This window comes from Brevundimonas viscosa, assembly GCF_900116065.1.
GTDB lineage: Bacteria > Pseudomonadota > Alphaproteobacteria > Caulobacterales > Caulobacteraceae > Brevundimonas > Brevundimonas viscosa.
Genome location: NZ_FOZV01000001.1, coordinates 274753 through 329770, shown reverse-complemented (window position 1 = coordinate 329770; position 55018 = coordinate 274753). Strand labels below are relative to the sequence as shown.

The following is a 55018-nucleotide window of genomic DNA, read 5'->3' as shown; positions in this document are numbered from 1 at the left end:
CCAGAAGCAGGTGGTGCAGGGCTTCGCGCCGCAGCTGACCCTGAGCGCCGCCATCCTCGCCGCCGGGGGCTTCCCCGCCCCGCCGACCGAGGCCACCGAGCTGCTCTACGTGCGCCTGATCGGTCGGCGCGATCCCGCCAGGGTCGACGACGTGGCGCGGCCGTCGAAGAACAACGCCCTGACCGCGGCCCAGCTGGCCGAGCGCGAGCTGGAGCGGCTGAAGGCGGGCGTCGCCCTCTTCGACGACGAGGCGACCCCCTACACCTCGTGGGTGGCGCCCCAGTTCATGGGCAATTTCGGCGGCAACTACGATCACCTCGCCCGGGTCTGGGAGTGGCATGTGGTCGGCGGCGAGGATGAGGCCCCGGAATGACCGACGCCCTCGACATGGCCCGCGCCCACCAGGCGACCGCGGCGGACCCCGGGCTGTCGGTCTTCGTCACCGCCAACGCCGGCTCGGGGAAGACCACCACCCTGGTGAACCGCGTGGCCCGGTTGCTGCTGAAGCGGGTGAAGCCGGGCGAGATCCTGTGCGTCACCTACACCAAGGCCGCCGCCGCCGAGATGCAGGCGCGCCTGTTCGACAAGCTCGGCCGCTGGGCCGTCGCCGACGATCGCCGGCTGGCGCAGGAACTGGCCGAACTGGACGGGCGCGATCCGGCCGGCCTGTCCGGCGCGGAACTGTCCGAGGCGCGCCGGCTGTTCGCCCGGGCGCTGGAGACGCCGGGCGGGCTGAAGATCCAGACCATCCACGCCTTCTGCGAGAAGCTGTTGCGGCGCTTCCCGCTGGAGGCCGGGGTGTCGCCGGGCTTCGAGGTTCTGGAGGACCAGGCCGCGCTCAACCTGTCGCACGCCGCCCGGGAGGATCTGGCGCGACTGGCGCTGGAGGACCCGGAGGGACCCGTCGGCGAGGCCTACGCCCACTTCGCGGTCGAGCTGGACTTCCGCACCTTCCACGCGCTGCTCGACACGGTCGAGACGCGGCGCGAGGCGCTGCTGGACTACCTCGACCGCATCGAGGCGGGAACGGCGCCCGCCCCGCGCATGCTGGTCGGCGCCGACGAACGCTCGGCCGCCGAAGTCGAGGCCGACTTCATGCGCTGGCTCGACCGCGACGAATGGCTGGAAGCGGCGGCGGCCCTGGCCGGCGCGTCCAGCAGCGACCAGGACTGCGCCGCCCGCATGCGTCAGGCAGCCGACAGCTGGAGCTTCGCCACGCTCGGCCCCGTGTTTCTGACCGAGGGCAAGCCGCGCAAGCGATTGACTACCAAGGCCGCGCCGCCGGCGATCGCCGACTGGCTGGGCCGCATCGCCGACAAGTACCTGGCCAGCCTCGACGGCGTCCGCGCCGCCCGCATCGCCGACGAGACGCAGAAGCTGCTGATCCTCGCCCGGGTCCACGCCGCCCTCTACGAGACCCGCAAGCGTCATCTCGGGGCGCTCGACTTCACGGACCTTGTGTCGCGGACGGTCGAGTTGCTGACCCGGCGGGCCACCGCGGCCTGGGTGCTCTACAAGCTGGACGGCGGCGTCGAGCACGTGCTGATCGACGAGGCCCAGGACACGGCGCCCGAGCAGTGGGACATCCTGCGCGCCCTGACCGAGCCCTTCTTCGCCGGCGAGGGCGCAGAGCGCGCGGCCGCCATTCCGCGCACCGTCTTCGCGGTCGGCGACGAGAAGCAGTCCATCTACTCCTTCCAGGGCGCCCGTCCCGAGCGTCTCCGGCAGGAGGCGCAGGCCCATGCGGCTCTGATACCGGCCGAGCGGTTCCGCGAGGTTCCGCTCGACACCTCCTTCCGCTCGACGGAGGAGGTGCTGGCCTTCGTCGACGCCGCCTTCGAAGGTCCGGACCGCACCCGGGCCCTGGCCGGCGAGACGGGCGACATCGCGGTCCACCGCCCCGCCCGTATGGGCCAGCACGGCTCGGTGGAGCTTTGGCCCCTGTTCGAGGATCCGGCGACGCCGGAGCGCGAGGCGTGGAACGCCCCGGTCGACAAGGAGGATTCCCGCAGCGCCCGCAAACAGCTGGCCCAGGCGCTGGCGCGTGAGATCAGGACGCAGGTCGAGGCCGGCGCTTCGGTGTGGACGACGGACGCGGAGAAGCGACCGGTTCATCGTCCGGCCCGGTACGGCGACTTCCTTGTGCTCGTGCGCCGTCGCGACGCCACCTTCGAGGAGATCATCCGGGCGCTGAAGACCGAGGGCGTGCCGGTGGCCGGCGCGGACCGGCTGAAGCTCAAGGCGCACATCGTCTTCGACGACCTGATGGCGCTCGCCCGCTTCGCCCTGTTCCCCGACGATGACCTGTCCCTCGCGGAAATCCTGCGCAGCCCGTTCTGCGACTTGCCGGACTTCGGGCGCGAGGACGCCCTCTACCCGCTGGCCGACAAGGAGGCCCGGCAGGGCCGCTCCCTGTGGCGCGAGTTGCAGCGGCGGGGCGACGAACGGCCGGCCTGGGCCGCCGCGCGCGACCTGATGCGCGAGCTGATCGCCGCGCGGGACCGGGACCCGTTCGCCTTCTTCTCGACCGCGCTGAACCGGATCGGACCCGACGGACGGTCGGGGCGGGCCCGCATCCTCTGCAGGCTGGGCCGCGAGGCGGAGGAGGCCATCGACGAGACCCTCGCCCAGGTCCTCGCCGCCGAGGCGCGGGGCGTCCACGACCTCGAGACCTGCCTGGCCCAGCTGGAGCAAGCCGACGTCGAGGTGAAGCGGGAGATGGAGGGCGCCCGTGACGAGGTCCGGGTGATGACCGTGCACGGGGCCAAGGGGCTGGAGGCGCCGATCGTCATCCTGCCCGATACCACCTCGAAGGCGAAGCCGCAGGGTCCGACCCTGATGCCGGTCACGCTGGACGACGGCGGCGAGGCCTGGCTGATGTGCCCGTCCAGCTCGAAACAGGATTGCGCCGCCTCCGCCGCCGTGCGGCAGGCGCGCGTCGATCGCACCGACGCCGAGTCCCTTCGCCTGCTCTATGTGGCCCTGACGCGCGCCCGGGACCGGCTGATCGTCATGGGCCGCAAGCTGGGCAAGCCCAAGGAGGGCTTCGACCCCGGCAGCTGGTGGGACGTGATCGCCGGGACCTTCGCGGGGCTGGCCGAGGCGCGACCGGAGGAGGTGAAACTGCTGGACGGCGGACGGCTGCGCTTCGGCACCGGGCCCGGCGCGACCGGCGCCGCGGCGCCGACGGCCGGCGCGGTTACGACGATCCCGGCCTGGGCGCAGGCCCGCCCCGCGCCCGACCGGGCGGCGCGCGTGGCCGCCCCGTCCCGCATGGGCGAGATGCTGCGCATTCCCGCCCCGTCCCCGCTGGCCACGGCGGGAGCCGGCGGCGCGCCGCTGGGCCGTTTCCGGCGCGGCGACCTGATCCACCGTCTGCTGGAGCGACTCCCCGACCTGCCCGCCGGGGATTGGCCCGGATCGGCCGCACGGCTGTTGTCCCGCGAGCGAGACCTCAGCGACGCGCAGCGCGCGGAGATGATCGAGGCCGCTCTGGGCGTGCTGCGGGACGACCGGTTCGCGCCGGTGTTCGGTCCCGGCTCACGCGCCGAGGTGGCGATTGCCGGCGAGTTCGAGGGCGTGCCCGTGTCCGGCCGAATCGACCGGCTGGTCATCACTACCGATCGGGTTCTGGTCGTCGACTACAAGACCAACCGGCCCGCGCCGGACCGGGCCGAGGACGCCGACCCGGCCTACATCCACCAGTTGTCGGTCTACGCCTCGGTGCTGGGCCGGCTCTATCCCGATCGGCGGGTGGAGGCCGCGCTGGTCTGGACCGACGGCCCGCGCCTGACGCCTGTCCCGGCCGAGCTGCTGGAGGCCGCCCGGACGCGTTGAATTGCGCGGCGGATCGCCCCACATCCGCTGCGAACCGCCGGAATCACTCCAGAGTGTCCGGCCCCTGCAGATGCCGCCGCGGCCAGGCCGCGGCCGACGGAGAGATTACATGGCCACCGTCAAGGTCACCGACGACAGCTTCGAAACCGACGTGCTCAAGGCCTCCCAGCCGGTGCTGGTGGACTTCTGGGCGGAGTGGTGCGGCCCGTGCAAGCAGATCGGTCCGGCGCTGGAGCAGATCTCCGAGGAACTCGCCGGCAAGGTGACCATCGCCAAGATCAATATCGACGACAGCCCGATGACCCCGTCGCGCCTCGGCGTGAAGGGCATCCCGACCCTGATGCTGTTCAAGGACGGCCAGATGGCCTCGATGAAGGTCGGCGCCATGCCCAAGGGCAAGATCGTCGAATGGCTGGCTGAAGCCGGAATCGCCGCCGCGGCCTGATTCCGCGGTGTGAAGAAGCGCTGGCGGCTGGATGGCCGCCGGCGCTATTCGAGCGTCTCCACGGTCAGGTTGCCGTTGGTGTAGACGCAGATGTCCGCCGCGATGGCCATGGCCCGCCGGGCGATGGTCTCGGCATCGAGCTCGGTGTGGTCGTACAGGGCGCGGGCCGCCGCCAGGGCGTAGTTGCCGCCCGAGCCCACCGCCGCCACCCCGTGCTCCGGCTCCAGCACGTCGCCGACGCCGGTGACGGTCAGGATGCTGTCGCGGTCGGCCACCAGAAGCATGGCCTCGAGCCGACGCAGGTACCGGTCGGTGCGCCAGTCCTTGGCCAGGTCGACGCAGGCGCGGGCCAGCTGGTCCGGGTACTGCTCCAGCTTGGCCTCCAGCCGCTCGATCAGGGTGAAGGCGTCCGCGGTGGCGCCCGCGAAACCGGCCAGCACCCGCCCGCCGGCGAGGGTGCGGACCTTGCGCGCCGCGCCCTTGACGATGGTCTGGCCCATCGAGACCTGGCCGTCGCCGGCGATGACGGTGCGGCCGTTCTTGCGCACAGCCAGGATGGTGGTGCCGTGCCATTCGGGGAAGTCGGGATTCATCATCCGTTTCAGATGGCGTCCGAAATGCGGCGCGGCAAGCGGAAGGCGCTGAAAGCACGCTGTTCCTCGCCGCCACATTGATGCCGATGTAACCTGTTACAGGGCGAAATCGTCACCCTGTTCGGGCTGAATGAGGCAAGGCCTTTGCTGTATCGCGTGATCTTCGCCAGCGAAGCGGTCGGCTCGACGGGTGCGTCGGCCCTCTCAATCGCGCAGATTCTCGGCGTCTCGGTGGCCAACAATCGCCGCGACCACATCACCGGGTGCATGATGTTCCACCGCGGCCACATCCTGCAGGTGGTCGAGGGCGCGCGCGCCGATCTCGATCGCCTGCTGCGCCGCCTCCGCGAGGATCCGCGCCACACCGCCTTGCGCATCCTCAGCGACGCGCCGATCGCCGCCCGCCGGATCGAGCATCCGATGGACATCTGCGCCGACCCCACGCGGCTGCTCGAGCGGGTCGGCCTGCCCTGCCTGTCGCAGGTCACCGCCAACGATGCAGACGTCATGCTCGATCTGCGCCGCGCCGCCTGAGGGCGTGACGGACCGGCCGGCTCCGCCTAACAGGGGCGGGTGAGCTTTTCCGACGACGAAATCGACCGCTATGCGCGGCATCTGGTCCTCGCCGAGATCGGCGGGCCCGGGCAGCAACGGCTGAAGGCGGCGCGCGTGGGGCTGGTCGGCGTGGGCGGCGTCGGGTCTCCGGCAGCCTTCTATCTGGCTGCGGCGGGCGTCGGGACCTTGCGGCTGATCGACGACGACGCGGTCGCCGCGTCCAATCTGCAGCGCCAGATCGTCTTCACCACAGCGGACGTGGGCCGGCGGAAGACGGACGCCGGCGCCGAGGCCCTGACGGCCCTGAATCCCCATGTCGTCGTCGAGACCCGGCCCGAGCGGCTGACCCCGGCCAGCGCCCGGCGACTGCTCGACGGTTGCGACCTGGTCATCGACGGAACGGACGATTTTGCGACCCGGTTCGCCGTCTCCGACGCCTGCCTGGCTCTCGGCATACCCCTTGTCTCCGGCGCCCTCGGGCGCTGGAGCGGGCAGGTCGCGGTGTTCGGGGGGCGGCCCTGCTACCGCTGCCTGGTTCCCGCAGCCCCGCCCGACGCAGAGACCTGCGCCCGGGTCGGCGTCGTCGGAGCGCTGGCGGGCGTGGTCGGTTCGCTGTCGGCCCTCGAGGCGATCAAGCTGATCGTCGGGACCGGCGAAGCGTTGACCGGGCGCCTGTTGATCTACGACGGTCTCGCCGGGACGGCGCGCACCGTCCGCATCGCCGCCGACCCCGCCTGTCCGTCGTGCGGCGGCTGACGATCGATCAGAGCATGGCCGGGATCACCCGGTCAGGCGGCCGGTGGCCGTTGGCGAAGGTCAGGATGTTGGTGATCACCCGCTCGCCCATGTCCTGGCGCGCCTCGAGGGTCGACGAGCCCAGATGGGGCAAGAGGACCACGTTGGGGCGGCCGACCAGTCCGGGGTGCACCGCCGGCTCGTGCTCGAAGACGTCCAGCCCCACGCCGGCGATGGCGCCGGCCGCCACCGCCGCGGCGAGCGCCGCCTCGTCGATCAGTTCTCCGCGTGCGGTGTTGATGAGCAGCGCCTCCGGCTTGAGCCGCGCCAGCCGGGCGGCGGACATCAGGTGATGGGTCTCGCGCGTCGCCGGGCAGTTCAGGGAAATCACGTCCATGCGCGGCAGCATCTGGTCCAGATCGTCCCACCAGGTGGCGCCCAGCTCCTCGGCCACCAGCTCCGGGACCGGTTTGCGGTTGTGATAGTGAACCTGCATGCCGAAGGCGCGGGCGCGCCGCGCCAGCGCCTGGCCGATCCGGCCCATCCCGACGATGCCGAGCCGCTTGCCGCCCAGCTTGCGGCCGCACATCCACGTCGGGGTCCAGCCCTCGAAGCGGCCCTCCTCGACGACGCGGGCGCCTTCCACCATGCGGCGGCTGACCGCCAGGATCAGCCCCATGGCCAGGTCGGCCGTGTCTTCGGTCAGGACGCCCGGCGTGTTGGTGACCACGATGCCGCGCGCCACCGCCGCGTCCACGTCTATGTGGTTCACCCCGGCGCCGAAGTTGGCGATCATCTTCAGCCGGTCGTCGGCCCTGCTGATCAGGTCCGCGTCGATGGCGTCGGTGATGGTCGGGACCAGCACGTCGGCGCGCTGAACCGCAGCCTCGAGCGCCGCTCGCTCCATCGGCGCGTCGGTGAGGTTCAGTTCCGCGTCGAACAGTTCGCGAAGACGCGTCTCGACGGCGTCCGGGAGGCGCCTGGTTAATACGACCTTAAGCCTGGATGTCGACATTCGGCCTTCCACTCCACACGCCCCCGTTTAATGGCCAACTCTCCGCCCCGCAAAGCTCCAGACGGTCTTGTCCGTTCGGCGACCGTGGCCGCCGCCCTGGCCGTCGCTGTTCTGGCCGGCGCGGGGGATCGCATGCCCGACGGGCGGCCGACCCCGAGCGGCCAGCCGGTGCCGCGCTGGCTGTCGCTGAAGTCGAGCGAGGTCCACGCCCGGCAGGGGCCAGGTCTCGACTATCGGATCCTGTGGGAATACCGGGCCGCCGGATTGCCGGTGCAGGTCATCGCCGAAACCAGCGAATGGCGAAAGATCTGCGATCCGGAGGGATCGGTGGCCTGGGTCCACCGCAGTGTGGTGTCCAGCCGCCGCAGCCTGTTCAACCCCGAGGCTCTCGAAACGCCCATCCGCGCCGGCCGGTCGGCGGACGCGCCGGTCAGGGCGCGGCTCGCGCCACGCTCGCTCATCGCGCTCGAGGCGTGCGAGGAGGGGTGGTGCGAGGTCCGCTCCCGGAGGTTGCGCGGCTGGGTCCCGGCCGGAACCCTCTTCGGGGCGGCCGAGCGGCCGCTGTGCGACGCCAACCGGCCCGCCGGACCGCGCGGGAGCGCCTGAGCGGCGGCCCTGTCGTGCATCCGACAGACGAACCGCACTGATCCGCGTAACCGTGTCGCCCAGTGGAGGCGCGGATGTCATTGTATCAGTTCCATTTTATCGGGGCCGATGGCGAGCGGCCGACGCTCGATTTCTCGGATTGCGCGGATGACGGCGCGGCCGCACGCGAGGGAATGAGCCAGCTCGGCCAACATGGCAGCGCCTTGGGGGTCGAGGTCTGGGAGGGTGACCGGATGGTGATCCGGATGGAACGCGCCGCGTCCGAGGTCATGCCGGTGGGCGCCCCGCTCCTCGGTGGAAGGCCATCCACCGCCCGCTCCTTCCCGGCCCCGGGCCGACGGCCGGCGAAGTGGATGCAACGCTAAGTCGAGTTCCGGCAGACGGGCTGCGTCGGATCGCCCTATGCGCCCGGTATGAGCGGATTTCCGCCGGGCAACCGCCTGATCAACGCCTTGGGAGCCGAAGACCGGGAGGCGCTGCTGCAGCACTGCAGCCGCGCCGAGTTTCGGCAGGGCTTCATCTTCTTTGAGCCCGGCGACGAGATCGAGCACATCCACTTCATCGACAGCGGCATCGCCTCGTCCGTGGCGGTGCTGGAGGATGGTCGCACCGTCGAGACGGTGATGATCGGCCCGGAAGGCTTGACCGGGTCTGCGGCCGCGATCGTTCCCCATCGGGCCTTCACCCGCAACGCCGCCCAGGTGGATGGGAGCTCGCGCCGCATCGAAGCCGCCCGTCTGCGACAACTCTGCGCTGCCCGACCGGGCATCCGGGACGTGATCGCCAGGTCCGCGGCCGACCTGCACGGGGAGCTGGAGCAGTCGGCCGCCTGCAACGCCCTTCATCGCGCCGAGCAACGGTTCGCCAAGTGGCTCCTGCGCAGCCACGACCGGGTCGAGGCCGACACCATAAACCTGACCCAGGAATACCTCGCCTCCATGCTCGGGTCGCAGCGGACGACGGTGAACGAGGCGGCGCAGGGGCTGCAGAAGGCGGGGGCCATCGCCTATTCCCGTGGCCGTATCCGGGTGCTCGACCGCGCGGCGCTCGAGCGGGTGGCCTGCGAATGCTACCGCGCCACGGCCTCGGTGCGGGACGACCGTCGCGGCTGATCCGGAACCTTCGCCGTACGGCCCGGTTCATGAGCCATGGCCGAAACCTCGACCAACCTCATCCTCGACAGCCTTCCCGACGACGACCGCGCCGCCGTGCTCGCCTTTTGCGCTCGCCGCAACATGACGGTGAACGACGAGTTCTGCGCACCGGACGACCCGATCCTGAAGGTCCATTTCGTTCTCGACGGCGTCATCTCAGCCGTGGGGGAGATGAGCGACGGCAGGTCGGTCGAGGTGTTCATGGTCGGCCGCGAGGGCGCGGCCGGCGCGGAGGCCGCCCTCATTCCTGCGCGGAGCGCGACTCGCGTGACCTGCCAGGCCGACGGCTCATGTCTCAGCATTGAGGCGGTCCGGCTGCGCGAACTCACGACCGACCGTCCAACGCTGAGGAACGCCCTGCTACATTTCCAGACGGGACTGCAGCATGAACTCGAGCGCAGCGCCGCCTGCCACGCGCTGCACCGGGCCGACCAGAAGTTGGCCAAGTGGTTGCTGCGGTGTCACGACCGGGTGCAGGGCGACGTCCTGAACCTGACCCAGGAATATCTGGCCTCCATGCTGGGTTCGCAGCGCACCACAGTGAACGAGGGTGCGCAGGCGCTCGTCGACCGGGGCGCGATCCGCTACGCCCGCGGCCGCATCAACGTGATCGATCGCGCAGCGCTCGAGCACGCCGCTTGCGAATGCTACCGGGCCCCTGTCGGCTCCGACCTGCCGGACCATCGCGTCTGAAACCCGCTTCTTCGCGCGCGGCGGCTATGAGGCTATAGGCGCCGCATGACCACCCTGCTCTACGGCCGTCCGCCCGCCGTCTTCGATCCGCCCGGCGACGCCGTCCAGACATCGCCGCTGATCCCCGGCTCCGCCGCCCTCGAGGAGATCCCGGAAGGCTCGGCCGCAGCGGTGACGGTCTACGCCCCGCCGGGCGTGCTGGAGCGACGCCATGTGCTCGCCCTGGCGCTGCGGGCGCTGCGGCCCGGCGGGCGACTGGACGTGATGGCGCCCAAAGCGAAGGGCGGCTCGCGTCTGGGCAAGGAGCTGCGGGCCTTCGGGCTGGAGGTCGCGGAGACGGCCAAGGCCCACCACCGCCGCTGCGTCGCCCTTCGGCCGACGGGATCTTTGCCGGAACTGGGTACGGCGATCGCCGCCGGCGCTCCCCGCGTCGTGCCCGGCCTCGACGCCTGGTCGCAGCCGGGCGTGTTCGCCTGGGACCGCATCGACCCGGGATCGGCCCTGCTGGCCCAGGTGCTGCCCGAACTGAAAGGGGCGGGGATCGATCTCGGCTGCGGCTACGGCGCCCTCGCCACCGTGGTGCTGCGCTCGCCCGCCGTGACGGCGCTGCGCCTGATCGATCTGGACCGGCGCGCGGTGGCCGCGGCGCGGCGCAATGTCCAGGATCCGCGGGCGACCTTCGACTGGGCCGACGCACGCACCCTGCCCGAGACCGGCGATCTCGACTTCGTCGTCACCAACCCGCCGTTCCATGACGGCGGGGCCGAGGACAGGCGACTGGGCCAGGCCTTCATTCGCAAGGCCGCCGGTCTGTTGAAGAAGGGCGGCGTCCTGTGGCTGGTGGCCAATCGGCATCTGCCGTACGAGGCCGAGCTGGACGCCGCCTTCAAGCGGGTGCGCATGGTCGCCGACGCCGGCGGCTACAAGGTGTTCGAGGCGGTGAAGTGAGCAGGGTTCCGACCGCCCGCATCGACAAGCTGCTGTCCTCGCTCGGCTACGGCTCGCGTGCGGAAATGGCCAGGCTGGCCCGGGCCGGCGGCGTGACGCTGGACGGGGTCGAGGTGGATGACGTGTCGCGCCGGATTCCCGTGACGCCCGACCTGACGGCGCGGATGCGGATAGACGGCGAGCCGCTGGACCCGCCGCACGGGCTGGCGCTGATGCTGCACAAGCCGGTCGGGATGACCTGCTCGCACAAGGAGGACGGGCCGCTGGTCTACGACGTGCTCCCGGATCGCTGGCGGCGCCGGGACCCCGCCATCTCGACCATCGGACGGCTCGACAAGGACACCTCCGGCCTCCTGCTGATGACCGACGACGGCGACCTGCTGCACCGGGTGATCAGTCCCAGGAAGAATGTCGCCAAGATTTACCGCGCGACGCTGGCGCGGCCCCTGACCGGGAGCGAGGCGGCGCTGTTCGCATCCGGCGAGCTGATGCTGGAGGGCGACGACCGGCCGCTGAAGCCGGCGGGGCTGGAGGTCCTGTCGCCGACGGAGGCGCGGGTATCGGTGACCGAGGGCCGCTATCACATGGTGCGGCGGATGTTCGCGGCCGTGGGCAATCACGTGGAGACGCTGCACCGGGAACGGCTGGGCGGCTTGGCGCTGCCCGACGATCTGGCGCCCGGCGACTGGCGGCTGCTGGACGACGGCGAGATCGCCGCCATCTTCTCCGCATGAGCGTCCTGACCAAGATCTGCGGCCTGACCACGCCCGGCGCCCTGGACGCCGCGCTGGACGGCGGGGCGGACTTCGTCGGCGCGGTCAGCTTTCCGAAGAGCCCTCGTCACCTTGAGCTGATCGCCGCCGCCGCCCTGTTCGAGCGGGCGCGGGGGCGGGCGAGGGTGGTGGCGGTCACCGCCGACGCCGACGACGCCCTGCTCACCGAAATCGCCCTCATCCTCCGGCCCGACCTCGTCCAGCTGCACGGCTCGGAGACGCCGGAGCAGGCGGCGCGGGCGGGGTTGCTGACCGGCGCGGGGATCATCAAGGCCCTGCCGGTGCGCACGGCGGACGACGTCGCCTCCGCCGCGGCCTTCGAGCCGGTGGTCGACTGGCTGATGTTCGATGCCAAGCCGCCGGAAGGCGCCGCCCTTCCCGGCGGCGTCGGCGCAGCCTTCGACTGGGCCCTGCTGGCCGGACGCGCCTTCGCCCGCCCGTGGTTCCTCGCCGGCGGCCTGTCGCCGGACAATCTGGCCGAGGCGGTGCGGATCACCGGCGCGCCTGCGGTCGATGTGTCCTCTGGCGTCGAAAGCGCGCCGGGTGTTAAGGACCCCGGCCGGATCGCGGCCTTCCTGGAGGCGGCGAGGTCGGCCTGATTTCCGCCGCTCCCCCGCGCGAGTCTCCACCTGTGAACGCAAGCCTTCCCAACGCCTACGCCTGGCCCGACGCCGAAGGCCGCTTCGGCCCCTACGGCGGCCGCTTCGTCGCCGAGACCCTGATGCCGCTGATCCACGAACTGGACGCGGCCTACGAGGCGGCCAAGGCCGACCCGACCTTCCAGGCCGAGCTGGACGGCTTTCTGACCGACTACGTCGGCCGCCCGAGCCCGATGTATCTCGCCTCGCGGCTGACCGAGCACCACGGCGGGGCCGACATCTGGTTCAAGCGCGACGAGCTGAACCACACCGGCGCCCACAAGGTGAACAACTGCATGGGCCAGATCCTGCTGGCCATGCGCATGGGCAAGACCCGCATCATCGCCGAGACTGGCGCCGGCCAGCACGGCGTCGCCACGGCCACCGTCTGCGCCCGTTTCGGCCTGCCGTGCGTGGTCTACATGGGCGCCGCCGACGTCGAGCGGCAGTCGCCGAACGTCTTCCGCATGAAGCTTCTGGGCGCCGAGGTGGTGCCGGTGACCTCGGGCCGCGGCACGCTCAAGGACGCCATGAACGAGGCCATGCGCGACTGGGTCACCAACGTCGCGGACACCTATTACCTGATCGGCACCGCCGCCGGGCCGCATCCCTATCCGGCCATGGTGCGCGACTTCCAGAGCGTGATCGGCCGCGAGGTGCGCGCCTCCATGCTGGCGCGCCGCGAGAAGCTGCCCGACGCCTGCGTCGCGGCCATCGGCGGCGGCTCCAACGCCATCGGCCTGTTCCATCCGTTCATCGCCGACGCCGGCGTGCGTCTGATCGGCGTCGAGGCGGCCGGGCGCGGGCTCGACACGCCGGACCACGCCGCCTCGATCCAGGGCGGCCGCCCCGGCGTGCTGCACGGCAACCGCACCTACCTGCTGCAGGACGCCGACGGCCAGATCCTCGAGGGCCATTCGATTTCGGCCGGGCTCGACTACCCCGGCATCGGGCCTGAACACGCCTGGCTGAAGGACATCGGCCGCGCCGAGTACCGCGCCGCCACCGACGAGGAGGCGCTGGAGGCGTTCCAGCTGTGCGCGAAGCTGGAGGGAATCATCCCGGCGCTGGAGCCCAGCCACGCGCTGGCCCGGGTCGGCGAGATCGCGAAAGAAGTGGGCAAGGGCGGCGACGTCGTGCTCAATATGTGCGGGCGGGGCGACAAGGACATCTTCGCCGTGGCGAAGCATCTGGGCGTGGAGCTCTAGGACATCATGAACACCCTCATCCTCGCCGCCGCGGCGGCTCTCCTCGGCGCGCCGGCCGTGGTCCAGGACGCGCCGGCGACGCCGGAGCAGATGGTGCTGCCGGGCGCGACCCTCGCCCCCGACTGCGGCAACCTCTACGGCCTCGCCGGCCGCGCCTTCTGCGTCAGCGCCCCGCTGGCGGGCATCGGCGCCCTCGCCGACGCCTATGTGGCCGATCTGCAGGCCAAGGGCTGGATCCCGGCCGGCGGCGAGGACAATCGCGTGGTGTTCGTCCGGCGGCGGGATGGCGGCGGCTGCGACGGGCTGCAGATGCAGGCCTTCTACGACACCTCCCGTCCGGCCGGACCCGAGGCGATCGGCTACCTCGGCTTCGGCCCGATCCCCGGCGACGTCTGCGCCGAACAGCCCGCCGCGGCGCCCGCTCCGCAGCAATGACCACCGCCCGCATCGACGCCCGCTTCGCCGCCCTGAAGGCGGAGGGGCGGGCCGGCTTCGTCGCCTATGTCATGGCCGGCGATCCGTCTCGCGAGGAGGCGCTCGAGATCCTCCGCGGCCTGCCGGCTGCGGGCGCGGACATCATCGAGCTCGGCTTCCCCTTCTCCGACCCCATGGCCGAGGGGCCGCCGATCCAGCGCGCCGCCCTGCGCGGCCTCAAGGCCGGCCTCAGCCTCAAGGGCACCCTGGATCTCGCCGCGGCCTTCCGGAGCGGCGACGCGGACACCCCGCTGATCCTGATGGGCTACCTCAATCCGATCGAGAGCTACGGCTACGAAGCCTTCGCCCGCGACGCCGCGGCGGCGGGCGTGGACGGGATGATCGTCGTCGACTGTCCGCCGGAGGAGGCGGGCGTGCTGACCGGCGCGCTGGACGCGGCGCAGGTGTCGCTGATCCGTCTGGCCACCCCGACCTCCGACGACGCCCGACTGAAGGTGATCGCGCAAGGGACCTCGGGCTTCGTCTACTACGTCTCCGTGGCCGGAGTGACCGGGGTGAAGGAAGCCGAGGCCGGATCGGTCGCGCCCGCGGTGGAACGTGTTCGTCGCGCCGCGGGCCTGCCGGTGGCGGTGGGCTTCGGGGTCAAGACGCCGGACCGGGCGGCCGAGATCGCCCGCGTCGCCGAGGCGGTTGTGGCCGGCTCGGTCCTGGTCGACGAGGTGGCGGCGGCGCTGGCGGAGAACGCGTCGCCCGCCGGGCGCGTTCTGGCCAAGGTCCGGGCCCTGGCGGAAGCCGTCAGGGATGCAAGGACGCCGGAAACCGTCTAAAGGCCCGCCCATGGTCGACAAGAACAAGCCCCAGACCGAGAAGCGCGGCGGCTGGCTGAGCCGCTTCGCTCCCGGCGTGCGCAAGATCGTCAGCCGGCGCGACACGCCGGACAACCTCTGGGTCAAGGACCCCGACACCGGCGAGATGCTGTACCGCTCGGACCTCGAAGGGTCGTTGTGGGTGACGCCGTCCGGCCGGCATATGCGCATCGACGCGCCGACCCGGCTCAAGTTCACCTTCGACGACGGCGCCTACGAGTCGATCGAGACGCCGGACGTGCCGGAGGACCCGCTCAAGTTCTCCGACGGCAAGCCCTACCGCCAGCGTCTCGACGCGGCGCGCAAGGCGGCCGGCCGCAAGGACACCATGGCCATCGGCTTCGGCGCCGTGGGCGGGGCCGATGCGGTGGTCATCGTCCAGGACTTCACCTTCATGGGCGGCTCGCTGGGCATGGCCGCCGGCGAGGCCTTCATCAAGGCGGCGCGCGAGGCCATCGACCGGGGCGTGCCGCTGGTGTGCTTCACCGCCGCCGGCGGCGCCCGCATGCAGGAAGGGGCGCTGTCGTTGATGCAGATGGCCCGCACCACCCTGGCCATCCAGGAGCTGAAGGCCGCGCAGCTTCCCTTCGTCGTGGTTCTGACCGACCCCACCACCGGCGGCGTCACCGCCAGCTACGCCATGCTCGGCGATGTGCACCTGGCCGAACCGGGGGCCCTGATCGGCTTCGCGGGGCCGCGGGTCATCGAGGCGACCATCCGCGAGAAGCTGCCGCCGGGATTCCAGCGCGCCGAATACCTCCAGGAGAAGGGCATGGTCGACAAGGTCGTGACCCGCGCCGACCTGCCGCGCGTGATCGGCCAGATCCTGTCGATGCTGATGGGCGGGACGCGCCGGGCGGCCTAGAAACGGCCCGATGGACCCGATCTCCGAACGCCTGCGCGCGCGGCATCCGCAGCGCATCGACCTGTCGCTGGAGCGGATGCGGGCGCTGTGCGCGGCGCTGGGCGACCCGCAGCATCGACTGCCGCCGGTGATCCATGTGGCCGGGACCAACGGCAAGGGTTCGACGGTCGCCTTCATCCGCGCCATCGCCGAGGCGGCCGGCCTGCGCGTCCACGCCTACACCTCGCCGCATCTGGTCCGGTTCAACGAACGCATCCGGCTGGCAGGCCGCCTGATCGACGACGCGCGGCTGAACGCCGTGCTGGACCGCGTCGAGGCGCCCGGGCTTGAGGCGACGGTGTTCGAGAGCACCACAGCGGCGGCCTTCGTGGCCATGAGCGAGGCGCCGGCCGATCTGGCGGTCATCGAGGTCGGGCTGGGCGGGGTGCTGGACGCTACCAATGTGATCGAGCGGCCGCTGCTGAGCGTGATCACGCCGGTCGACCTCGATCATGCGGAATTCCTCGGCCACTCCCTCCCCGGTATCGCCAGAGAGAAGGCCGGGATCCTCAAGGCCGGCGCGCGCGGGCTGATCGCGCGGCAGGACGAGGCGGCCATGGTCGAGATCGAGGCCGCCGCCGCTGCCGTTCACGCGCCTCTGACTGTGATGGGCGTGGACTTCGACGCGTGGAGCGAGCGCGGGGGCCTGGCCTTCCAGGACCAGACCCGCTTCCTCGACCTCCCCACGCCGGCGCTCGCCGGGCCGCATCAGATCGCCAACGCCGGTCTTGCCGTGGCGGTCGCACTCGAGTTGGACCTGCCCGAGGCCGCCATCGCGCGCGGGCTTGGCGAGGTCCGGTGGCCGGCGCGGATGCAGCGGCTGACCGCCGGCCCTTTCGGTGAGGCGGCGCGGGCGGCGGACGCGGAGCTGTGGCTGGACGGGGGACACAATCCGCACGCCGGTCGGGCGCTGGCGGCGGCGCTCGCGGAGCGGCAGGCGCGGGCGCCGCGGCCCACGGCCCTGATCGTCGGAATGCTGGCGAACAAGGGCGCCGGCGGCTTCTTCGAGGCGCTGGGCGGGTCGGGGGCGGCGGTCTTCACGGTTCCTTTCGACGGCGCCGCAGCGGAACCCGAGGCGCTGGCGGCGGTCGCCCGGGGTCACGGGCTGGGCGCGCAGGCGGCCGCCAACGTGGGCGAAGCTCTCGCCAAGGCCCTGCGCCTGGGCGCGGGGCGGGTGGTGATCTGCGGATCGCTCTACCTGGCCGGCGAGGTGCTCGGCGCCGCCCGCGAGACCTGGCCCGATTGAGCCCGGTCAGATGTCGGGCGTGCGGACGCGCTGGTTGTCACGCATGAAGTCACGCGTGGTCTGGTCCTGCATGCCCTGCCGCGGCACATCACGGCAGACCCGGGTCCGCCGGTTCGAGCCGGTCACCGTTTCGAACCGGCATACGCGGCGGGTTTCCGGCTGCGGTTCCGCCGCGGTGGCGTCGACGGGCGGCAGGGGCGTCGCGCCCTGCGGGGGCGTCTGCGGCGCCGTCTGAAGCGGCGCGAAGCCGAGCGTCAGGGCGGCGAGCGAGGCGGCGAGCATGGGCGTATTCCTGGGACTCCGGGAGGAACGCGCAACCTAATGTTCAAGGAACGCCGATTGCAAGCGCCGCCGTCAGCTCGGCCCGCCGGGGGTGAGATCGCCCTCATCGGGCAGGCGGACGCGTTGCTGGGCCCGCATGAACTCACGCGTCTGCTGGTCCTGGACGCCGGCCCGCGGCACGTCGCGACAGACGCGCTGCTGCATGTTGGACCCGGTGGCGCGCTCGAGGCGGCAGACCCGGCGCGTGGTCGGCACTCCCTCCTCGCGGCGCGCCTCGGCGGGCGCGGGTGCGGCGGCGATGACGGCGACCTGCCCCGAGCCGGCCTCGGGGGCCGCCAGCATCAGGGCCAGCAAGGTGATGGTCAGCATGGATATCCCTTGATTGATTGGAGACGGCCAATCAGAACATCGATATCCACCGGCGGCAAGCAGCGCCGGCTGGCCCTCTCCGTCGCGTTGTCGGGGGTGGGCGCCTTTCGGCGATTTAACGGGACAGGACGCTGTTCGACGGGTTTCCCTGCGGGCGGAGGAAATCGGATGCTCACGCTCGCCTTTGTCGCGGCCCTGACGGCCGGTTCGCCAGCTGTCGCCCGTCAGCCCGACGCCGCCCCCGTCGTCGCGGCCGAGCGAGCGTTCGCCGCCGACGCGGCGACGCTGGGAGTCGCCGGCAGTTTCAACAAGTGGGCCGTCCCGGAAGCGATCGTCATCGCCGGCGGACGGGCCCAGCGCATCGGCGAGGTCTATCCGGACCGGCCGCGACCGGCCGACGAGCCCCTGCTCGAATGGTGGCCGAACTTCGCCGGCATCGCGCGCTCGGGCGATCTGGGCTTCACGACCGGCGGCGTGGCCGTCGGCGGCCAGCGGACGGGGCATTACTTCACCATCTGGAAGAGGCAGGCCGACGGCTCGTGGAGGTGGATCTACGACGGCGGGTCCGGCGCCAGCGCGGCGAACGTGCCGGGCCCGGACAGCGATCCCGTGATCCTGGAGGTTGGGCCGGAGCCGCCCGCTCCGGCCGCGGGCGACCGGGCCTTTGCGGAGGTGCGGGAGGCGGAAGCCGAACTCGCCCGAGACGCCGCCGTCGACCAGGAGGCGGCGCATCTGGCTGTGATGGCGGACAATGGACGGCTGTACGTGGCGCCGCAGCCGCCGGCGATCGGGCGAGGCGCCTTCGCCGGAGCGCTGGACGGCTGGCCGGCGACCTTCCGGTTCGGCCCGACCGAAGGCGGCGGTCAGTCGGCGTACGGCGACCTCGTCTGGACCTACGGGCCGGCCCTGTGGGAGCGAAACGGGAACGAGCGCACCGGCCATTACGTCCGGCTGTGGCAAGGGCAGGCGGCCGGCTGGCGGATCGTGCTGGCGCAGCTGATCCCCGCTCCGCCGCCGCCCCCGGCGCCTCCGGCCGCGCCTGCGGCGCCGACGCCCCCTCCCGCCGGCGGATAAGGCGCCCTATCTGCGGCTGATGACCGATCTCTCCCCCCGCGAAATCGTCTCCGAACTGGACCGCTTCATTGTGGGTCAGCACGACGCCAAGCGCGCCGTCGCCGTGGCCCTGCGCAACCGCTGGCGGCGCAAGCGCGTGCCCGAGGACCTGCGCGACGAGGTGACGCCCAAGAACATCCTGATGATCGGGCCGACCGGCGTCGGCAAGACCGAGATCGCCCGGCGGCTGGCGAAGCTGGCCGGCGCGCCCTTCATCAAGATCGAGGCGACCAAGTTCACCGAGGTCGGCTACGTCGGCCGGGACGTCGACCAGATCATGCGCGACCTCGTCGAGGCGGCCCTGGTCATGGTCCGCGACAAGCGACGGTCGGGGGTCAAGGCGCGGGCCGAGGGCCAGGCCGAGGAGCGCATACTCGACGCCCTCGTCGGCCCGGGCTCCCAGCCGGCCACGCGCGACGCCTTCCGCAAGCGGCTGCGGGCGGGCGAACTGGACGACAAGGAGATCGAGATCCAGCTCGCCGACACCACCTCGCCGATCCAGGGGCTGGACCTGCCCGGCGGCGGCAACGTCGGGATGATCAACCTGTCCGAAATGCTCGGCAAACTGGGCGGCGGCCGGACGAAGAGCGTGAAGCTTCCGGTGCGCGACGCGCTGGGGCCGCTGGTCACCGAGGAGTCCGACAAGCTGCTGGACCAGGAAAGCCTGACCAAGGAGGCCCTGCTGCTGGCCGAGAACGAGGGCATCGTCTTCCTCGACGAGATCGACAAGGTGGCGGCGCGCTCGGAGGCGCGCGGCGCCGACGTCAGCCGCGAGGGCGTGCAGCGCGATCTGCTGCCGCTGATCGAGGGCACCACGGTGTCGACGAAGTACGGGCCGGTGAAGTCGGACCACGTCCTGTTCATCGCCTCGGGCGCATTCCACGTCGCCAAGCCGTCGGACCTGCTGCCGGAGCTGCAGGGTCGCCTGCCCATCCGGGTCGAGCTGAAGGCCCTGACCCGCGACGACTTCCGCCGCATCCTGACCGAGCCCGAAGCCAACCTGATCCGCCAGAACCAGGCCCTGCTCGCCACCGAGGACGTGACGCTCGCGTTCACCGAGGACGCCGTCGAGGCGTTGGCCGACGCGGCGGTGGCGGCCAATTCCGCGGTCGAGAACATCGGCGCCCGTCGGCTGCAGACGGTGCTTGAGCGGGTGCTGGAGGAGACCAGCTTCAAGGCCTCCGACCTTGCCGGCCAGACCATCGTCTTCGACGGCGCCAGGGTGCGCGAGCGCGTGGCCGACCTCGCGAAGAACGCCGACCTGAGCCGGTTCATTCTGTAGGGCGGTCCAGGGCCACGGTTGAATCCGGAACGGATGCGGAACATAACCTCCGCATGCCCGCCGCCGCCGTTCATATCGAGCTGGTCTTCAGTCGGCCGGAGACCACCCTGTCGGTGACCCGCGGGGCGGCGCGGCTGCTGGTCGACATGGGCTACGCGCCGTTGCTGGAGGTGGGACTGCCGAACGGGCGGCGCGCCGACGTCATGGCGCTGGGGCCGAAGGGCGACATCGTCATCTGCGAGGTGAAGTCGGGGATCGAGGATTACCGCGTCGATCGCAAATGGGGCGAGTACGGACCGTACTGCGACGCCTTCTATTTCGCCGTGGCGCCGGAGTTCCCCGAGGGCGTGCTGCCGGACGAGCCGGGGCTGATCGTGGCCGACGGCTTCGGCGGGGCGGTGGTGCGCGACGCGCCCATGACGCCGCTGGCTCCGGCGCGGCGCAAGGCCCTGACCCTCGCCTTCGCCCGCCTCGGGGCGATGCGGGCGCTGAGGGATCAGGCGGCCGGTTGAGCGGCCGACTGTTCAACGACCGGACCGCTCTCGCCGGCTGACATGATCGCCGCCGTCGAGGCGGCGCAGCCCATCAGGCTCTCCTCACCCACCTTGACCAGGGCGGTCAGCGGATAGGTGCGGTCGCTCATGCCGTCCGAGCATTCGGTGGCGGTGAGGGTGATGGCGATCGGCGTGCCGGCGGTGGTGGTGGTCTCGAGCGTTGCGACCGTGCCCTGGATCGTCGGCTTCGGCTGCGGTCCGCGCTGCTCGGGCCGGTCGACCCCGGAATAGACGACTTCGCCGCCGGTCAGGTCGATGCCCCAGAACGGCTCCGTGCCGAGCAGTCGCACGGGGCGCGACAGGTCGACCCCCGCGAGCGTCGGCGCCGGCTCCGGCGTCAGCGGCGATTCCACAGGGGCTTCCGGCTCCGGGGAGCACGCGGCGAGGACGAGGACAGCGACGGCAGCGACGGGGGGGCGCATGACAGCTCCGGCAACGGGAGGCGGCAACAAGCGCCACCCGCGCGGCCGGGTCAAGACGTCAGGGCTGGCCGATGCTGGGCGGAACCGAGGCCAGCAGCAGGCCGTCCGAGGGCCGGGCCGGGCTGTTGTAGATGAAGCCGTGGGTCGGATAGACGCTCGTGCCAAGGTCGTTGATCGGGTTGTACCAGACCTTGACCGCCGACCAGTCGTTGGCGTCCGAAACGTCGACCACGGTGACATTCTCCTCGACCTTGCCGCGGCTGCCGCCCCAGTTGGCGTGGGTGACCCGGATCACCCGGTCCGTCAGGACCTCGGAGACCACGGCGACGTGGCCGAGGCGCATGCGGCCGCTGGACTGGAAGGCCAGCACAGCGCCGGTGCGCGGCCGCTCGCCGGTGGCGAACTTGCCCTGCGCCTGGGTCCACCAGGTGTGGGCGTCCCCGTAGATGCCGATGCCCGAGAACATCCGGGCGAAGGTGACGCACTGCCAGTACGGCTCGGCCTTCACGGACGGCGGGCTGAAGCCCAACGCGAAAATTCCGAGGAGCGCCGCAACCGCGGCGGCTTGGAGCCGTTTCATCATGCTGGCGTGCTTCCCGACCTGCCTCGGAATCGTCCTTAGACGATAGTTTTCGAGGGTTGAAGAACCCTTTCAGGCGAGTCGGCGGTGGCGGGCGCTCCGGCTTGACCCGGTCGTTTGCGGGCTGCGAACCCGCGCAGGGCCTTGCGGGCCGGGCGTTCGACGAGATGGTAGGTGGCCATGGCCGCCACCGGAATCGCCGCCAGAATCCCCAGCCACACAAAAACGTGAAACCGCTTCTCGTCCGCGCCGAGCGCCCGCGCGGCGAGGTTGGTCATCACCAGCAGCACCGGCGCGCAGACCATGTAGATCGAGTAGCTGATCTCCCCCAGATACACGCCGGCCGCCGACGCCAGCGGCCCGGCCCGTTCATTCGCGAGCGAGCCGAGGCCGAGGATCAGGCCGCCGGCGAACAGCACGGTGACCGGGTCCCACAGCGCCAGCGAGGCGCTGGCGAGCAGGCCGGCGGCTGAGGCCAAGGCGACGAGAGCGGCGCGCCGCAGGGGCGCTTTCCGGTATACGAGGTAGAGGGCGCAGCCGAGAGCGAAGCAGGGGACGATGCGCAGCGCGCCCCAGCGGAAGGTCGCCTCGGTCAGCGGAAAGCCCGCCAGCCGCTCGAAGGCGGCGTAGACGCCGAGCGCTCCCAGCGCGGTCAGGCCGACGGCGAGCCACGGTCGGTCGCGCAGTCGCCAGGCCACGAAGGCGAAGGCGGGGAAGGACAGGTAGGCGAACCACTCGGCCGAGATCGACCATGAGGGGTGGTTGAAGGCCGCCAGAGGGGCCAGGCCCCAGGCGTGCGTCATGGTCAGATGGGCCGGGAGCGCGCGCCAGTCGGTCAGGCTGGCGTCCACGAGGACGCCCGCGAGGGTGGCGGCGATCCCCAGGCCGACCATGGCGAACAGGGTGACGAGGTGCAGCGGATAGACCCGCGCGATCCGCGCCCACAGGAAGCCGCCATAGGAGAAGCCTCCGGCGCCGGCGCGCTCCAGGTAGACGTGGCTCAGGATGAAGCCGGAGAGGACGAAGAACACCTCGACCCCGAGGTAGCCCTTGGTGACGGCGACGGGCACGGAGCCGACGTCGAGGTAGGCCCACGCCGTGTACAGCACCACCCAGGCGGCCGCGAGGAAGCGGAGCGTGGTCAGGGCGCGCAGGTCGGGCGGGGTGGCGACAGGGGTCATGGCCCCTCGAGACTAGGTCGTCAGCCTGCAGGATTCGTTAAGCGCCGCATTCCGCCGGCCGGTCGTCCGGATCGAACAGGGCGCAGGCGCGGTCGATCTCGCCCTGGATCAGGGCGCAGGGGTTCGCGACGTTGCAGGGCGGATGCGTCGCCGGACTGACCATCACGCAGCGTTCGACCAGCCGGGCCGCGGCCGCCTCGCCAACCTGGGACCGGCAGGAGCCGTCTGTCGCGGTGGCGGAGGCTCCGGTCGGCGGCCCGGGATCGACCTCCTCCTGGGGCGGCGCGTCGAGCGGCATCTCCGGCGTCGGGAGTTCCACCCCGGCCGGCGCCGAAGCAGGCTCCTCCGCCGGAGGCTGGCATCCCCCGACAAGGGCGGCCGCCAGCAGGACGAGGATGGGCCGACGCATGGCGGGCTCCGTTCAGTCGCAGGACCTGCCACCTTAGGCACGGTTCGCCGGGGTACGGAACCCTCAGCGCCCCAGCGCCGCCCGCTGCAGGGCGAACAGCTCGGCGCAGCCGCCCTCGGCCAACTGGAACAGGCGTTCGAACTCGGGCCGGCTGAAACCGCGCTTCTCCCCGGTGGCCTGGATCTCCACGATGGTCCCGGCGCCGGTGAGGACGAAGTTGGAATCGGCCTCGGCCGTGGAGTCCTCCTCGTAGTCGAGGTCCAGCACCGGTTCGTCCGCGCATACGCCGCACGAGATGGCGGCGACCTGGTCGAGGATCGGGTCGGTTTTCAGCACGCCTTCGGCGCGCAGGTAGTCCAGCGCCGAGGCCATGGCGACCCACGCCCCGGTGATGGCGGCGGTGCGGGTGCCGCCGTCGGCCTGGATGACGTCGCAGTCCAGCACCACCTGGCGCTCTCCGAGGGCCTTCAGGTCGACCACGGCCCGCAGGCTGCGCCCGATCAGGCGCTGGATCTCCTGGGTCCGGCCGGACTGTTTTCCGGCCGCGGCCTCGCGGCGACCGCGGGTATGGGTGGCGCGGGGCAACATGCCGTATTCGGCGGTGACCCAACCCGCGCCCTTGTTGCGCATCCACCCGGGGACGTTCTCCTCGACGGTGGCGGTGACCAGCACCTTCGTGTGGCCGAAGGACACGAGGCACGAGCCCTCGGCGTAGCGGTTGACGCCGATCTCCAGCGTCACCGGGCGGAGCTGGTCGGGGCGGCGTTCGGACGGGCGCATGGGAATTCCTTGAAGCGATGGCGGCGCTGCTTATCCTGAAACCGTGAGCCTGTATCCCCCCGCCACGACCCCTGACGCCCTCCGGCTGCGTCCCGCGACGTTCGAGGACGCCGACCTGCTGGCGTCGTGGGACCGCGAGCCGCACGTCATCGCCTGCTCGACCGACGACCCCGAGGCCGAGGTGGCCTTCGGCGGCATCGACTGGCGCGAGGAGTTGGCGGAGCAATCCGGGATCAGCTTCTACCGCATCGCCGAGATCGACGGCCGCGCCATCGGGGTGATGCAGATCATCGATCCGCATCTCGAGCCGACCCACTACTGGGGCGACATCGAGCCGGGTCTTCGGGCGATCGACATCTGGATCGGCCCGAAAGACGCTCTCGGGCGCGGCCACGGCACGGAGATGATGCGGCAGGCGCTGGACGCCTGCTTCGCCGATCCGCAGGTGCACGGCGTGGTCATCGACCCGCTGGCCTCAAACGCCGATGCGCATCGCTTCTATCAACGGCTGGGCTTCCGACCGGAGGGGCGGCGGATGTTCGGCGACGACGACTGCCTGGTTCACCGGCTGACGCGGGCGGACTGGGAGGCGCGGGCGCGATGAGGGGCCCTCTGCTGACCTCGACCGCGATGGAAGGTCCGGGCCTCGTCGGTCTGGACGAACGCGCCCGCGACATCTTTCGGCGCATCGTCGAGAGCTATCTTCAGACGGGCGAGCCGGTGGGATCTCGGACGCTGTCGCTGACCGGCGTGTCCCTGTCGCCGGCCTCGATCCGCAACACCATGCAGGACCTGACTCTGGCCGGGCTGCTGGCCTCGCCGCACACGTCGGCGGGGCGGATTCCGACGCATGCGGGCCTGCGCCTGTTCGTCGACGGTCTGCTCGAGATCGGGGACATCAGCCGCGAGGAGCGCCGCGAGATCGACGCCCGTCTGGCGGGGCGAGGGCGCAGCTTCGAGGAGGCGCTGGACGAGGCCTCGACCCTGCTGTCGGGCCTCGCCGGCGGGGCCAGCATCGTCGCCAGTCCGGTCCGCGACGCCGGGGTTAAACACGTGGAGTTCGTGGCGCTGGGCCACGACCAGGCGCTGGCGGTGCTCGTCGCCGACGACGGCACGGTCGAGAACCGCCTCATGCCTCTGAAGGCCGGGGTGACGCCGGCGACGCTGCAGGAGGCCTCCAACTTCCTCAACGCCCGGCTCAAGGGACGGCCGCTGCACGAGGCGCGCACGGAGATGCGGACCGAGCTGGAGACGGCCCGGCGCGAACTGGACGCGACGGCGGCCCGTCTGGTCGAGGACGGCCTGGCCGCCTGGTCCGGCGGGGCCGAGCGCGAGCGCGCCCTGATCGTGCGCGGTCGCGCCAACCTGTTGCAGGATCGGGAAGCGGTCGAGGATCTCGAGCGGGTCCGTGTTCTGTTCGATGATCTGGAGCAGAAGGAGCAGCTGATCGGCCTGCTCGACGGGGTGTCGAACGCCCAGGGCGTGCGCATCTTCATCGGCGCGGAAACGCGGCTGTTTTCGCTTTCGGGTTCCGCCGTGATCGCGGCGCCCTATATGAGCGGCCGACAGCGGGTGCTGGGCGCCATCGGCGTCATCGGGCCCGCGCGACTGAACTACGCCCGTGTCATCCCGTTGGTGGACTACACCGCCCGGGTGCTGGGCCGGATGCTGGACGGACAAGAGACGTGAACGACACCCCCGAGACCCGCGACGCCAACGAACTGGACGCCGACATCGGCGAATCGGAGGCCGAGGCCAACGCCGAGGCCGGCCTCGATTCCACGCCGGGCGATGATCTGGGCCCGATCGACGCCCTGATCGCCGAGCGCGACCAGTGGAAGGACCGCGCCCTGCGCGCCGTGGCCGAGGCCGAGAACACCAAAAGGCGGGCCGAACAGCAGAACAACGACGCCCGCGCCTACGCCATCCAGAAGTTCGCCCGCGACCTGCTGGGGGTCGCGGACACGCTCGAGCGGGCGCTGGCCGTCGATCTGGGCGGCAGCGAGGATCCGGCCGTGGCCAATCTGGTCAAGGGTCTGGAGCTGACCCACAAGTCGCTGCTGCAGGCGTTCGAGTCGAACAACCTGCAGCGCGTCGCGCCGGAGCCGGGCGAGGCCTTCGATCCTCACCTGCACCAGGCGATGATGGAGCAGCCCTCCGATACGGTGGAGGGCGGCAAGGTCATCCAGACCCTGCAGCCCGGTTACGCCCTGTTCGGCCGCACCGTCCGCGCGGCCATGGTGGTGGTCGCCGCCAAGGGCTCGGGCGGCAAGCCGAACGCCGCCGACCAGGCGGCCGGGGCGGCGGCCTACGCCGCCGCGGCCGACAAGGGCTGACGCCTCACGCCTTCACCCGCGCCTCGAAGAATGCCAGCAGTCGCCGCCAGCCGTCGGCGGCCGCTTCCGGGGTGAAGCTGGCCCGATAGTCGGCGTGAAAGCCGTGCGGCGCGCCGGGGTAGACCACGATCTCGCTTTCGGTCTGCCCGGCGCGGGCCAGCGCGCTGCGCATCGCCTCCACGGTATCCAGCGGGATGCCGCGGTCGTTCTCGCCGTAGAGGCCCAGGACCGGACATTTCAGGTCGTCGGCAAGGTCGACCGGCCAGGGCTGGCCCGCCTGCATCTGCGCGGGGGTCGCGTTGGCGGCCGCGGCCAGCCGGCCGTACCATGCCACGCCCGCGTCGAGCACGGCGAAGCGGGCGCAGGCCTGCCACACCACCTTGCCGCCCCAGCAGAAGCCGGTGATCCCGACGCGATCGCCGCGCGCCCACAGCTGCTGGCTGGCCCAGTCGAGGGTGGCGGAGACGTCGCCCATGACCTGCTCGTAGCCGGCGGCGGCGACGATGCGCTGCACCTCCTGCATGTCCGAAAGCGGCGCCGGGTCCGCGACGCGGACGAAGAAGGCCGGCGCGATGGCGGCGTAACCCGCCTTCGCCAGCCGACGGCAGATGTCGCGAATGTACTCGTGTACGCCGAAGATCTCGGAGACGACGATCGCCACCGGGAAGGGGCCGTCGCCCTCGGGACGGGCCACGTAGGCCGGGAGCTGGAAGCTGTCGGGAGCGGGAAAGCTCACCTCTTCCGCGACGAGACCGGCGGCGTCGGTGGTCACCGGGGCGGCCTGGGCGGCGAGGGCGGCCGGGGCGTAGCCCGCGAAGAACAGCCCGCCGAGGGTTCCGCTCGCCAGCGCGCGGCGGCTGAGGCGGATGTCGTCCGGCTCGGGGCCTTCGGGTCGGATCAGCGTCGTCATCGGGGGCCCTCCGTCCTGGGAAAGCGGGACAGTGGCGGTCCTCGCCGCGACGGTCGAGTCACGATTGCCGTGAGGCGGCGGTGGCGCGCCGAAGGGTCAGGTTGAGACGGCCGCCGCCCGGCACGAGGCCGGAGGAGCCGGGCAGGATGCGGTCGATCCCGTGTCGCGCCAGCCGCGCCGGACCGGTGAGGGCGCAGACGTCGCCGGACGCCAGTCTGAGGCGGGTGGTGCGACCGCCTTCGGCCGGGCCGATGCGGAACATCGCGGCGTCGCCGAGGGAGATCGACAGGACCGGCGCGGTCAGGTCCGCCTCGTCGCGGTCCTGGTGCAGGCCCATGCGGGCGGTCTCCCGGTAGAGGTTGACCAGACAGGCCTCCGGCGGGTCCGGCCAGCCGGTCAGCGCGGCCCACAGGCCGATCAGCTGCGGCGGCATCGGCGGCCAGCGGGCGCCGGTGACCGGGTGGGTCGCCTGGTATCGATAGCTGCCCCGGTCCGAGACCCAGCCCAGCGGACCGAGGTTGGTCATCTCGACCGAGAAGGGCCGGCCGCCGGGCGTCACCGGCCGGTAGAAGGGCGCCTGCTCCGTCGCGGCCAGCACCATCGTCAGCAAGCGGGCCTGCGCCTCGGCGTCGAGCGCGCCCGGCCAGTAGCGGAAGCCGGGCAGGCCGGTGTCGATCTCGTGCGGCGGCGACATCGCCCCGAGGTAGGCGGCGGGCAGGACAATTTTAAGCCGCCGGCGCCAGCATCCGGCGCATGGATCGTCGCGCCCTTCTCGGACTCGCCGCTGTCGCCGCCGCGACGGCCACGCCCGCGGCCGCCGCGGGGGGGGGCGGCGGCGGCGCGCCGCAGCCCAGCTACATGCGGCTGCCCACGATCACCGCCAATGTCCGACGCGCCGATGGCCGCCGGGGGGTGATGACGGTTGAGACCGGGCTCGATGCGCCGGATGCGGCCTTGCGCGCCCGGGTCGCGCAATCCGCGCCGCGGCTGCGCGCCGCCTACGCCGCGGTGGTCCAGACCGCCGCCAACGCCCTGTTGCCGGGGCATCCGCCCGATGTGGAGCGGCTGGTCGTCTCGCTGCAGGCGGCCACCGACACGGCCCTCGGGCGCCGGGGCGCCCGGCTGCTCATCGGGACGGTGATGGTCGTCTAGGACCACCGCCCGGCCGCCTCTAGTCCTGCGTCGGATCCACCCGCGACGCATCGCCGTAGGTGAGCGCGAGAAAGACGTCCTCGAGATCCGGATCCTCGGTGGCGATGTCGGCGATGGTCACCCCTGCCGCCCGCACCGCCGCCAGCACCTGCTCCACCGACGATTGCCCCTTCCGGTAAGAGACCGCGAACGCCCCGTTCGGGCGCGGCGTGACCTCGAAGCCCGGCAGGACCGGCGGGGTCGCCAGCTCGCCCTCGGGACTGACCACCACATGCCGGGTGTCCAGCCGGCGCAGCAACTGCGGCGTCGGCTCGCAGGCCACCACCTCGCCGCGGTTCATGATGGCGATGGTGTCGCAGAGCTCCTGCGCCTCCTCGAGGTAGTGGGTGGTCAGCAGGATGGTGACGCCCTCGGCGTTCAGCCGCCGGACGTAGTCCCACAACTGGCGGCGCAGCTCGACGTCGACGCCGGCGGTCGGCTCGTCGAGGATCAGGATCGGCGGGTTGTGGACCAGGGCCTTGGCCACCATCAGCCGCCGCTTCATGCCGCCCGAGAGGGCGCGGACATAGGCGTTGGCCTTGTCCGACAGGCCGAGCGCCGCCAGCAGTTCGTCGGAGCGCCGCTCCCTGGCCGGCACGCCGTAGAAGCCGGCCTGCACCTCCAGCGACTCGCGGGGGGTGAAGAAGACGTCGGCGACGATCTCCTGCGCCACCACGCCCAGCGCGGCCCGCGCGTCGCGCGGCTCCCGGTCGATGTCGCGGCCCCAGATCTTCGCGGTGCCGCCGGTCTTGTTGACCACGCCGGCGAGGATGTTGATCAGCGTCGACTTGCCGGCTCCGTTCGGTCCCAGCAGGCCGAACATCGAGCCGCGCGGGATGACCAGGTCGACGCCGCGCAGGGCCGTCTTGGGCGGCGACTTCTTCGAGCCGGCGTAGGTCTTCTCCAGCCCGCGCACCTCGATGGCGTTGGCGGGCAGGGCTTCGGTCTCGGTCATTCGCGCGCTTTCGGGTGTTCCGGGCCGCCCGGTTTGACGCTAAGGAGCGGCGGCGCATACCTATGTGCGCCCGCCCCGATAGCCAAGTCAGAGCCCGCCGAATGCCCCCGCGCCCGACCACCGAGATCGTCCCGCCGCCGGAAGAGATCGTGGTGACCTCCACGCGGGTGGCCTGCGACGGCGGCGGCGGCGCGCTCGGCCACCCGCTCGTCTACATGGACATGGGCGACGACGACTTCGTCGAGTGCGGCTACTGCGACCGCCGCTTCGTGCTCGGCAAGAAGCGCAAGGCCGAGAGCGAGTATCACAGCCCGGCCGCCCGGGACGCCTCCTCGCACTGACGCCGGTCAGGCGGCGGGAGCCCCGCCGCCCTCCGCGATCCAGGCGTCGACCTCGTCCTCCAGCACGTCCAGCGGCACGGAGCCCGAGCCCAGCACCACGGCGTGGAAGTCGCGGATGTCGAAGCGGTCGCCCAGCGCCGCCTGCGCCCGCTGGCGCAGCTCCATGATCTTCAGTTCGCCGATCTTGTAGCTGGTCGCCTGACCGGGGTTGGTGATGTAGCGCTCGACCTCCTTGACGATGTCGCGCTCGGACAGCAGCGAGTTCTGGCGGAAGTAGTCGATCGCCTGCTCGCGGCTCCAGCGCTTGGCGTGCAGGCCGGTGTCGGTGACCAGCCGCACCGCCCGCCACAGCTCGGTCGAGAGCCGGCCGAAGTCGGAGTAGGGGTCTTCATAGAACCCCATCTCCTTGCCCAGCCGCTCGGCGTAAAGCCCCCAGCCCTCGGCGTAGGCCCCGTAGCCGCCGAAGCGGCGGAACGACGGCAGTCCCTCCATTTCCTGGGCGTAGGCGATCTGGAAATGGTGGCCCGGCGCGCCCTCGTGATAGCTGATGCCCTCGATCTGGGGCTTCAGCACCTGGGTCATGTCGGACAGGTTGACGTAGTAGATGCCGGGCCGCGAGCCGTCCGGGGCCGGGGCGTTGTAGAAGGCGATCGAGGCGGTCGCCTCGCGCCACGGCTCCACCGCCCGCACCTCCAGCGCCGCCTCGGGCAGGTCCGAGAACCAGCGCGGCGCCGCCTCCATCACCTGGGCGATGAAGGCCCGGCTGTCCGACAGATACTGCTCCTTGCCCTCCGGCGTGTTCGGATACTGGAAGCGCGGGTCGGTCTTCAGCAGGGCGAACATCTCCTGCAGCGAGCCCTCGAACCCGACCTGGTCCATGATCGTCTGCATCTCGGCGTGGATGCGCTCGACCTCGCTCAGGCCGATCTCGTGGATCTGGTCCGCCGTCAGGTCGGTGGTCGTCGAGAGCTGCAGGCGGGCGTTGTAGTAGGCCTCGCCGTCCGGCAGCCGCCACACGCCGGCGTCGCGGTCAGGCATGGTGGCGGCCTGCTGCCGCACCTCGGCCAGGGCGGCCAGCACGTGCTCGTAGCCGCGCTTCCACTCGCCGGTCAGAGCCGCCCGCCCCTCGGCCAGCAGCCGGGCCTTCGTCGCCTCGTCGGCCTCCAGAGCGTTGATCTTCTTCTGGAAATCGGCCCAGACCGGGTTGTCGGCGCCGCTGTCGAAAGGCGCGCCGGCGATGATGTTGCGGGTGTTCTCGATCGACGGCTCGAACACGAAAGTGGGCGAGATGACCCCACCGGCGGCGCGCTGGCGCAGTTCGGCGGCGATCTCCTGCATCACCCGCTCGGAATCACGCAGGCGCGACACATAGGCCTCGGCGTCCTCGACGCTGTCGATCCGGTGCTGGTTGATCATGAACACCGGCAGGCCGGTGGTCGGGTTGCCGTTGGCGGCGAACTGGAAGCCCCAGTCGCGCCAGCGGTTCTGTAGCCGGGCCTGCTCCACGCCGTATTCGAAGAGGCGCATCGACATGCGGCTGTCGGCGCTGACCTTCGCCGGGTCGAATTCGGCCTTCATCCTCGCCAGCTGGGCCTCGGACAGGGCGAGCGCGCGCTCCGCCGCCGCGTCGGTGCCGTCGTCGAGGCGGCCGTAGTCGCGCTTGATGCCCAGCGAGGTCATCGTCTGCGGCGACAGCGCGATCCGCTCCTGGAAGGCCTGCTCGAAGAAGGCGGCCAGCCGCGCGTCCTCGCTCTGCGCCGCGGCCTGGTGGGCCGCGTGATCGGCATGTCCGGCGTGGGCGTCCTGCGCCACGGCGGCAGGGGCGAGGGCCAGCGTCGCGGCGACGGCGGCGGTGGAGACGAGCAGACGACGCATGGGACCTCCCGGAACACAGAGGCCGCGACCTTCACCGCTCCGGCGGCGAGGCGCAAGGCGCCTGCTAGAACTCCCGCCAGCTGTCGCCGGGGTCGCGTTCGCCGGGGTCGATGCGTTGCTGGCCCCAGGAGACGATCATCAGCAGCTTGTGGCTGCGGATGCGGAACTCGCCGGTCATCGGCACGATGGCCCCCAGGGGCGCACCGGTGCGCGGCTCGTAAAGGAAGCCGGAGAACTCGGCCACGCCCACCCGGTCGCGGCGGCTGTAAACGGACAGCTCCGGAATCGAGACGACGTTGAAGTTCTCGTTGATCGGCACCCGCATGTCCGGGAGGCCGAAGACGCGGCGCATCTGCTCCAGCGACAGGGTGCCGGCGCGCACCTCGAGCACGGCGTCGGCGTCGTTCTTGGACGGGGCGAGGGCGTAGCCGGCCTCGGACAGGGCCGCCCGGATGGCGCTGATGGCGTAGGCCGCGGCCTCGGCCCGGAAGTAGGCGTCGTCGACATAGACGCGCGAGCCGCCGGGGATCGGCAGGGTCAGGCCCTCGACGGCGCGATCGGCGGCGCGGGCGACCAGCAGTTGCTCGGTGGCGGTCCGCGACGGATAGGTCTCGGAGGTGGAGGCGCAGGCGGCGAGGCCCAGCAGGGCCAGCGGCAGGACGGCGAAGCGCTTCAAGGTCACCAGCTCCCGACGTTCGGCATCGAGGCCCACGGCTCGGCGGGGGCGAGGGGCTCGCCCTCCTGGAGCAGCTCGATCGAGATGCCGTCGGGCGACCGGACGAAGGCCATGCGGCCGTCGCGCGGCGGGCGGTTGATGGTCACGCCGCCGTCCATCAGCCGCTGGCAGGCGGCGTAGATGTCGTCGACCTTGTAGGCCAGATGACCGAAGTTGCGGCCGCCGGTGTAGGTCTCCGGGTCCCAGTTGTAGGTCAGCTCCACCTCGGGCGAGCGCTCGCTCTCCGAGCGGGCGAGATCCTTGGGCGCGGCGAGGAAGACGAGGGTGTAGCGCCCTGCCTCGTTGTCCATCCGCCGGACCTCCTCGAGACCGAGCAGATAGCGCCAGAAACGCAGGGAGGCGTCGAGGTCCGCCACGCGGACCATGGTGTGGAGATAGCGCATGGACTCGGCCGGTTTCGAAAGGGGAGGTCCGGCTTATAGCGGCGCACCGGCCTCGCGGCGACTCACAGGCGGTTTCCACCCCTCTCGTCATCCGGCGGCTTTCCGGCTACCCACCCGCCTCGACCCGTGGGGAGACCGATGAGCGAAACCCGGAACCAGTACGCCGACGATCCAAAGCAGGGCTTCATCGCCCTGGTGGCCGACCTCGCCGCGATCAGCGGGCCCGACGGCCTGACCCTGCTCGAGATCCGCGACCGGCTGGACGAGCGGGCCTTCGGCCTGATGATCCTCATCCTCGCCATCCCCTGCCTGGTGCCGGCGCTGTACGGCGTGCCCCAGATCGTCGGCATCCCGATCCTGATCCTGGCCGTGCAGATGCTGGCCGGACGGGTCGAGCCGTGGTTGCCGGACGCGGTGCTGCAGCGCCGGGTGTCGAAGGCCTGGCTCGAGCGGATGGCCGACTTCGCCACGAAGCGCATGGGCTGGTTCGAGCGTCTGTCGCGGCCGCGGCTGACCGTCTTCGCCGAGGGCTGGGCGGAGCGGGCGGCGGCCTTCTTCATGATCCTCGCCACCCTGACCATCGTCCTGCCCATGACCAACACCGTCCCGTCGGTGGCGCTGACCCTGCTGTCAGTGGGTCTGATCCAGCGCGACGGCCTGTTCGTGGCCGCCGGCGCGGCGGTGGCGACAGGATGGGCCATGGCCCTGGCGGCCGTGGGCATAGGCTTCTTCGTCGGGGCCGGCTGGGCCGTCTCCCTGATCACGCGCTTCGGCGGTTGAGCCCAATCGACGCGGCGCTGCGGCGCCGCTATGAACGAGGTCCGATGAGAGGCCTTTACCGACTCCTGACGCGGTGGTGGACCGCCTTCGCCCTGGCGGCCTCGCTGGCCATGCTGGCGGCGGCGCACGCCTTCGAACGCTTCGGCGGGCTGGCGCCGTGCAACCTCTGCCTCAAGCAGCGCGAGGTCTACTGGGGCGCAGCGGCCATCGCCCTGGTGGCCACCGTCTGGCACCTGGTCAGTCGCGGCAGCCGCGGTACGCCTCGCATCGCCGCCTTCCTGCTGGCGGTGACCTTCGCCACCGGCGCGATCACCGCCGTCTTCCACATGGGCGGCGAACTGGACTGGTGGACCCTGCCGGCCGCCTGCGCCGGTGGCGGGGAGGTTGACCTCGAGAGCCTGACGGCCCTCGCCCTGGGCACCGGACCGGTCGAACGACCGGCCATGTGCGACGCCGTGGCGTGGAGCTTCCTCGGCCTCAGCATGGCAGGGTGGAACGCCCTGATCTCCGCGGCATTGGCCGTGTTCAGCCTGCTCGCCGCCAAGAGGCCCAAGGATGCCCGCGCACCCCGCATCTGAACCGTCCGCCCGCCGAATCCCGCTGGCCCGCCCGGGCCGGGGCGCCAGCAAGCGCCGGCGTGACGAGATCCTGCGGGTCGATCACGCCGGCGAGTATGCGGCGGTGCAGATCTACCGCGCCCAGCGGGCGGTCTTCGCCGGCCGCCCGGGCAAGGACCAGATCGCCGCGGACATGGCCGGGATGCGGGCGCAGGAGCAGGTGCATCTCGACCGCTTCAACGCCCTGCTCGCCGCCGAGAAGGTGCGGCCGACGGCGATGACGCCGCTCTGGCGGCTGGCGGCGCTGGGGCTGGGCGCCGGCACGGCGCTGCTGGGCGAGAAGGCCGCTCACGCCTGCACCGAGGCGGTGGAGAGCGTCATCGAGGAGCACTACGCCGACCAGATCGCCGAGGTGCGCGAGCAGGATCCGGAGCTGGCGGCGGAGCTGACCCGCTTCCGCGACGAGGAGTTGGCCCACCACGACCACGCCGTCGCCCATGGCAGCCGCGAGGCCCCCGGCTACGGCCTGCTGAGCGCGGTGATCAAGGCGGGCTGCCGGGCGGCGATCAAGGTGTCCGAGAGGTTCTAGGTTCTAGGTTCTAGGTTCTAGGTTCTAGGTTCTAGGGATTAGGGATCAGGGCGGACGAGGCCCATGTCCGCGCGAGTTCCCTAATCCCTAAGCCCTAAGCCCTAAGCCCTAAGCCCTAATCCCTCACATCGAACGCCAGCAGCAGGGTGCGCTGGGCCGGTTCATTGTTGTCGTCGGACAGGATGTAGAGGCGCGTCGCGCCGTCGCGGACCACCGCGGCTATCCCCTCGAAATTGTCGGTGGTGCCGGGGAGCTTGAGCTCAACCAGCACCGGGCCGAGCGAGCCGTCGGGAGCCATGCGGCGGACGCGGGCGCGGGCGTCGACCGGCGGGCTGAACGAGCGCTGGACCACGAAGTAGCCGTCGCCGGCCGGGTCGCGGTCCATGCCGGTGATGCGGTAGTCGCTGTCGGGCAGCGGGGTTTCGGGGAAGGGGACGACGACCGTGCAGGCGACGGGACGGCAGTCCCAGACGCCGCCGGACTCGCCCGCCACGCGCCAGCCGCCGTCGGCGCGGGCGGCGACGCCCTCCATGCCGTCGTTATTGGCGAAGGCGAAGTCCGGGGCGGTCAACGGCGTCGGCCGTTCGGCGGCCCGGCGGGCCGGGCCGTAGCTCCACAGGCGGTGATCGCGTTCGAAGCCGACCAGCAGGGTCCCGTCGGCAAGCACCGCAAGACTCTCCGCGTCGCGCTCGCTCCGCTCCACGACCGGCTGGCCGTCGGAGCGCGTCAGCGGCCGCACCGCCAGTCCCTCAAGGCCGACGAGGTCGCCCTCGTCGTCGAGCCGCAGGCGACCGCGCGCCAGCAGCCCGTTGTCGATCACGGAAAGGAAGGTCCCGTCCCCGAGCAGCTTCAGGTCGGACAGGCTGTGCAGGGGCGAGTCGCTGTCGGCGACCAGTTCGACGCCGCCCGCGAAGTCCACGTCGTCGTCGAGCACCGCGCCGCCAGGCAGGCCGAGGCCGACGGGGCGGACGGCGGCGGCGGCGGCGGTCCAGCCCGGCTCCACCGCGGCCGGCGGCGGCACGGCGACCGCCGCGGCGCAGCCGGCGAGCAGGGTCGCGACGGCGAGCGGCAGGAGCCGGCCCAGGGCGCTCACGCGGCGCGCTTCCGGCGGGCGGCGCGCGGCTCGGCCGTGGGCTTCGCCTCGAACAGTTCGGCCAGCTTCTCGATCATCACGCCCCCCAGTTGCTCGACGTCGACGATGGTCACCGCCCGCCGGTACCAGCGGGTCACGTCGTGGCCGATGCCGATGGCGATCAGCTCGACCGGCGAACGCGTCTCGATCTGCTCGATCACCTGCCGAAGGTGCTTGTCGAGGTAAAGCGCCGCGTTCGCCGACTGGGTGGAATCGTCAACCGGAGAGCCGTCCGAGATGACCATCAGGATCTGGCGCGCCTCGGGCCGGGCCAGCAGGCGCTCGTGCGCCCACAGCAGGGCCTCGCCGTCGATGTTCTCCTTGAGAAGCCCCTCGCGCATCATCAGGCCGAGGTTCTTCTTCGCCCGCCGCCACGGCGCGTCGGCGGCCTTGTAGATGATGTGGCGCAGGTCGTTCAGGCGGCCCGGGCCGGCGGGCTTGCCGGCGCTGATCCACGCCTCGCGGCTCTGGCCGCCCTTCCAGGCGCGGGTGGTGAAGCCGAGGATCTCGACCTTGACCCCGCAGCGCTCCAGCGTGCGGGCGAGGATGTCGGCGCAGACCGCGGCGACCATGATCGGGCGGCCGCGCATCGAGCCGGAGTTGTCGAGCAACAGGGTGACGACGGTGTCCCGGAAGGGGCTCTCGCTCTCGGCCTTGAAGCTGAGCGGACTCGTGGGGTCGACCACGATGCGGGTCAGGCGGGCGGTGTCGAGCACCCCCTCCTCGAGGTCGAAATGCCAGCTGCGGTTCTGCTGGGCCATCAGGCGGCGCTGCAGCTTGTTGGCCAGCCGCGCCACCACCGAGCTGAGCGCCGTCAGTTGCTGGTCGAGCAGGGCGCGCAGCCGCTCCAGTTCCCCAGGATCGCACAGCTCGGCGGCGTCGATGGTCTCGTCGAAAGCGGAGGTGAACACCCGGTAGGCGTCGATGGCGCGGCCGTCGTCGGCGGTCTGCTGGCGATTGGGCAGCGCCCCTTCGTCGAGGTCGGGTCCCTCGTCGGTCGCGTCGCCCTGGGGTTCGGCCGGAGCGCCGTCGGGGCGGCTGTCGCGCTCGTCGCCGGCGGTCTGGTCGTCGGTGGAGCCGTCCATCGACTGGCCCTCGCCGCCGCCGGCGTCGTCCTCGTCCTCATCCGGCTTGTCGGCCGCGTCGGGCTGCGGTTCCTCGGGCTTGTCGTCGCCCTCGTCCTCGGAGGCGTCGTCGCCCTGGCCGTCGCCGGGGTCGAGGTCGAGCGCGCGCAACACCGCCTTCAGCCGGCCGGCGAAGGCGGCCTGGTCGTCGGCGGCGTCGGCGAGGGCGTCGAACTGCGCCCCGGCCTTGCGCTCCAGCTCCGCTCGCACGAGGTCCAGCAGGGCGCCGGCCCCGTCGGGCGCGCGCCGGCCCGTCAGCCGTTCCCGCGCCAGCAGGGCCGCCGCCTCGGCCAGCGGCACGCGCTCGGCCTCCGCGACGCGCAGCGCGCCGGTCTTCTCCAGCCGGGTGAGCAGGGCGGCGTCGAGGTTGGCGCGGACGCCGGCCAGCGAGCGCGCCCCGACCGCCTCGACCCGGGCCTGCTCCACCGCCTCGAACACCTCCGCGGCCTGCCGGTCAGACGGGCGCAGGCGGGCGTTCAGGCCCTCGTCATGGTTGGCCAGGCGCAGCGCCAGCCGGTCGGCCTGGCCGCGCAGGGCGGCGCTCTCCGGCCCGGCCGGATCGCGCGGCGGGTGCGGCAGGGTGAGGACGCCATTCGACAGCTTCGGCCCGTCGGAGCCGAAGGCCACCTCCAGCCCCGACTGTTCGGCCAGGGCCCGCGCCGCATGGGCGAGGGCGCGCTTGAACAGTTCGGCGGGAGTTTCGGCGGCGGCCATGGAGTGCAGTTAGCGCGTCAGGGGCGGGGGTTGAAGGGGACGTCCGGTCTGGGGCGGAGATCGGGCCCCCGCTTCTCCGTTCCCGCGGCGGGCGACGCGCCTTCGTCCGGTCGCCGCCGGAGCGTCGGGTCCGCCGCTCAGCGCCGTCGGGCGGCCGCCGCTCCGAAGGCGAACGCCGCCATCGCCCCCGCCAGCCCGACCGCCGCCGCAAGCGCCGCCTCGGCGTAGGCGGGGGCCGTGACGGCGAAGCGGACGGGTCCCACCGCATTCAGGGCCATCTGGATCCGCACCAGACCGTAGGCCCCGGGCGTCAGCCCCAGCAGGGCGGAGCCGACGCCCGCGGCGACAAGCAGTCCGCTGATCGCGCGACCCGGCGCTAACAGGCTGACCACGCCGAGACCCGCGATCGGCAGCCAGAGCAGGAGGCAGATCATCATCGAAAGCTTGAGCAGGATATCGGCCTCCAGGAACAGCATTCCCGGCCCGTAGCCCGCCATGTAGGTCGTCAGCAGCCAGACGCAGGCTCCGGCCGTGGCCAGGAAACCCGCCGTGGCGGCAGTCAGCGCGATCGCGTGCAGCTTCATCTCGACCCTCCCTCCGCGACGCTGCGGACACGGGCGGGCGGCGTCAAGCCTAGCGCGGCGCCCGCTTGGCGAGGATGCGCTGCAGGGTGCGGCGGTGCATGCCCAGCCGGCGGGCCGTCTCCGAGACGTTGTGGTCGCACAGTTCGTAGACCCGCTGGATGTGCTCCCAGCGCACCCGGTCGGCGCTCATCGGATTGGCCGGCGGCTCGGGAGCCTCGCCGGTGGCCAGCAGGGCCTTGACCACGTCGTCGGCGTCGGCCGGCTTCTGCAGGTAGTCAACCGCCCCGGCCTTGACCGCCGCCACCGCCGTGGCGATGGCGCCGTAGCCGGTGAGCATGACGATGCGGGCGTCCTCGCGACGATCGCGGATCGCCTCGACCACCTTGAGGCCGTTGCCGTCCTCCAGCCGCATGTCGAGCACGGCGAAGGCCGGGGCCGAGGTCCGCAGCGCCTCGTTGGCCTCGGCCACCGAGGCGGCGGTGGTGACCTGGAAGCCGCGGCTCTCCAGCGCCCGCCCCATGCGCGTGCGCAGGGCGTTGTCGTCGTCGAGCAGCAGCAGGGTCTTGTCCTCGAGGGCGGCGATCCGGGCTTCGGTGTCTGTCATGTCGTTCTCCGTGCGCTCAAGTCGGGGCCCGCGTCCGCGCCGTCAAGGTTCAGTACGCACGGGCGAGGTGATCGGAGCTGCGACCTCCAGCGCCGGCCGCGGCCACCGCACCGCCACCCGGGCGCCCTTCGGCTGGCCCTTGCCGCCGTCGCCCGCGCCCACCGAGACGCGGCCGCCGGTGCGCTCCAGCAGGGTGCGGGCGATGAAGAAGCCCAGCCCCATGCCGCCCTGGCTGGGGGCGATGGTCGCCGGCTCGGGCGCCGGCGCCGCCTTGCGGCCCTTGCGGCCGGGCGCGGCCGCGGCGGCGGCCACCGAGGCGGCGATCTGGGCGGCCAGCGCCCGGCGCGCCTTGCCCTGCGGCCGGCTGGTCACATAGGGCTCGCCCAACCGGGGCAGGATGTCGGCGGGGAAGCCGGGGCCGTCGTCGACCACCTCGATCTCGATGAAGCCGGCGTCCACCAGGCCGCGCACCCGGACGCGGCTGTGGGCGAAGTCGGCGGCGTTCTCGACCAGGGTCGAAAGGCCGTGGATGACCTCGGGCAGTCGGCGCACCCGCGGCTCGGGTTCGCCCGAGGCGGTGCGCACCGACACCTCGAAATCGAGGTCGAAGCCGCGATGCGGCTCGACCACCTCCTCCAGCAGGGCCTTCAGCCCGACCTCGGCGAAGGCGATCCCGCCCTCGTCCGGCTGCTGCGACAGCCGCTTGAGGATGTCCCGACAGCGTTCGGCCTGCTGCAGGATCAGGGCGGCGTCCTCGGCCGCGCGGCCGTCGCGGGCGGATTCGCGCAGCAGCTCGCGGGCCACCACCTGGATGGTGGCCAGCGGCGTGCCCAGCTCGTGCGCCGCCGCCGCCGCCAGCCCGCCCAGGGCCGCCATCCGCTGCTCGCGCTGCAGCACGTCCTGGGTGGTGGCCAGCGCCAGCTCCAGCTTCTCGGCGTCGGCCGCGACCCGCCAGGCGTAGGCCGAGGTGAACACCACGCCGGTGGTCAGGGCCAGGCCGGCCCCGAAGCGGTAGAGCGGCGGCAGGTCGATCTCGGTCCCCGACTGCCACGGCAGCGGCAGGGCGAAGAAGAACAGGGCGACGGTGGCGGCCAGCACCAGCAGACCCATCAGCACCGCCTGCCGCGCCGGCAGCGAGGCCGCGGCCACCGTCACCGGCGCCACCAGCAGGATGCAGAACGGGTTCTGCAGGCCGCCGGTCAGGGCCAGCAGCACCGACAGTTGCAGGATGTCGAAGCCAAGGTGGGCGGCGGTCAGCGCCCCGTCGGCCGTCGCGCCCTCGGTGCGACGCAGGCGGGCGGTGGCGTTCAGGTTCATCGCCACGCTGGCGGCCACCGCGGCCAGACAGCCCCACAGGGGCAGGTCGAAATGGAACCAGGCCGTGGCGATCAGGATGGTGGCGCTCTGCCCGGCGACGGCCATCCAGCGCAGGATGACCAGGGTGCGCAGGCTCAGGCCGCGGCTGCGCCGGGGCAGGTTGCGCCAGCCGGCGAACCGTCCGCCCTCGGGCAGGTCCCCGGCCTGCGGCGATGGATGATCTTCTGCGAGGCTCACAGCTCTCCTATAGACGCGTTCGTCCGCAAGGGGACGTGTCCGAAAGGTCCGCGATGCCGCGCCGTTCCATCCTGCTGTTCGCGGCCGCCTGCCTGGTCGTGGCGGCGGCGCTCGCCGTCGTCACCGTGGTCCTGGTCCAGCGGGCCGACGAGGGCCGCTCCGCCTACGGGACGGGAGCCGAAGTCGCCTCGACCGGCCAGCCGCAGCTGGGCGGGCCCTTCCAGCTGGTCGACCAGGACGGCCGGGCCGTCGACCAGTCCCTGCTGGAAGGCAAATGGTCGCTGGTCTTCTTCGGATTCACGTACTGCCCCGACTACTGCCCCACGACCCTGACCATGCTGGAGGCGACGAAGCGGCGTCTGGGCGATCGCGCCGACGAGCTGCAGATCGTCTTCATCACCGTCGATCCGGAGCGCGACAGCCCGCAGGCGCTCAAGGACTACCTGTCGTCCGACGGCTTCCCCGAAGGGGTCATCGGCCTGACCGGCACGCCGCGGCAGATCGCCGATGTCGCCCGCGCCTATGGCGCGCCGTACCAGAGGGTCGGCGAGGGCGAGGGCTACACCATGAACCACGGGCTGACGATCTACCTGATGGGCCCCGACGGCGGGTTCCGCGCGCCCCTTGGCCACGATCTCGGGCCGGAGCGGGCGGCGCAGGTGATCGAGCGGGTGATGGCGCGCGGCTGAGCCGTCACGTTTACGGTTGTCGCCGATAATCCTTTTGCAGCGCCGCGCGTTCTATGCTGCCCTGCCGCATACGGCGGGGGCCGTTCCAGGACACGCATGCTTTATACGCTTCACGAGCTCGCCTACGCCTCGGCGGCTCCCTTCCGGATCGGGGCGCAGCTGGCCCGCGACTTCTGGACCCATCCGTTCAATCCGGCGGCCGAGACCGCGCTGGGCCGCACCGCCTTCGCCTCGGCCGAGTTGTTCGAGAGCGTCACCCGCCGCTACGGCAAGCCGGCCTGGGGGCTGGAGACGATCGAGATCGACGGCCGCAAGGTTCGCACCACCGAACAGGTCATCTGGGCCTCGCCGTGGTGCCGGCTGGTGCGCTTCGCCCGTCACCTCGGCGACCTCAAGCGGGCGGGCAAGCCGACCGTCGCGCCGGCGGTGCTGATCGTCGCCCCGCTGTCGGGCCACTACGCCACCTTGCTGCGCGGCACGGTCGAGACCTTCCTGCAGGACCACGACGTCTACGTCACCGACTGGGCCAACGCCCGGCAGGTTCCGATGCTGGAGGGGCGTTTCGACTTCTCCGACTACATCGACCACGTCCGCACCATGCTGGCCCAGATCGGGCCGCGCGCGCACGTGGTCGGCGTCTGCCAGCCGGGGCCGCCGGTACTGGCCGCCTGCGCCCTGATGGCCGAGGACGGCGATCCGAACCGGCCCGCCTCGATGACCTTCATGGGCTCCCCCATCGACGCCCGCCTGTCCCCGACGGTGATCAACGGCCTCGCCGAGGAGAAGCCCTTCACCTGGTTCCGGTCGAACATGATCCACACCGTGCCGTGGCCCTATCCGGGCTTCGGGCGGCGCGTCTATCCGGGCTTCGTCCAGCTCTACAGCTTCATGTCGATGAACGAGGAGCGCCACGTCGACGCCCACCACGAGTATTTCCAGCACCTCGTCAACGGCGACGGCGACGGGGTCGAGAAGCACGAGGCCTTCTACAACGAGTACCTGTCGGTGCTCGACCTGACCGAGGAGTTCTATCTCCAGACCATCGACATCGTCTTCCAGCAGCACCTGTTGCCGCGCGGCCTGCTGGAGCACCGCGGCCGACGCGTCGACCTGACGAGGATCGCAGACATCGGGCTGATGACGGTCGAGGGCGAGAAGGACGACATCTCCGGCGTCGGCCAGACCCAGGCGGCCCATACGCTGTGTTCGAACATCCCCGACGATCGCCGGGTGCTCTACGTCCAGCCGGACGTCGGCCACTACGGCGTGTTCAACGGCCGCCGCTTCCGTGACGAGATCTATCCCCGCACGCGCGATTTCATCGCCCGCAACGAGGCCCTGAGTGTCCTACCGGAACGGCCAGCGGCTGCCGCCTGAGGCGCTGGGCGTCCCCGCCCGACTGTCGGTCAATCCGCGCGCCCGCCGGCTGTCGATCCGCATCGACGGCCGCGCCGGCGAGGCGGTGCTGGTGGCGCCGTCGGAACGCCGGCTGGGGGATGTCGTCGCCTTCGCGCACGGCAAGGCCGGGTGGATGCGTCAGAGGCTCGCCGCCCGTCCGGAGAGCGCGCCGCTGGCTCCCGACGCCATCGTCCCCGTTTTCGGCCGGCCCACCCGGCTGACGGCCGCCGGCGGCGCCGGAGCGGCCCGGCTGGTGGAGGGCGACGCGGGGCCGGTGATCGTTTCCGGCGGCGAGGGCGAAGCCTATGCGCGGCGGGTCGAGAACCTGCTCAAACGGCTGGCCCGGCAGGCGCTGGTCGAGCGCACCGAACACCACCTGCGCACCCTCGGCCAGCGGCCCGTGCGGGTCTCGATCACCGACGCCCGCTCGCGCTGGGGCTCATGCAGCCCGCACAATCGCACCATTCGCTACAGCTGGCGGGTGATCATGGCCCCGCCTGCGGTGGCGGACTACCTCGCCGCGCACGAGGTCGCCCATCTGGTCCACGCTGACCACAGCCCGGCCTACTGGTCGGTGGTCGAGCGGCTGGTCGGCGACCACCGCCCGTTCCGCAAGTGGCTGCGCGAGCACGGGGCAGCGCTGCACGCCGTCGGGCGCTGAGCGGGCGGGTTGTCCCGTCTGTCCCGCCTGTCGCCTCTGCATCGCCGGCCGTGTCCCCCTTGTCCCCGTCGCGATGTCTCCATCGCTGACGGTCAGAAGAACAGCGGCTCCGGCTTCCTTTCGGGCGGCGGCGCCGGCTCCGGCCGGGGTTCCTCCCGCCGCGGCTGTTGCGGCTGCGGCTGGGTGGGGCGGACCACCGGCTGGTCGTCGCGACGGGGCGCGGGCTCTCGCGGGAGCGGAGTCAGCTCAGGCATCGGCTCGTCCAGCGGATCGATGGCGGGCGGGCTGTCGCCGAACAGGTCGCCGATCTGGCCCAGCAGGCTCTCGACCGGATCGGGTGCGCGCCAACCCTCGGGCATGGGCGGCCCTGCCGGGATGTCCGGGGCGTTCAGGCGCGGCAGGGCGGCCTGCATGAAGGCCTTCCAGATGGCCGCCGGCGACGAGCCGCCGGTGACGCCGCGCATAGCCGTATTGTCGTCCTTGCCCACCCAGACGGCGGTGACGAAGCCGCCGGTGTAGCCGACGAACCAGGCGTCCTTGTAGTCCGAGGTGGTGCCGGTCTTGCCCGCCAGATCGCGCCCGGCGATGGCCGCCGACCGTCCCGTGCCGCCGGTCATCACGCCGCGCAGCATCTGGTTCTGGTAGTACAGGAACGGATTGGTGATCGCCTGGATCGGCGCGCCGGCGCGGTTGGAGCGCTGGTAGATCACCCGTCCCTGCGGCGTGCGGATGCGGCTGATGCCGTGGGCCTGCACGCGCTTGCCGCCGTTGGCGAAGGCGTCGTAGGCCTGCGCCATTTCCAGCGGCGACACCTCCACCGCGCCCAGCGCCATGGCCGGCTCCAGGCCGATGCGGCTGGTGATGCCCAGCCGCCGGGCGGTGCGCGCGACGTTGTCGCGGCCGACCTGGTCGGCGAGGCCCGCGGCAACGGTGTTGATCGACTGCGCGACCGCCTGCGACAGGGGCATCTCGCCCCTGAAATCGTTGGTGTAATTGCGTGGCGACCAGTTGCCGATCCGGATCGGCGCGTCGTTGACCCGGGTCTCGGGCGTGTAGCCGCTCTCCAGCGCCGTCAGGTAGACGAACGGCTTGAAGGCCGAGCCCGCCTGCCGCCGGGCGTCCACGGCCCGGTTGAACTGGCTGTCGGCGTAGGAGGCGCCGCCGATCATCGCCCGCACCCGGCCCTCGCCGTCCAGCGCCACCAGCGCCGCCTGCTCCACGCCGCGCGACTCGTCCCGGTCGAGGATGCGCCGCACGGCCCGCTCGGCCTGGGTCTGCAGGGTCAGGTCCAGCGTCGTCTCGACGATCATGTCCTCGGTCGGCTCGCCCACCAGCTCCCGGATTTGCTTGTCCAGCCAGTCGACGAAGTACTGGGCGTGCTGGGTGGCGAGGGTCCGCGAGACGCGCACGGGGGCGGTGACCGCCTCGGCCCGCTGTTCCGGTGTGATCACGCCGGCCTCGACCATCTCGTCGAGCACCACGGTGGCGCGGGCGGCGGCGCGCTCGCTCTCCGACACCGGGGAATAGCGCGATGGCGCCTTCAGCAGGCCCGCCAGCAGGGCCGCCTCGCCGACGGTCAGGTCCTTGGCGCCCTTGTCGAAGTAGCGCTGCGAGGCCGCCTCGATGCCGTAGGCGCCCGCGCCGAAATAGACCCGGTTCAGGTAGAGGGCGAGAATCTCCTCCTTGGAGAATTTCATCTCCAGCCACACCGCCAGCATCAGCTCCTGGACCTTGCGCTTCAGGTTCTGGTCCGGGCTGAGGAAGAGGTTCTTGGCCAGCTGCTGGGTCAGGGTCGAGCCGCCCTGCACCACCCGCCCGGCGCGCATGTTGGCGACAATGGCCCGGCTCATGCCGATCGGATCGAAGCCGGGATGGTAGTAGAAGCGCCGGTCCTCGATGGCGATGAAGGCGGCCGGAACGTAATCCGGCAGGGCGTCGAGATCGGCCGGCGGGGCCTGCTGCGTGCCGCGCACCGCGATCAGCGCCCCGTTGCGGTCGAGGTAGGTGATCGAGGGCTGCCGGTCGACATTGTAGAGGGTCGAGGTGTCAGGCAGGTCGCGCGCGAACACGGCGAAGAAGACGACCAGGAAGATCAGGCCCCAGACGGCCAGCACCGCGCTCCAGTAGAGCAGGCGCTGCAGCGGCGTGCGCGCCGCCTTCCCGTCGCCGCCCGAGCCGCGACCGAACCTGAAGCCGGAACCCGCCATCGAAACCTCATCAAGCCTGCCGGTGGTCATAACCGGTCAAGCTGCCGACGGAAACGCCCCCGCGTCTCTCACGCGACCGTGAAGGACGTTTCCGCCGAAACGATGGCCCGGACGCGCCCTATTCTAAAAACGCGTTCACCTCGGCGGCGAATACGGCGGGCTGGTCCAGCATGATGAAGTGGGCGCTGTCATCGATGCGCTTCAGCTCGGCGCCGGGCAGGGTCGCGAACGAGGCCTGGTAGATCCCATCGGTGATCTCGGATGTCATCCGCGGGTCGTTGAACTTCACGTAGAGCACCGTGGTCGGGGCGGTGATGCTGGCCAGCTCGGGCCGCAGGTCGGTGACGATCAGCTCGCGAAAGGCCGAGGCGGCGACCTTCTGGTCGCTGGTCTCCATGTCCCGAAGGGGACCGGCCCGAAGGCTTTCCGTGTTGATCATGCCGGCGATCTGGGCTGCAGCCTGGGCGTTGTAGGCGTCGCGCGGCCCGTTCGCCATGCCGGCGTGGATCTGGTCGGCGACGGGGGCGACGCTCTCGGCCGTGGCGCCCGGGCCGCCGAACATCGCGCCCATGAACGGCACCATGTCCACCACCATCAGCCTGCCGACGCTGTCGGGGTGACGCGCCGCCAGCATCATGGCGATGGTCCCGCCCATCGAATGGCCGATCACCGCCGGCTTCTCCAGACCCTGCTCGGCGATGTAGCGGGCCAGATCCTCGGCCACCGGCGCGGAGACAGGGCCCGTGGCGTTGTCCTCGGCCGGCGCGCCGGCGAAGCCCTGCACATGCACCCGGTGGACCCGGTAACGCCCCTTGAGCGTCTCGGTCAGCCCTTCCCAGACCTCCGGCGAGGAGGTCAGGCCGGGGACGAGGATCACGTCGCCGACCGGGTGCTCCGGTCCGTCGACGCGGACGTGGAAGCGGCCCGATTCGAACGGAGCGTGGGCGTGGCCGTGGTCCCCGTGACCCTGGGGCGCGGCGTGGGCGTCGTGGCCCTGCGCGGCGTGCGCCGCATGGGCGGCGTGGGGATCCTGGGCCAAGGCCGGCGTGGCCGTCAGGGCGGCGGCGGCCAGAACGGCCGTCAGGGTGGTGTTCATCGGGGAGACCTCTCCATCTGCGTCACAACGCCGATATCCGGGATACTTTGTGTTGTAAAGTTCTTTTTGCAGACTCGACATCAGCGACTGGCGGCGGCCCCGGCGGCTCGCCTAGAATAGCAGCCATGACGCCGCCCGACACTGCTCCCGTCGCCGCCGCCCGAGAAGCGCGCACACCGCCGCCGGCCCCCTTCGGGAAGGGATTCGTCCTCGACGCCTGGTACTTCGTCGCCCTCTCGCGCGACGTGGCGCCGGGCTCCCTGAAGCGGCACGAACTGCTGGACGAGCCGGTTCTGATCGGGCGCACGCGGTCGGGCGAGGTCTTCGCCCTGCGCGACATCTGCCCCCACCGGGCGGCGCCGCTTTCGGCGGGCCGCATCGTCGACAAGGGCGAGGGAGAGACCATCGAGTGCCCCTACCACGGGTGGCGCTTCCGCCCCGACGGCGGCTGCGCCGCCATTCCGTCGCTGGTGGAATCCCAGGCCTTCGAGACCGACCGCATCCGCGTGCGGCGCTATCCGGTGCGCGAGAGCCAGGGGCTGGTGTTCATCTGGATGGGCTCGGACCCGCGCGGCGCGGATGAACCCGACCATGAGCCGCCGCAGTTTCCCGGCGTCGTCGGGGGCGGAGCCAGGCTGGTCGAATGGATGGAGTTCGACAGCCACATCGATCACGCCGTGATCGGGCTCATGGACCCCGCCCACGGCCCCTTCGTGCACCAGCAGTGGTGGTGGCGCTCGGAGCATTCGATGCACGAGAAGGCCAAGGCCTTCGAGCCGCGCGAGCACGGCTTCGCCATGGTGCGTCATGCGCCCTCGTCGAACAGCCGCGCCTACCGCATCCTGGGCGGCGCGCCGGCGACCGAGATCACCTTCCGCCTTCCCGGCTATCGCTGGGAGCACATCCAGGTCGGGGACAAGCAGGTGCTGGCCCTGACCTGCCTGACGCCGATCACGGCCGCCCGCACGCGGATCACCCAGATCTTCTGGTCGGACCACTGGGTGTTCGGGCTCGCCAAGCCCTTCCTCCGGCTCGGCGTGGTCGCCTTCCTCAGGCAGGACGGCGGCATGGTGAACCTGCAGAACGAGGGCCTGCGCTACGATCCGGCCCTGATCTGGATCGACGACGCCGACAAGCAGGCCAAGTGGTACCAGCAGCTGAAGCGCGAGTGGGCGAAGAGCCGGGCCGAGGGTCGGCCGTTCGTCAATCCGGTCCAGCCCGTCACCCTGCGCTGGAAAAGCTGAAGGCCGCGACGGGGGTCGCGGCCTTCGCAGGAGTCAGCGGCGGGCCCGGGCGGCGTCACTGCCGGGCGAGCGCGCCGGCCAGGATCACGTCGACCTGCTTCTGCAGCTGGGCGTCAAGCTGCTCCATGTTCCAGCCGTCGTAGGCGGCGCGGCGGTAGTTCGACAGGAAGGCCGCATAGATCAGGTCCGAGAGCAGTCGCACGTCCGCGTCCTGACGCAGCTCGCCTTCGCGGACGCCGGCCTGGACCACATCGGCGACCACCGCAGTCACCGGCTTGATCGCCTCGCGCATGCGCATCTCGGCGGCGACCGGCTGGAACCACGAGCGCGCCACGACGGCCTGGACGAGCGGCAGCTGTTCGAGCGTGCCGTGGTAGGCGGCGGTCAGGGCCGCCAGGATCCGACCACGCACCGAGCTCTCGCTCGCCGCGGCGGCGCGAAGCGTCTCGCCGAGCCGGGCCAGATCCTCGGTCAGGACGGCCTCGAAGAGCTCCGCCTTGTCCTGGAAGTTGGCGAACACCGCGCCGGTCGACATTCCCGCGCCCTTGGCGATGTCGCGGATGGTCGCGGGCTCGTAACCCCGCTCGGCGAAGAGGGCGCGGGCGGCGTCCAGCACCTTCTGCCGGGTCCGCACCTTGGCGGCCTGACGGCGGTTCAGACGGGGGGCTTCGGCCTCGGTCTCGGAGGGGTCGAGGGCGGAGGTTTGGGCGATGTCTCGCATGAAATCGGTACTCGACTATGCGGCGGGGGAGAGCCGCCGGCAGAAAGAAAACGCCGAAGCGATGCTATGGATTCAATGCTCCGGAGAGCGCCGTCGGAGGTTCTCCGACAGTCCGGGGAGGGGTGGCACTCATCACGCAACGATGACCAAAATGGGGTGCCCGGGTTAACGGGCCACAACAGGCGACGGTTAACGGACGACGCCGCTGCGGCTCACCGTCGCAGGGTGGTGCGAAGCGCTCTCGGAGCCCGCGGCGCGTCTCCCTTCGGCATCGCCTCCTGGAACATCTTGCGGAAGCGGTCGCGCCGTTCGTGGATGGAGGCGAGCACCAGCCCCATCGGCACGCCGAGGTCCACCAGGGTGTTCTCGGCCAGCTGCAGGCTGGCCTCGGTCGTCTCCGGAACCGCATCGGTGACGCCAAGTCCGTAGAGGCGCTCGGCGTGGCGGGAATCGCGGGCGCGCGCGATGATGCTGAGGTCGGGGCGGAGCGAGCGGGCAGCGGCGACCACTTCGTCCACCTTCGACGGCGCGTCCATGGTCACCACCAGCGCCCGGGCGGATTCGATGCCGCAGAGCTTCAGCAGTTCGGGCCGCCCCGCGTCGCCATAGAAGACATTGGCCGCCTCGGCCCGCCCCCGGGAGACGGTGGAGGCGTTGGAATCGAGCGCCAGGAACGGCTGGCCGTGCTCGCTCAGCATCTCGCCGACCAGACGCCCCACCCGGCCGAAGCCGACGACCAGCACCTGCGCGGCGACCGCCGCCGGCGCCAGCGCCTCGGGCGGCACGTCCGGCGCCTGCGGAGCGACCCGGATCAGGCGCTGGGCGACCAGCGCCATCAGCGGAATGGTGAAGATGCTGATCGTGGCCGCCAGCATGACGGTGCGCGTGAAAGCGGGGGAAGCGAGGCCCTCGACCAGACCGGCGCCGAGAATGACGAAGGCGAACTCTCCGGCCGGACCGAGCATCAGGGCGGCCTCGATCGCGGTGCGGTTTCCCAGGCCCCAGAGCCTGGCCGCTCCGAAGATAAGCGCGGCCTTCAGGAACGTCATCAGCGCCGCCAGTCCCAGGACGGCGAGCGGGTCGGCGGCGACGGCGTCGAGATCCAGCGCGATGCCGACGCCGACGAAGAAGACGCCGAGCAGCAGACCCTTGAAGGGATCGATGGCCAGTTCGACCTCGCGGCGGAACTCGGTCTCGGCCAGCAGCAGGCCCGCGATCAGCGCGCCAAGGCCCATCGACAGGCCCGCGGCCTGGGCGGCCATGCCGGCCCCGACGACCACCAGCAGACTGGCGGCGACAAACAGTTCCCCCCCTTGGCCGCGGCTGCGCGAACGGGCCACGGAACGGAACATCGGCCGCAGCACCAGCCGTCCGAGCACCACGAGCAGGGCGAGGCCGACCGCGGCGGGGATCAGGGTGAAAAGCGCCGGCCGAAGGATCGACGGGTCGAAATCTCCGCCGCCGCCCATGCTCCGCGCCAGCGCCGCCAGCACCGTTACGGTGATCAGGATGGGGGCGACCGCAAGGTCCTGGGCGAGCAGAACGGCGAAGGTCGCGCGGCCGGCCGGCGCCGTCAGACGTCCGCGTTCGGCCATCACCGGCATGACCACGGCGGTGGAGGACAACGCCAGTCCCATGCCGAGCACCGCCGCGGAGACGAGCGGTTGCCCCATCAGCATGAACACCGCGGCCAGGCCGGCGGCGCAGACCGCCACCTGGGTGAGACCGAGGCCGAACACCAGCCGCCGCATGGCCTTGAGCCGCTCCCACGACAGCTCCAGCCCGATCATGAACAGCAGGAAGGCGACGCCGAGCTCCGAAAGCGAGCGCAGCTGGGCGGCGTCCGAGATGGTGATCCACGACAGCCACGGGACCACGTCGGCGAAGCGCGCCAGTCCGTCGGGGCCGAGCAGCACGCCGGCCGCGAGGAAGCCCAGCACCGGGCTCATCCTGAAGCGGCTGAACAGCGGCACCACGACGCCGGCCGCCGCCAGAAAGACCACCAGATCCCTGTAGTCGCCGCCCGCCTCGCCGTGCATCCGTCCTCCTGCCGGCCCACTATCCCGGCTGGCGCAACCTTCGCCAAGGGGCCCCGGCTCCCGTCGCCGTGTTTTCCCGTCCCGGGTTCATGACAAAAATTTCAGACGACAGCGCCCCCGCGGGGCGTAGGGTCCGGCGCGACGCTCCCCGGAAGGGACGCGAAGTCGAGGGACACATGAAGAAATTGCTGATCGGCGCCGCGCTGGGCGCCCTGCTGCTGCCCGCTTCGGGCGCGCTGGCCCAGGATCACGACCACGCCTGCATCGACGAAGCCTGCACCGTCTTCGAGCTTTTCCAGGCCAGCGAACCCGGCGCGACCGTGACGGGATGGCAGGGGGTCGAGGCGCCCCGCTACGGGACCTGGGGCTTCGATCTCGCCGGTCGCGACACCTCGGTCGAACCGGGCGAGAGCTTCTTCCGGCATGCCAACGGGGCGGCTCTCGACCGGATGCAGATTCCGTCGGACCGCACCTCCTACGGCAGCTTCGCCCTGCTGCGCGAGCTGTCCGACAACCGCCTGAAGGCGATGATCGACGGCCTCGTCGCCCGCACCGATCTCGCGCCGGGCTCCGACGAGGCGAAGATCGCCGACGCCTATCGCGCCTACATGGACGAGGCCCGCATCGAGTCGCTGGACGCCCAGCCGCTGCAGCCCTACCTCGCCGCCATCCGGGCCGCGGACACCCACGACAAGCTGGCCGTCTACATGGGCGAGACCCAGGGCCGCTTCGGCGGGTCGATCTTCGGCACCGGCATCACGATCGACCAGAAGGCGCCGACCCGCTACGTCGTTGCGACCGGCCAGTCGGGCATCGGTCTGCCCAACCGAGACTATTACCTCGAGGAGCGCTGGGCCGAGAAGAAGGCCCTGTACCGCGCCTACGTCGAGCGCATGCTGGAGATGATCGGCTGGGACGATCCCGCCGCCAACGCCGACGCCATTCTCGCTTTCGAGACGCGCATCGCCGAGGCCCACTGGACGCCCATCCAGAACCGCAACCGCGACGAGACCTACAACGAGTACACCATCGCCCAGCTGGCCTCGGAAGCGCCCGGCTTCCCATGGCAGGCCTACTATGACGCCGTCGGCGTCGGCGGGGTGCCGCGCCTGATCGTGCGCCAGGACACGGCCATGCCGAAGATCGCGGCGATCTACGCCGAGACCCCGGTCGAGGTGATCCAGGCCTGGCAGGCCTTCCACACCACGGACGACGCCGCCGGCCTGCTGTCGAAGCGCTTCTCGGACGCCCAGTGGGAGTTCCGCTCGCGCGATCTGCAGGGCCAGCCGGCCCAGCGCAGCCGCGACAAACGCGCCATCAGCTTCGCCGAAGGCATGCTGGGCGAGGCGATCGGCCGCCAGTACGTGGCCGAGTACTTCCCGGCCGAGTCCAAGGCCAAGATGGAGGAGCTGGTCGCCAACCTGCGCACCGCGCTCGGCAACCGCATCAACACCTACGACTGGATGAGCGACGAGACCAAGGCCGCCGCCCAGGACAAGCTGGCCAAGTTCACGGTCAAGATCGGCTACCCGAACAAGTGGCGGGACTATTCGGACCTCGAGATCCGCGGCGACGACCTGTTCGGCAACGCCGAGCGCGCCGGTCTCTTCCAGTGGAACTACCGGCTCAACCGGCTGAATGATCCCGTCGACAAGGACGAGTGGGGCATGTTCCCGCAGACCGTCAACGCCTACTACAACTCGGCCAACAACGAGATCGTCTTTCCGGCCGCCATCCTGCAGCCGCCGTTCTTCGATCCCGACGCCGACCCGGCCGTCAACTACGGCGGCATCGGCGGCGTGATCGGCCACGAGATCGGCCACGGCTTCGACGACCAGGGCTCCAAGTCCGACGGCGACGGGGTGCTGCGCAACTGGTGGACCCCCGAGGACAAGGCCCGCTTCGAGGCCCTGACCACCCGCCTCGGCGCCCAGTACGACCAGTTCGAGCCGATCCCCGGCTTCAACGTCCAGGGCGGACTGACCATGGGCGAGAACATCGGCGACGCGGCCGGCACGGCCGTGGGCCTGGAAGCCTACCACCTGTCGCTTGACGGCCAGCCGGCCCCGGTGATCGACGGCCTGAGCGGCGACCAGCGCTTCTTCTACGGCTGGGCCCAGGTCTGGCAGTCCAAGTACCGCGACGACGCCCTGCGCCAGCAGATCGCCACCGATCCGCACAGCCCGGCCGAGTTCCGCGTCATCGGCCCGCTGCGCAACATCGACGCCTGGTACGACGCCTTCGACGTTCAGCCCGGCGACAAGTACTACCTCGCCCCGGAGGACCGCGTCCGCATCTGGTAGGCGGCGGTTCCATCGAACTGGGGAAGGGCCGGGGCGGCGACGCTCCGGCCCTTTCCTGTTTCAGGGTCGCTGTCGCTCAGCTCGCGGAGCCTTGCTGCTTGAACGGCGAGGGGTCCCTTGCCGAGCCCCGGAGCCTCGCTGGCCGCGCGCGCTGACGCCAGGCTGCAGGCGCAAAAAAGCCCGCCGCGGGGGATACATCGCGGCGGGCTTTCTTTCGCTCTCTGAGGAGCGGACGTTTCCTCCCCGAAACGCCTCCGGGCGGCTGCGGCGTCGAAACGCTGCGCTTCCCGAGTGACGACAGAAAGACGACAAATTCCGGCTCAAGTCAATCGACTGGCCCTCGGCGGCGCGGGATTTTCCTTTGTTATCAGCGATAACTCACGAAGCTGTGCGCGCCGCCTCGACGATGCTCCGGACCGTTGACACAAGCTCGCCGCGGGGGACGAGGCGCTGCCCGGGCCGCTCGGCCTTCCAGGCCTCGTTGTCGGCGACTCCGGCGGCCAGGGCCCGGCCCGCGTCCAGATCCTTGATGGTCACCTGCCCGGCCGCGATCTCGTCGCCGCCCAGGATCACGGCCGCGGGAGCGCCGCGCCGGTCGGCGTACTTCATCTGCGCCTTCATCCCGGCCCGCCCGAGGTAGAGCTCGGCGGGGACGCCGGCGCTGCGCAGCTCGGACACCGCGTCGAGGTAGTGCTGCATGTCGGCTTCCGAGAAGACGATCACCACCACCGGTCCCCGCACGGCGTCCTCATCGCCGCGGCCGGCGGCGCGCAGGGCTGAGGCGAGGCGCGAGACGCCGAACGAGAAGCCGGTCGCCGGCAGCCGCTCTCCGGTGAACCGCGCCACCAGATCGTCGTAGCGTCCGCCGCCGCCGATCGAGCCGAAGCGCACCGCGCGGCCCTTGTCGTCGATGGTCTCCAGCAGCAGTTCGGCCTCGAACACGGCCCCCGTGTAGTACTCCAGTCCGCGCACGATGGTCGGGTCGAAGCGCACCGCCGACTGGTCGACCTTCATGGCGGCCAGCGCCCGGTCGATGGCGGCCAGTTCCTCCAGCGCGGCCTCGCCGATCGCGCCGAGGCCGCCCGCGGCCGCCACCCGCTCCAGCGTCGCCGCCCGCGACAGGCCCGCGTCCCCGGCCGAGGCGAGGAAGGCCTCGATCGTCGCCGCGACGCCCAGCGGCAGGTTGGCCCCCTTCGTGTAGTCGCCGGACTCGTCCAGACGGCCCTCGCCCAGCAGGGCGGCGACCCCCTCCCAGCCCAGCCGGTCGAACTTGTCGATGGCCCGCAGCGCGGTCAGCTTCTGCAGCGGATCGGTCACTCCGCCGGCCTCGAACAGGCCGTCGAACAGCTTGCGGTTCGAGACCCGGATGACCGCCTGCCCCGCCGCCAGCCCGGCGGCCTGGAGGCCCTCGCAGGCCATGGCGATGATCTCGGCGTCCGCCTCCGGGCGGTCGGAGCCGACGGTGTCGGCGTCGCACTGCACGAACTCGCGGAAGCGGCCGGGGCCGGGCTTCTCGTTGCGCCACACCGGGCCGAAGGCGTAGCGGCGGAAGGGCTTGGGCAGGGTCTCCCAGTTCTGCGCCGCGAACCGGGCCAGCGGCGCGGTCAGGTCGTAACGCAGCGCCATCCACTGGTCGTCGTCGTCCTGCAGGGCGAAGACGCCCTCGTTCGGGCGGTCGGCGTCGGGCAGGAACTTGCCCAGCGCATCGGCGTACTCGAACGCCCCGGTCTCCAGCGGCTCGAACCCCCAGCGCTCGTAGACGGCCGAGACCCGCTGCACGAGCCGGCGCTCGGCGACGAGGTCGCGGCCGCGCCGGTCGGCGAACCCTCTGGGATTGCGGGCTTCGGGGCGGGCGGCGGCGGCGTCGGTCATGCCGCGCGCTTAAGCCATCGCCCGCCGCCGGGCAACGATCAGGCGATCGCGGGCTTCCGGATCGCCACAAGCCGGCCGTAGGTCAGGCAGCGCCAGACCCATTCGATCGGTCCCATCTGGAAAGCCGACAGCCACAGCGGCGACCAGATCAGCTGCGCCACCCAGACCGCGGCGACCACCATCCACATCTCGGCGGGGCCGTGCGTGCCGAACCACATCGGCCCCCAGGGCGCATAGTACAGGGTGACCATGATCAGGGTCTGGGTCAGGTAGTTGGTGAAGGCCATGCGCCCTACCGGGACCAGCCAGGTGGTCAGCGTCTTCAGGCCGAAGCGCACCAGCAGCACCAGCACGCTGACGTAGAACAGGGTGATCAGCGGCGCCATGCCGCCGGCGGCGGCGGCGAGACCGCGGGTCGGGTCGGCGTCCTCGCCGGCCATCATGTCCTGCCAGCCCCACACGGCGAAGAGGGCGAGGTTGGCGCCGCCCAGCACCAGCACGACCAGATAGCTCCACAGCGGCGCCCGTCCGGACAGGTAGCCCGCCTTGAACAGACCCAGCCCGAGCATCATCAGCGGCACCGAGACGGGGATCAGGAACGGGCTGGCCAGCAGCTGGAACATGGCCCAGTCCTTCAGGTTCTCGATCAGCCCGGCCGGCCAGCCGCTGCGGTACAGCTCGATCGTGGCGGCGATGGTGGCCGGATCGGAGGCCGGGCCCTGGGCGGCCATCTTCGCCGCGAATTCCGCCGGCAGGTTGGCCATGCCCCAGGAGGCGAGGGTGGCGATCAGCCCCCACAG

The 55018-nt window shown here is 71.4% G+C and carries 59 protein-coding genes (2 of these 59 running past the window's edge); 33 read left to right on the top strand and 26 right to left on the bottom strand.

Annotated elements, in window-relative coordinates; translation table 11 throughout:
• From addB to trxA, 3 genes are all read left to right on the top strand, one after another.
• Positions 1–373: the 3' portion of a double-strand break repair protein AddB gene (gene addB / locus BM333_RS01625; protein ID WP_092306616.1), read on the top strand. 2720 nt of this gene lie to the left of the window's left edge; only the last 373 of its 3093 coding nucleotides appear in the window; its start codon lies off the left edge, out of view; it ends in the stop codon at positions 371–373.
• A complete protein-coding gene (gene addA / locus BM333_RS01620) occupies positions 370–3837 on the top strand; it encodes a double-strand break repair helicase AddA (protein WP_245777103.1) in 3468 nt (1155 codons plus the stop codon). The genes addB and addA overlap by 4 nt, the downstream gene beginning before the upstream one ends.
• A 109-nt stretch (positions 3838–3946) precedes the next feature.
• On the top strand, positions 3947–4282 hold the full coding sequence (gene trxA, locus BM333_RS01615) for a thioredoxin (protein ID WP_092306614.1): 336 nt from the start codon (positions 3947–3949) through the stop codon (positions 4280–4282).
• A gap of 44 nt (positions 4283–4326) precedes the next feature.
• Here the strand turns inward: trxA and hslV are convergent, their stop codons facing one another.
• The gene (gene hslV, locus BM333_RS01610) at positions 4327–4875 is read right to left on the bottom strand and encodes an ATP-dependent protease subunit HslV (protein ID WP_425425110.1); all 549 of its coding nucleotides are present in this window, start codon (positions 4873–4875) and stop codon (positions 4327–4329) included.
• A 144-nt stretch (positions 4876–5019) separates the two neighbouring features.
• Here hslV and BM333_RS01605 point away from each other — a divergent pair, with 144 nt between their 5' ends.
• Both BM333_RS01605 and BM333_RS01600 read left to right on the top strand, forming a co-directional pair.
• The gene (locus tag BM333_RS01605) at positions 5020–5409 is read left to right on the top strand and encodes a BLUF domain-containing protein (RefSeq protein ID WP_177221775.1); all 390 of its coding nucleotides are present in this window, start codon (positions 5020–5022) and stop codon (positions 5407–5409) included.
• 39 nt (positions 5410–5448) lie between these two features.
• Complete coding sequence (locus BM333_RS01600; RefSeq protein ID WP_092306608.1) at positions 5449–6186, top strand: HesA/MoeB/ThiF family protein; 738 nt, start codon at positions 5449–5451, stop codon at positions 6184–6186.
• A gap of 7 nt (positions 6187–6193) precedes the next feature.
• Here BM333_RS01600 and BM333_RS01595 read toward each other — a convergent pair whose 3' ends face one another.
• Positions 6194–7180 (bottom strand): 2-hydroxyacid dehydrogenase, encoded by a 987-nt coding sequence (locus tag BM333_RS01595; RefSeq protein WP_092306606.1) that lies wholly within the window; start codon positions 7178–7180, stop codon positions 6194–6196.
• Between the two features lie 84 nt (positions 7181–7264).
• Here BM333_RS01595 and BM333_RS01590 point away from each other — a divergent pair, with 84 nt between their 5' ends.
• From BM333_RS01590 to BM333_RS01535, 12 genes are all read left to right on the top strand, one after another.
• Positions 7265–7786: an SH3 domain-containing protein gene (locus BM333_RS01590; RefSeq protein WP_245777102.1), complete on the top strand. Its 522-nt coding sequence runs from the start codon at positions 7265–7267 to the stop codon at positions 7784–7786.
• A gap of 74 nt (positions 7787–7860) precedes the next feature.
• Positions 7861–8151, top strand: a complete 291-nt coding sequence (locus tag BM333_RS01585; protein ID WP_092306604.1) for a hypothetical protein — start codon at positions 7861–7863, stop codon at positions 8149–8151.
• A gap of 48 nt (positions 8152–8199) precedes the next feature.
• A complete protein-coding gene (locus BM333_RS01580; RefSeq protein WP_092306602.1) occupies positions 8200–8898 on the top strand; it encodes a Crp/Fnr family transcriptional regulator in 699 nt (232 codons plus the stop codon).
• 36 nt (positions 8899–8934) lie between these two features.
• On the top strand, positions 8935–9633 hold the full coding sequence (locus tag BM333_RS01575) for a Crp/Fnr family transcriptional regulator (protein ID WP_092306600.1): 699 nt from the start codon (positions 8935–8937) through the stop codon (positions 9631–9633).
• 45 nt (positions 9634–9678) lie between these two features.
• Complete coding sequence (locus BM333_RS01570; protein WP_092306598.1) at positions 9679–10581, top strand: class I SAM-dependent methyltransferase; 903 nt, start codon at positions 9679–9681, stop codon at positions 10579–10581.
• Positions 10578–11315 carry a pseudouridine synthase gene (locus BM333_RS01565; protein WP_092306596.1) on the top strand — a complete coding sequence of 246 codons (738 nt, stop codon included), beginning with the start codon at positions 10578–10580 and terminating at the stop codon, positions 11313–11315. Before BM333_RS01570 ends, BM333_RS01565 begins: the two co-directional genes overlap by 4 nt.
• Positions 11312–11953, top strand: coding sequence for a phosphoribosylanthranilate isomerase (locus tag BM333_RS01560; protein ID WP_092306594.1), 642 nt, complete (start codon positions 11312–11314; stop codon positions 11951–11953). The genes BM333_RS01565 and BM333_RS01560 overlap by 4 nt, the downstream gene beginning before the upstream one ends.
• A gap of 32 nt (positions 11954–11985) precedes the next feature.
• The gene (trpB, locus tag BM333_RS01555) at positions 11986–13200 is read left to right on the top strand and encodes a tryptophan synthase subunit beta (RefSeq protein WP_092306592.1); all 1215 of its coding nucleotides are present in this window, start codon (positions 11986–11988) and stop codon (positions 13198–13200) included.
• 6 nt (positions 13201–13206) lie between these two features.
• A complete protein-coding gene (locus BM333_RS01550) occupies positions 13207–13635 on the top strand; it encodes a hypothetical protein (RefSeq protein WP_092306590.1) in 429 nt (142 codons plus the stop codon).
• Positions 13632–14462 (top strand): tryptophan synthase subunit alpha, encoded by an 831-nt coding sequence (gene trpA / locus BM333_RS01545; protein ID WP_092306588.1) that lies wholly within the window; start codon positions 13632–13634, stop codon positions 14460–14462. The genes BM333_RS01550 and trpA overlap by 4 nt, the downstream gene beginning before the upstream one ends.
• A gap of 10 nt (positions 14463–14472) precedes the next feature.
• Positions 14473–15366 carry an acetyl-CoA carboxylase carboxyltransferase subunit beta gene (locus BM333_RS01540; RefSeq protein ID WP_092306586.1) on the top strand — a complete coding sequence of 298 codons (894 nt, stop codon included), beginning with the start codon at positions 14473–14475 and terminating at the stop codon, positions 15364–15366.
• A 10-nt stretch (positions 15367–15376) separates the two neighbouring features.
• Positions 15377–16651 (top strand): bifunctional folylpolyglutamate synthase/dihydrofolate synthase, encoded by a 1275-nt coding sequence (locus BM333_RS01535; protein ID WP_092306583.1) that lies wholly within the window; start codon positions 15377–15379, stop codon positions 16649–16651.
• 6 nt (positions 16652–16657) lie between these two features.
• Here BM333_RS01535 and BM333_RS01530 read toward each other — a convergent pair whose 3' ends face one another.
• Both BM333_RS01530 and BM333_RS01525 read right to left on the bottom strand, forming a co-directional pair.
• On the bottom strand, positions 16658–16933 hold the full coding sequence (locus BM333_RS01530; RefSeq protein WP_092306581.1) for a hypothetical protein: 276 nt from the start codon (positions 16931–16933) through the stop codon (positions 16658–16660).
• Between the two features lie 72 nt (positions 16934–17005).
• Complete coding sequence (locus BM333_RS01525; RefSeq protein ID WP_092306579.1) at positions 17006–17302, bottom strand: hypothetical protein; 297 nt, start codon at positions 17300–17302, stop codon at positions 17006–17008.
• 168 nt (positions 17303–17470) lie between these two features.
• Here BM333_RS01525 and BM333_RS01520 point away from each other — a divergent pair, with 168 nt between their 5' ends.
• From BM333_RS01520 to mmcB, 3 genes are read left to right on the top strand one after another with little or no spacing between them, the layout of a single operon-like run.
• Positions 17471–18376 (top strand): hypothetical protein, encoded by a 906-nt coding sequence (locus tag BM333_RS01520; RefSeq protein WP_092306577.1) that lies wholly within the window; start codon positions 17471–17473, stop codon positions 18374–18376.
• Between the two features lie 19 nt (positions 18377–18395).
• Entirely contained in the window at positions 18396–19697 is a 1302-nt protein-coding gene (gene hslU / locus BM333_RS01515; RefSeq protein WP_092306575.1) for an ATP-dependent protease ATPase subunit HslU, read from the top strand.
• Between the two features lie 53 nt (positions 19698–19750).
• Complete coding sequence (gene mmcB, locus BM333_RS01510; RefSeq protein WP_092306573.1) at positions 19751–20209, top strand: DNA repair putative endonuclease MmcB; 459 nt, start codon at positions 19751–19753, stop codon at positions 20207–20209.
• Here the strand turns inward: mmcB and BM333_RS01505 are convergent.
• The 5 genes from BM333_RS01505 to rph form a co-directional block, all read right to left on the bottom strand.
• Entirely contained in the window at positions 20194–20673 is a 480-nt protein-coding gene (locus BM333_RS01505) for a hypothetical protein (protein WP_092306571.1), read from the bottom strand. The two genes, mmcB and BM333_RS01505, sit on opposite strands and share 16 nt — an antisense overlap.
• 58 nt (positions 20674–20731) lie before the next feature.
• Positions 20732–21253, bottom strand: a complete 522-nt coding sequence (locus BM333_RS01500) for a CHAP domain-containing protein (protein ID WP_245777101.1) — start codon at positions 21251–21253, stop codon at positions 20732–20734.
• 38 nt (positions 21254–21291) lie between these two features.
• Positions 21292–22434: an acyltransferase family protein gene (locus tag BM333_RS01495; protein WP_092306567.1), complete on the bottom strand. Its 1143-nt coding sequence runs from the start codon at positions 22432–22434 to the stop codon at positions 21292–21294.
• Positions 22435–22471: 37 nt separating this feature from the next.
• Positions 22472–22843 carry a hypothetical protein gene (locus BM333_RS01490; protein ID WP_092306565.1) on the bottom strand — a complete coding sequence of 124 codons (372 nt, stop codon included), beginning with the start codon at positions 22841–22843 and terminating at the stop codon, positions 22472–22474.
• Positions 22844–22906: 63 nt separating this feature from the next.
• Complete coding sequence (gene rph / locus BM333_RS01485) at positions 22907–23623, bottom strand: ribonuclease PH (RefSeq protein WP_092306563.1); 717 nt, start codon at positions 23621–23623, stop codon at positions 22907–22909.
• Between the two features lie 43 nt (positions 23624–23666).
• Between rph and BM333_RS01480 the strand changes: the two genes are divergently transcribed.
• From BM333_RS01480 to grpE, 3 genes are read left to right on the top strand one after another with little or no spacing between them, the layout of a single operon-like run.
• Positions 23667–24227, top strand: coding sequence for a GNAT family N-acetyltransferase (locus tag BM333_RS01480; RefSeq protein WP_092306561.1), 561 nt, complete (start codon positions 23667–23669; stop codon positions 24225–24227).
• 26 nt (positions 24228–24253) lie between these two features.
• Positions 24254–25312: a heat-inducible transcriptional repressor HrcA gene (hrcA, locus tag BM333_RS01475; protein WP_092307547.1), complete on the top strand. Its 1059-nt coding sequence runs from the start codon at positions 24254–24256 to the stop codon at positions 25310–25312.
• Positions 25313–25344: 32 nt separating this feature from the next.
• Entirely contained in the window at positions 25345–25959 is a 615-nt protein-coding gene (grpE, locus tag BM333_RS01470; RefSeq protein WP_425425113.1) for a nucleotide exchange factor GrpE, read from the top strand.
• Positions 25960–25963: 4 nt separating this feature from the next.
• Here the strand turns inward: grpE and BM333_RS01465 are convergent, their stop codons facing one another.
• Both BM333_RS01465 and BM333_RS01460 read right to left on the bottom strand, forming a co-directional pair.
• Positions 25964–26869, bottom strand: coding sequence for a dienelactone hydrolase family protein (locus BM333_RS01465; RefSeq protein WP_092306557.1), 906 nt, complete (start codon positions 26867–26869; stop codon positions 25964–25966).
• A gap of 58 nt (positions 26870–26927) precedes the next feature.
• A complete protein-coding gene (locus tag BM333_RS01460) occupies positions 26928–27563 on the bottom strand; it encodes an alpha-ketoglutarate-dependent dioxygenase AlkB (RefSeq protein ID WP_092306555.1) in 636 nt (211 codons plus the stop codon).
• Positions 27564–27622: 59 nt separating this feature from the next.
• Between BM333_RS01460 and BM333_RS01455 the strand changes: the two genes are divergently transcribed.
• Positions 27623–28021, top strand: coding sequence for a Tat pathway signal protein (locus BM333_RS01455; protein ID WP_092306553.1), 399 nt, complete (start codon positions 27623–27625; stop codon positions 28019–28021).
• 19 nt (positions 28022–28040) lie between these two features.
• On the opposite strand, the gene BM333_RS01450 is transcribed toward BM333_RS01455, so the two are convergent.
• Entirely contained in the window at positions 28041–29015 is a 975-nt protein-coding gene (locus tag BM333_RS01450) for an ABC transporter ATP-binding protein (protein WP_092306551.1), read from the bottom strand.
• Between the two features lie 101 nt (positions 29016–29116).
• Between BM333_RS01450 and BM333_RS01445 the strand changes: the two genes are divergently transcribed.
• Positions 29117–29356 carry a zinc-finger domain-containing protein gene (locus tag BM333_RS01445; protein WP_092306549.1) on the top strand — a complete coding sequence of 80 codons (240 nt, stop codon included), beginning with the start codon at positions 29117–29119 and terminating at the stop codon, positions 29354–29356.
• A 6-nt stretch (positions 29357–29362) separates the two neighbouring features.
• On the opposite strand, the gene BM333_RS01440 is transcribed toward BM333_RS01445, so the two are convergent.
• From BM333_RS01440 to BM333_RS01430, 3 genes are all read right to left on the bottom strand, one after another.
• Positions 29363–31231 carry a DUF885 domain-containing protein gene (locus BM333_RS01440; RefSeq protein ID WP_092306547.1) on the bottom strand — a complete coding sequence of 623 codons (1869 nt, stop codon included), beginning with the start codon at positions 31229–31231 and terminating at the stop codon, positions 29363–29365.
• A 64-nt stretch (positions 31232–31295) separates the two neighbouring features.
• On the bottom strand, positions 31296–31907 hold the full coding sequence (locus BM333_RS01435) for a DUF6655 family protein (RefSeq protein ID WP_425425109.1): 612 nt from the start codon (positions 31905–31907) through the stop codon (positions 31296–31298).
• 2 nt (positions 31908–31909) lie between these two features.
• The gene (locus tag BM333_RS01430; protein ID WP_092306545.1) at positions 31910–32350 is read right to left on the bottom strand and encodes a VOC family protein; all 441 of its coding nucleotides are present in this window, start codon (positions 32348–32350) and stop codon (positions 31910–31912) included.
• A 138-nt stretch (positions 32351–32488) separates the two neighbouring features.
• Between BM333_RS01430 and BM333_RS01425 the strand changes: the two genes are divergently transcribed.
• From BM333_RS01425 to BM333_RS01415, 3 genes are read left to right on the top strand one after another with little or no spacing between them, the layout of a single operon-like run.
• Positions 32489–33130, top strand: a complete 642-nt coding sequence (locus BM333_RS01425) for an exopolysaccharide biosynthesis protein (protein ID WP_092306543.1) — start codon at positions 32489–32491, stop codon at positions 33128–33130.
• A gap of 44 nt (positions 33131–33174) precedes the next feature.
• Positions 33175–33708 carry a disulfide bond formation protein B gene (locus tag BM333_RS01420; protein WP_092306541.1) on the top strand — a complete coding sequence of 178 codons (534 nt, stop codon included), beginning with the start codon at positions 33175–33177 and terminating at the stop codon, positions 33706–33708.
• Positions 33686–34276 (top strand): demethoxyubiquinone hydroxylase family protein, encoded by a 591-nt coding sequence (locus BM333_RS01415; RefSeq protein WP_092306539.1) that lies wholly within the window; start codon positions 33686–33688, stop codon positions 34274–34276. Before BM333_RS01420 ends, BM333_RS01415 begins: the two co-directional genes overlap by 23 nt.
• 115 nt (positions 34277–34391) lie before the next feature.
• On the opposite strand, the gene BM333_RS01410 is transcribed toward BM333_RS01415, so the two are convergent.
• The 5 genes from BM333_RS01410 to BM333_RS01390 all read right to left on the bottom strand — a co-directional run bounded on the left by BM333_RS01410 (position 34392) and on the right by BM333_RS01390 (position 39988).
• A complete protein-coding gene (locus tag BM333_RS01410; protein ID WP_092306536.1) occupies positions 34392–35369 on the bottom strand; it encodes an esterase-like activity of phytase family protein in 978 nt (325 codons plus the stop codon).
• A complete protein-coding gene (gene cobT / locus BM333_RS01405) occupies positions 35366–37246 on the bottom strand; it encodes a cobaltochelatase subunit CobT (protein ID WP_092306533.1) in 1881 nt (626 codons plus the stop codon). Before cobT ends, BM333_RS01410 begins: the two co-directional genes overlap by 4 nt.
• A 137-nt stretch (positions 37247–37383) precedes the next feature.
• On the bottom strand, positions 37384–37830 hold the full coding sequence (locus tag BM333_RS01400) for a hypothetical protein (protein ID WP_092306531.1): 447 nt from the start codon (positions 37828–37830) through the stop codon (positions 37384–37386).
• Positions 37831–37879: 49 nt separating this feature from the next.
• Positions 37880–38434, bottom strand: a complete 555-nt coding sequence (locus BM333_RS01395; protein WP_092306529.1) for an ActR/PrrA/RegA family redox response regulator transcription factor — start codon at positions 38432–38434, stop codon at positions 37880–37882.
• Between the two features lie 42 nt (positions 38435–38476).
• The gene (locus BM333_RS01390) at positions 38477–39988 is read right to left on the bottom strand and encodes an ActS/PrrB/RegB family redox-sensitive histidine kinase (protein ID WP_245777100.1); all 1512 of its coding nucleotides are present in this window, start codon (positions 39986–39988) and stop codon (positions 38477–38479) included.
• Between the two features lie 53 nt (positions 39989–40041).
• Here BM333_RS01390 and BM333_RS01385 point away from each other — a divergent pair, with 53 nt between their 5' ends.
• The 3 genes from BM333_RS01385 to BM333_RS01375 all read left to right on the top strand — a co-directional run bounded on the left by BM333_RS01385 (position 40042) and on the right by BM333_RS01375 (position 42736).
• Positions 40042–40677, top strand: coding sequence for an SCO family protein (locus BM333_RS01385; protein WP_092306527.1), 636 nt, complete (start codon positions 40042–40044; stop codon positions 40675–40677).
• 96 nt (positions 40678–40773) lie between these two features.
• Positions 40774–42054: a polyhydroxyalkanoate depolymerase gene (locus BM333_RS01380; RefSeq protein ID WP_092306525.1), complete on the top strand. Its 1281-nt coding sequence runs from the start codon at positions 40774–40776 to the stop codon at positions 42052–42054.
• Positions 42020–42736, top strand: a complete 717-nt coding sequence (locus BM333_RS01375; protein WP_092306523.1) for a M48 family metallopeptidase — start codon at positions 42020–42022, stop codon at positions 42734–42736. Before BM333_RS01380 ends, BM333_RS01375 begins: the two co-directional genes overlap by 35 nt.
• A gap of 92 nt (positions 42737–42828) precedes the next feature.
• Here BM333_RS01375 and BM333_RS01370 read toward each other — a convergent pair whose 3' ends face one another.
• Entirely contained in the window at positions 42829–44943 is a 2115-nt protein-coding gene (locus BM333_RS01370; protein WP_092306521.1) for a transglycosylase domain-containing protein, read from the bottom strand.
• 118 nt (positions 44944–45061) lie between these two features.
• Positions 45062–46039 (bottom strand): alpha/beta fold hydrolase, encoded by a 978-nt coding sequence (locus BM333_RS01365; protein WP_092306519.1) that lies wholly within the window; start codon positions 46037–46039, stop codon positions 45062–45064.
• Positions 46040–46164: 125 nt separating this feature from the next.
• Here BM333_RS01365 and BM333_RS01360 point away from each other — a divergent pair, with 125 nt between their 5' ends.
• Positions 46165–47283, top strand: a complete 1119-nt coding sequence (locus BM333_RS01360; RefSeq protein WP_092306517.1) for an aromatic ring-hydroxylating oxygenase subunit alpha — start codon at positions 46165–46167, stop codon at positions 47281–47283.
• Between the two features lie 55 nt (positions 47284–47338).
• Here the strand turns inward: BM333_RS01360 and BM333_RS01355 are convergent, their stop codons facing one another.
• Positions 47339–48004, bottom strand: coding sequence for a TetR/AcrR family transcriptional regulator (locus BM333_RS01355; protein WP_092306515.1), 666 nt, complete (start codon positions 48002–48004; stop codon positions 47339–47341).
• 212 nt (positions 48005–48216) lie between these two features.
• Positions 48217–50043: a cation:proton antiporter domain-containing protein gene (locus tag BM333_RS01350; RefSeq protein ID WP_092306513.1), complete on the bottom strand. Its 1827-nt coding sequence runs from the start codon at positions 50041–50043 to the stop codon at positions 48217–48219.
• Positions 50044–50219: 176 nt separating this feature from the next.
• Between BM333_RS01350 and BM333_RS01345 the strand changes: the two genes are divergently transcribed.
• Positions 50220–52346 carry a M13 family metallopeptidase gene (locus BM333_RS01345; protein WP_092306511.1) on the top strand — a complete coding sequence of 709 codons (2127 nt, stop codon included), beginning with the start codon at positions 50220–50222 and terminating at the stop codon, positions 52344–52346.
• A 378-nt stretch (positions 52347–52724) separates the two neighbouring features.
• On the opposite strand, the gene hisS is transcribed toward BM333_RS01345, so the two are convergent.
• Positions 52725–54218 carry a histidine--tRNA ligase gene (gene hisS, locus BM333_RS01340; protein WP_092306509.1) on the bottom strand — a complete coding sequence of 498 codons (1494 nt, stop codon included), beginning with the start codon at positions 54216–54218 and terminating at the stop codon, positions 52725–52727.
• A gap of 38 nt (positions 54219–54256) precedes the next feature.
• Positions 54257–55018, bottom strand: the 3' portion of a protein-coding gene (locus BM333_RS01335; protein WP_092306507.1) for a DUF418 domain-containing protein. Its footprint extends 498 nt past the window's final position; 762 of the gene's 1260 nt are visible here — the last part of the coding sequence; the start codon falls outside the window, past its right edge; the stop codon is at positions 54257–54259.

Coding starts and splice junctions, on each gene's coding strand:
- addA (WP_245777103.1), top strand. CDS start 370: ATGACCGACGCCCTCGACATGGCCCGCGCCCACCAGGCGACCGCGGCG.
- trxA (WP_092306614.1), top strand. CDS start 3,947: ATGGCCACCGTCAAGGTCACCGACGACAGCTTCGAAACCGACGTGCTC.
- hslV (WP_425425110.1), bottom strand. CDS start 4,875: ATGAATCCCGACTTCCCCGAATGGCACGGCACCACCATCCTGGCTGTG.
- BM333_RS01595 (WP_092306606.1), bottom strand. CDS start 7,180: ATGTCGACATCCAGGCTTAAGGTCGTATTAACCAGGCGCCTCCCGGAC.
- BM333_RS01585 (WP_092306604.1), top strand. CDS start 7,861: ATGTCATTGTATCAGTTCCATTTTATCGGGGCCGATGGCGAGCGGCCG.
- BM333_RS01580 (WP_092306602.1), top strand. CDS start 8,200: ATGAGCGGATTTCCGCCGGGCAACCGCCTGATCAACGCCTTGGGAGCC.
- BM333_RS01575 (WP_092306600.1), top strand. CDS start 8,935: ATGGCCGAAACCTCGACCAACCTCATCCTCGACAGCCTTCCCGACGAC.
- BM333_RS01570 (WP_092306598.1), top strand. CDS start 9,679: ATGACCACCCTGCTCTACGGCCGTCCGCCCGCCGTCTTCGATCCGCCC.
- BM333_RS01560 (WP_092306594.1), top strand. CDS start 11,312: ATGAGCGTCCTGACCAAGATCTGCGGCCTGACCACGCCCGGCGCCCTG.
- BM333_RS01550 (WP_092306590.1), top strand. CDS start 13,207: ATGAACACCCTCATCCTCGCCGCCGCGGCGGCTCTCCTCGGCGCGCCG.
- trpA (WP_092306588.1), top strand. CDS start 13,632: ATGACCACCGCCCGCATCGACGCCCGCTTCGCCGCCCTGAAGGCGGAG.
- BM333_RS01540 (WP_092306586.1), top strand. CDS start 14,473: ATGGTCGACAAGAACAAGCCCCAGACCGAGAAGCGCGGCGGCTGGCTG.
- BM333_RS01535 (WP_092306583.1), top strand. CDS start 15,377: ATGGACCCGATCTCCGAACGCCTGCGCGCGCGGCATCCGCAGCGCATC.
- BM333_RS01530 (WP_092306581.1), bottom strand. CDS start 16,933: ATGCTCGCCGCCTCGCTCGCCGCCCTGACGCTCGGCTTCGCGCCGCTT.
- BM333_RS01525 (WP_092306579.1), bottom strand. CDS start 17,302: ATGCTGACCATCACCTTGCTGGCCCTGATGCTGGCGGCCCCCGAGGCC.
- BM333_RS01520 (WP_092306577.1), top strand. CDS start 17,471: ATGCTCACGCTCGCCTTTGTCGCGGCCCTGACGGCCGGTTCGCCAGCT.
- hslU (WP_092306575.1), top strand. CDS start 18,396: ATGACCGATCTCTCCCCCCGCGAAATCGTCTCCGAACTGGACCGCTTC.
- mmcB (WP_092306573.1), top strand. CDS start 19,751: ATGCCCGCCGCCGCCGTTCATATCGAGCTGGTCTTCAGTCGGCCGGAG.
- BM333_RS01505 (WP_092306571.1), bottom strand. CDS start 20,673: ATGCGCCCCCCCGTCGCTGCCGTCGCTGTCCTCGTCCTCGCCGCGTGC.
- BM333_RS01500 (WP_245777101.1), bottom strand. CDS start 21,253: ATGAAACGGCTCCAAGCCGCCGCGGTTGCGGCGCTCCTCGGAATTTTC.
- BM333_RS01495 (WP_092306567.1), bottom strand. CDS start 22,434: ATGACCCCTGTCGCCACCCCGCCCGACCTGCGCGCCCTGACCACGCTC.
- BM333_RS01490 (WP_092306565.1), bottom strand. CDS start 22,843: ATGCGTCGGCCCATCCTCGTCCTGCTGGCGGCCGCCCTTGTCGGGGGA.
- rph (WP_092306563.1), bottom strand. CDS start 23,623: ATGCGCCCGTCCGAACGCCGCCCCGACCAGCTCCGCCCGGTGACGCTG.
- hrcA (WP_092307547.1), top strand. CDS start 24,254: ATGGAAGGTCCGGGCCTCGTCGGTCTGGACGAACGCGCCCGCGACATC.
- BM333_RS01465 (WP_092306557.1), bottom strand. CDS start 26,869: ATGACGACGCTGATCCGACCCGAAGGCCCCGAGCCGGACGACATCCGC.
- BM333_RS01460 (WP_092306555.1), bottom strand. CDS start 27,563: ATGTCGCCGCCGCACGAGATCGACACCGGCCTGCCCGGCTTCCGCTAC.
- BM333_RS01455 (WP_092306553.1), top strand. CDS start 27,623: ATGGATCGTCGCGCCCTTCTCGGACTCGCCGCTGTCGCCGCCGCGACG.
- BM333_RS01450 (WP_092306551.1), bottom strand. CDS start 29,015: ATGACCGAGACCGAAGCCCTGCCCGCCAACGCCATCGAGGTGCGCGGG.
- BM333_RS01445 (WP_092306549.1), top strand. CDS start 29,117: ATGCCCCCGCGCCCGACCACCGAGATCGTCCCGCCGCCGGAAGAGATC.
- BM333_RS01440 (WP_092306547.1), bottom strand. CDS start 31,231: ATGCGTCGTCTGCTCGTCTCCACCGCCGCCGTCGCCGCGACGCTGGCC.
- BM333_RS01430 (WP_092306545.1), bottom strand. CDS start 32,350: ATGCGCTATCTCCACACCATGGTCCGCGTGGCGGACCTCGACGCCTCC.
- BM333_RS01425 (WP_092306543.1), top strand. CDS start 32,489: ATGAGCGAAACCCGGAACCAGTACGCCGACGATCCAAAGCAGGGCTTC.
- BM333_RS01420 (WP_092306541.1), top strand. CDS start 33,175: ATGAGAGGCCTTTACCGACTCCTGACGCGGTGGTGGACCGCCTTCGCC.
- BM333_RS01415 (WP_092306539.1), top strand. CDS start 33,686: ATGCCCGCGCACCCCGCATCTGAACCGTCCGCCCGCCGAATCCCGCTG.
- cobT (WP_092306533.1), bottom strand. CDS start 37,246: ATGGCCGCCGCCGAAACTCCCGCCGAACTGTTCAAGCGCGCCCTCGCC.
- BM333_RS01400 (WP_092306531.1), bottom strand. CDS start 37,830: ATGAAGCTGCACGCGATCGCGCTGACTGCCGCCACGGCGGGTTTCCTG.
- BM333_RS01395 (WP_092306529.1), bottom strand. CDS start 38,434: ATGACAGACACCGAAGCCCGGATCGCCGCCCTCGAGGACAAGACCCTG.
- BM333_RS01385 (WP_092306527.1), top strand. CDS start 40,042: ATGCCGCGCCGTTCCATCCTGCTGTTCGCGGCCGCCTGCCTGGTCGTG.
- BM333_RS01380 (WP_092306525.1), top strand. CDS start 40,774: ATGCTTTATACGCTTCACGAGCTCGCCTACGCCTCGGCGGCTCCCTTC.
- BM333_RS01370 (WP_092306521.1), bottom strand. CDS start 44,943: ATGGCGGGTTCCGGCTTCAGGTTCGGTCGCGGCTCGGGCGGCGACGGG.
- BM333_RS01365 (WP_092306519.1), bottom strand. CDS start 46,039: ATGAACACCACCCTGACGGCCGTTCTGGCCGCCGCCGCCCTGACGGCC.
- BM333_RS01360 (WP_092306517.1), top strand. CDS start 46,165: ATGACGCCGCCCGACACTGCTCCCGTCGCCGCCGCCCGAGAAGCGCGC.
- BM333_RS01355 (WP_092306515.1), bottom strand. CDS start 48,004: ATGCGAGACATCGCCCAAACCTCCGCCCTCGACCCCTCCGAGACCGAG.
- BM333_RS01350 (WP_092306513.1), bottom strand. CDS start 50,043: ATGCACGGCGAGGCGGGCGGCGACTACAGGGATCTGGTGGTCTTTCTG.
- BM333_RS01345 (WP_092306511.1), top strand. CDS start 50,220: ATGAAGAAATTGCTGATCGGCGCCGCGCTGGGCGCCCTGCTGCTGCCC.
- hisS (WP_092306509.1), bottom strand. CDS start 54,218: ATGACCGACGCCGCCGCCGCCCGCCCCGAAGCCCGCAATCCCAGAGGG.